A 57,671-nucleotide genomic window follows, 5' to 3' on the forward strand; every position below is an offset into this window, starting at 1 on the left:
AGTCTGTAAGATATCTGTAGTAAGATTGTTCATAGGGAAGTCCTCTTTTCTGTGAATGTAGTGTGGTAACTCTATTCTACAGAAGGGGCTTCCTTTTTTCTATTTACACAAGATATTTTACACTCTCATATAAAAGTGCTTTATGGTAAACTTAATATATAGTTATTACAAATTTATTTAGGAGGTAAGAAAGATGAAGAAGATGAAGTATATAACAGCTTTATTTATGATTATGTCTTCTTTTGTGGGTCTGTTCGTAGGCTTACAACCCGTCAATGCACAGGAGAATGCGGTCACATCAGTCACTGTAGATGCTCAAGTGTACTTAGCAATGTATGGCGGTGAGCCGACGGAACAAACTCAAATCAGTTATGACATAATTCAAACTGATCCAGATACAGGTGAAGGGACACTCGTTTATAGTTATCGTTCTAATGAACCAAATACTGAACCATTGATGTTAACACCAGGTAATTATAAATTCAGATTGTATGATGCCGGTAATTTTCAACGTGACGGACAAGAATTAATTCCAGCACGCGTAGAACAAACCCATCCAACAACAACTGATCAAGATGTTCTAAAAGAATTAAGCCAAACTGGTGATCTAATACCATGGGGTGATGGTACTGTAGTATTAGATGTACCATTCGAGATAGAATTAGGAGATAACTTATTAAATGAAGCAACTAACCAATATGAGGCGGAATTAGTTGTCACGATAGCGGATCAGCAATCGATTGCAACACTTCCAGAGAATCCAGATGAACCGGACACACCAGGTGAAGAAGTACCTGAAGAAACGGGTACATTAATGGTACAAGTTATTGGTAGTGATGGCTCATTAGTAGCGAACACTGTGCTTAGTGTAAATGGTGAAGAGTTTACAACAAATGCGCAAGGTTTCCTTAAAGTTGACAATGTTCCAGCTGGAGAGGTCCAAGTAGAAGTACTTTCTGTACCCGAAGATTATTCTATTGAAGGTATCACGATGCCAGCTGAACCAATTACGGTAGTGAGTCAAGAAACGACGAACGTTAAAATATCTGTTGAACGCATTCCAGAAACTCCAGAAGCAAACACAGTAACTTTAACTGTTCTTGATGAAGAATCAGTGCCGGTTTCTAATGTTTCGATGACATTGAATGATAGTGAAATTTATACAGATGTTTACGGTCAAGCGGTATTCTCAGAAGTACCCGTAGGAGAAGCAACTTATACAATTAATAGTGTTCCTGAAGGATATAGCCTAGAACAAACGACAGGAACAGTTGTTGTTGATCCAACCACTCACACTGAAGCAACGATTACTTTATCAGCAGATGTCAATACAAATAACATTGAATTTGTGGTAACAAATGAAGCTTTTGACCCCATTAATGGGGTGGAAATTCAAATCGCTGACAGTGTTTATACTACAACTGAAACTGGCCGAGTGGAAACTGAAGCCTTACCAGTTGGCGGTTACTCTTATGATGTAATTTCAGCTCCAGAAGGATTTGAAATACCTGTATCAGGAAGTGTAAACGTAGTTGAATCTGCACCTACTGAAGAAGCAATTGCCTTACCAACATCAGTAGCTTATGGTTCATTATTAGTTAATGTTGTTGATGATGTACAGCAACCAATTAATGGTGCAGAACTTACATTAGGTGAGCAGACTGCAATCACAGATGGTAGCGGGCAAGTCGTATTTGAAGATTTAGAAGCAAATCAATCTTACGAATACTCTGTTACGGCTTTACCAGAAGGTTATGTCTTAGATGGAGAAGCTGAAGTAAGAACGATTACAATTAATCCAGACCAACAAGTTGAAGATACACTGGTCATTGCGCAAGCAGAACAGGTTGATAGTGCTGTATTTACAGTGGTTGATGAAGCTAGCCAACCCGTTGAAAATGTTGAAATTCAATTAGGGAATGAGACTGCCACAACAAACCCAAGTGGTGTAGCTGAATTTACTGACATTGGACCGGGTACTTATAACTATACGGTGACAAATTTACCAGAACAATATGAAACACCGGCGGAAGGTCAACTAGCAATTGTTGCCAATGAAGAAGCAACACAAGAAATTAATCTAAGTGAAGTTGAGCAATTTGGGAAAGTGACATTTAGTGTCGTGGATCAAAATAACGAACCAGTTGATGGCGCTCAAATCACACTGAATGATAATACTTATCCATCAAATTCAAACGGACAAGTGATTATCGAAGGATTAAATGCAGACCAAACATACAACTATACTTTAGCAAGCTTACCAGAAAATTATACTGGTCAAGTATCTGGGACAGTGATAATTGAAGCGAATAATAATATCGAAGAGACTGTTACTGTAGAAAGAGAACTTGCACCCGGACAATTAACGATTACAGTCATGGATCAAAGTGACCAAGCTGTGTCTGGTGCCCAAGTACAGTTAAATGAAGATCAAACAGAAACAACCAATGCCCAGGGTCAAGTTGTATTTGATGAACTGGTAGAAGGTACGTACGAATATATTATTAATGAATTACCAGAAAATTATGAACATAATATCGCTTCTCAAAGTGTTTATATCGCTGAAGGAGCAACAGAAGCTCGAACTCTACAAGTTCAACATAATGTCCAACCGGGAACAGTTATCTTTAATGTAACTGATCAAGATAATTCTCCAGTAGAAGGAGCGGTTATTTCAATCAATGACACAACGATTACAACGAATACAGAAGGAACGGCAACGATTTCGGATATTGAACCCAATACGTACACTTATTCAATCACAGAATTACCAGAAGGATATATTGGTAATGCAAGTGGAGAAGTGACAGTCAATGAATCAGAAATAACAACTGCAGCGATTAGCGTTGAAAGAGAAATCGAATTATCAACGGCTGATATTAAAGTAGTCGATCAAAACGGGGATGCTGTTGAAGGTGCTAGTCTTGCTTTTGGTGGCTTAACTGGAACAACGAACGCTGAAGGTATCGCTCATTTCGAAAGTCTAGAGCCTGGTCGTTATAATTATTCTGTAACAAGTACGCCCGATGGTTACTATAATAATTCAGAAGAACAAGCGACTGAAATTGAAGAAGGATCGGCTTTTGAAGCAGAGATAAGGATCGAAAAATTAACAGAGACTGGTTCAGTCACAATTCAAATTAGAGATAATAATAATCAACCTGTCGCAGGCGTTGAGATTAGAATCGATCACGAAACGTATACAACAGATAATAATGGAGAAGTGACAGTAGATAACTTAGAAGTTGGTTCATACCCATATGAAATTATCAATGTACCCGAAGGTTTTGAAATCGAAGAATTAACGGGTGAATTTGGGATTGTAGCGAATGAAACAATTACCGTTAGCCCAAGAGCCACTGCTCAAGAATCTTCAAGTTCTGAGGAGTCAAGCTCACAAGAATCAAGCTCTGAATCAACAAGCTCACAAGAATCAAATAGCGAGTCTTCTAGTCAGTCACAATCATCAAGTGTGATTGTTGATGAGTCGCAAAGCTTAACACCTGCTGAGCAAGCAAGTATTGATGAAGAAGCTTCACAAGCGACAAGACAATTTATTGATGCTGAAACAGGTATAGAAGTTTGGGTAAACCCACAAGACGCAATGAAAGTTTCAACCATTCACGTGGATACTTTAGATAGTGCAGCAACTTTAGAAAATGCAGATGCGGATATTTACACAATTACTTTATTGGATGAGAATAACGAAGCAGTTCAATTAACTCGAATTGCCGAGATTAAGATTCCAACACGTCCTGTTAATTCGCAATTACGAGTGGTTCGTGTAAACGATAGCAACAATTCAAACTTAACATTTGCATTACATAACCAAAGAATTACCTTCAGAACTCAACAATTAGGTACATTCGGTATTGTGTATAATGCAGAACAAGCGTCTATCTCACAAGAAGAATCTGTGGAAGTGACAGTCGAATCAAGTGTAGAAGAGAATGATGATGACCTACCAAATACCGGTGAAACGTCAACAAAAGGAATTTTATTCTTAGGCGTTTTAGTATTACTAAGTGGAGCATATTTAGTCTTTACTCGTAATAAATCAACAAATAAGCATTAAAGTGTAGACGAACATCATATATTTTGGTAGAATAATTGCGGTTTAGGAGACAGTTAACCCTTGAAAGAGAGTAGATAACTTATCTCTATACAGCAAGCTGGGATGTTGAGAGCCAGTCAGAGAGAGCTATCGAAGCGCACTTTCATCGTACAACTAGATACTCTAGTTCGGAGGAAACTTCGTTATCAATACGAGAGCATGAATGATAGTGATTCATGGAACTAGAGTGGTACCGCGTATAAGTTAACGCCTCTAGAGAGACATTTAATTATGTCTTTCTTGAGGTGTTTTATTTTGAGTTTTATTTTAGGAGGAATATAAACAATGGATATCAAACAAATATATGTAGATGCTTTAACACCAATTGTTGGTGAGCATTTAAGCAAAGAAGAAATTACTAAATTAATTGAAGTACCAAATAATACTGAGCATGGGGATTTAGCTTTCCCTGCTTTCGCATTAGCTAGAGTATTCCGTAAAGCGCCTCAACAAATTGCGAGTGATATCGCTGAGCAAATAAGTATGGATAACTTCGAGAGCGTTGAAGCTGTAGGTCCTTATATTAATGTCTTTCTTAAACGTGAAAATGTCGCTAACGAACTGGTTACACAAGTTCTAAATGAAGGCGAAGACTATGGAGATTTAAATATTGGTCACGGCGAAGCAATGACGATTGATATGTCATCACCTAATATTGCTAAACCAATGTCTATGGGACACTTAAGATCAACAGTTATCGGTAATTCAATCGCTAACTTAGCTGAGAAAACGGGTTACAACCCAATTCGTATTAACCACTTAGGTGACTGGGGTACTCAATTTGGTAAATTAATCGTTGCTTACGAAAAATGGGGCGATGAAGAACAAGTTAGAAAAGATCCTATCAATGAACTTGTTAAACTATATGTTGAGTTCCATGAAAGAGCAGAAGAAAATCCAGAATTAGATGACGAAGCCAGAGCGGTATTCAAACGATTAGAAGATGGCGATCAAGAAATGATCGAACTTTGGACTTGGTTCAAAGACGAATCATTAAAAGAATTCCAAAAAGTATATGATATGTTAAATATCGAATTCGACTCATACAATGGGGAAGCCTTCTATAATGATAAAATGCAAGCTGTTATCGAAGAATTAGAAAGTAAAAACATAACTAAAATTGACCAAGGTGCAACCATCGTTGACCTTGAAGAAGAAAACTTACCACCTGCCTTAATTAAAAAATCAGATGGTGCCACACTTTACGTGACGCGTGACTTAGCAGCAGCCATCTACCGTTACAACACTTATAACTTTGCTAAAAATGTTTATGTAGTTGGGAATGAACAAAGTGTTCACTTTAAACAACTAAAAGCTGTTTTAGACAAATTAGGTTATGAATGGTATAAAGATATGACTCACGTACCATTTGGTTTAATTACTTTAAACGGTAAGAAACTATCAACACGTAAAGGTAAAATTGTCTTACTAGAACAAGTATTGAATGATGCGATCACTTTAGCAACTGAACAAATCAATGAGAAAAATCCTGATTTAGCGAATAAAGAAGAAGTGGCTCATCAAGTCGGTGTTGGAGCGGTAGTATTCCACGATCTTAAAACAGACCGTATGAATAACTTTGACTTTAACTTAAAAGATATTGTTCAATTTGAAGGAGAAACAGGTCCTTATGTACAATATACTTACGCACGTTCAATGAGTATGATTCGTAAATACGACAAAGAAATTTCAAAAGACACAACTGTAAATCTTAACGATGCATACAGTTGGGAAGTTATTAAGAAAATCGCTGACTACTCACGTATCGTAGAAAATGCCATTGAACGCTTTGAACCTTCTTTAGTTGCTAAATATGTTATCCAATTAGCTCAACAATTCAATAAATACTATGCAAATGTGCGTATCTTAAACGATGATGACCAATTAGAATCACGTATGGCTTTAGTTAAAGCTGTTACGATTGTGATTAAAGACGCATTAAATCTCTTAGGTGTTGAAGCACCTGAAGAAATGTAATATAGAAAAGTAATAGACCTGACTTAGCCAAAACTAAGTCAGGTCTATTTTTGTTAAAAGATACTTTGTATAAGAAACATATAAATAACGGTTCCAACTAAAATACTTAAGATTGTATTTCGTTTCCAATAATGAATAATGACAATAGATAGAGAAGCAATCACTTCAGGGATAGCATAAGGATAAGTGAGGACAGGTGTATTTCTCAACGCGAATACAATAATCAAGCCCATGGCAGCAGTGGGTAATACAGAACCTAAATAAATAATTGCCTTAGGTGGTTGAGAACCGGCCGGAAAAATAATAAAAGTTATAAAACGGGTCAGCATCGTAAGACCCGCAATTATAGCAAATGTAATCCAAAGTTGGGTTTGTGTCATTGACGAGCCACCCCATTCTTATTAAAGCGGTATAAGAAGAAGCCAACGATAAATACCATCGCAGGAATCATAAAATTGTTTGCACCAAATAGTACTAAGCAAAGCAAACCAGATAAGATTCCAACAAGGGCAGGAACTTTACTAGAACTATTTAACCATTGATCAACAAAGATAGTAATAAATAGTGCAGTTAGAACAAAATCAATCCCTTCAAGATTAATTGTAATCATACTTCCTAAGAGGACGCCAATAACGGTTCCAGAAACCCAATACATTTGATTGAGTAAAGTAATGAAGAAATACACCCAATCTCGACTGAGATTTTCAGGAACATCAATAGAAACAAGCACCGAGAAAGTCTCATCAGTTAAACCAAAGATGGTATAGTATTTTTTTGAATCTAATTTACTAAACTTTGTAAGCATTGCAATACCGTAAAAGATATGTCTAGCACCTACCATCAACGTAAGTATTATTGCATTAATTGGATTAAAAGATGCTAAAAATACATCAATGGCAGCATATTGAATTGCACCTGAGTAAATAATCACACTCATTAAAATAGCAAATAATGGCGAGAAACCTTGACTCACAGCCAATAATCCAAAGGGTATCCCTAAAAAGATATAGCCCGCCATAATTGGGATAGTATGGGGGAACGCAAATTTAAATGCTTCTTTCATTAAAGTCCTCCTAAATTAAAAAAATTAGATATAGTCTAATTATTTTCTCATAAATAGTCAAATTAGTAAACATAATCATAAGATTTATCAATAAACAAACATTTTGATACAATAATAAGACAAGAACAAAATTCAAAGGAGGAGCATGGTTGCAGGAGAAAAATTCAACACTAAAAAAAATATCGATGGCAGGACTCACTGTTGCGGGAGGAATTCTATTAGCAACTAAACTGTTTCCTAAGTATAAAAATCAATCCCTATCAAGTTGGCTAATTGAACGAGGTCTATTTGTTTACGGAATGAAAGAAGAGCAGCGAAAGCTATTCGAACATCAAAACCGCATTGATGATTTCATCAAATGGAATACCAAACCACAAATTAAACCAGATATCATGGTAGGGCATAAAGTAGAAGAAAGCTATCATGGGCCCATGCAAGTTTTTTCATGGAATAAGAAAAAGGAAAAGCAACCCATAATATTTTACTTACATGGTGGTGGCTATGCCTTTCCGCCTTATCCAACTCACTACTTCTTCTTACGTTCAGTAGTGAAGAAGACGAATGCTCAAGTAATATTCCCACAATATTTAAAAACACCGAAATACTCTTATAAAGAGTCTGTTCCATATGTCTTAACATTATACAAGCAAATGCTTAAAGAGAATGTGAATGACAATCCAATTATCTTGATGGGGGATTCTTCTGGCGGAGGTATGGCTTTAGGTCTGGCAGATGCATTAAGGGAAGAAGGTATCCAGCAACCGGATGAAATCATCGCCTTATCACCGTGGCTAGATATTGCCAACGAGAATCCAGAAATTCCAGATTTAGAGCCATTGGATCCGATGATCAGTCAAATTGGCTTGAATTTAGCAAGTGAATATTGGGTAGGAAAAGATGGGCGTATCGATGATCCACTCGTGAGTCCAATGCTTATCAGTGGTCGTGATTTAGCACGTATTACGTTATTTGTTGGGACGCATGAAGTTTTTTATCCAGATATCCTTCAATTTGCGAACCGTTTAAAAGAAGATAATATTGAACACGATTTATATATTGCTGAGAAGATGAATCATATCTATCCCGTGTACCCGACGCCAGAAGGCGAAGAAGCACGACAAATCATTAGCGCGATCATTAATAAAACTCTAGAAAAATAAGAAGGTCAGCATTAGTTGGAAAGGTTTACAACGTTTTTAGAAGTAAATCTATTTAAAACCAGTGACTAAATATGATACTATTAATACGAAATGGACATCTTATAAGGAGTTTATAATGACTGTAAAATTAATTGTAATTGACTTAGATGAAACTCTGTTGAGAAAAGACAAAAGCTACGACGTCGAACGTTTTAATCACGCACTTCATACGCTGAAAGGCCGAGATGTATTGGTTTGTATAGCAACTGGGAACAGTTATCACAAAATTATTGACTACTTCTCGCAAGAAGATCAAAAAGATTTATACTTTGCTTGTGATAATGGGAATTTTATAGTAAAAAATAATGAAGAGTTATCAACAACGACTGTGGATAGAGAGACTCTCTATAAAATTGCATCCTTTGTTGATGAATTTGAAGGTTTCCACATTATGGTAAATACTGGAAATCAAGCCTACTTTAGAGAAACCGAAGGCGAAGCCTTTGAACACATTTCTCAATATAATAATGCTTTAGCCTATATTGAAAAGTTCGAAGATTTACCGGAAGGAGAAAAGCCTACTAAACTCGCGATTTATTCAACGCACTCACTTGATCGAAATAAAATAATGACGCGTATTTTGAAAGAACGTTTTCAAGACATTGATTCGGTAACGAGTGGTGACGGTTGGCTAGATGTATACTCAAAAGATGGCGGTAAAGGAAGTGCTGTAAGAAAATTACAGACAAAATACAATATTAAAAAAGAAGATACAATGGCATTTGGCGATAGCTTAAATGATGAAAGTATGATGAAAGAAGCCCATTACAATATCGCAATGGGCAATGCTGATCATGATTTATTGTTATCGACAACCTACCAAATTGGAACAAATGAAGATTCTTCTGTGATAAATTTACTAGAGGAACTTCTTTTAAATGATTCTATGGAATTTATGAATAAATACTTAATCCATAAGAAAAGATAGAAAGGTCTGTGGCAGCGAGTTGGCAAAAAAGAGAAGACAAAAAGGTAAAAAAACTGAGCAAGAAGACTTAGTAAAAGTAGATATATTCTACATTCCTGAAGCACAAGCTGAGATGTATCAAGTATTGCGCGATGCAATCGCAATGGATGTCGAAGAGATATTAGAAAGTACTTATCATCACGTGGATCGAGTGTTCGACGAAGATGAAGGTGAGGCGGTTGCTGCATTTGATGAAAATAACAATGAGCAAGCGCGTTTATATCTAAACCCGACAAACATCTCTCAAGGGCAAACAGCGAGAGATAAGGGGCAATTGGATAAATTCTTGGATACACATTTAATTAAGAAAGCATAAAAAACTGAAGTAAATGAACGGCACTAAGCCATTCATCTACTTCAGTTTTTTTCTTCCTCGAGTTTAATTTCGATGGCTTTTTGGTAGACGTCTTTTAATTGCTTTCCAATTTCTATGAGATTTCTCTCTTTAGCAACCTCATAGGCAGCTTCACCTAAGGGAGGTAAGTCATTTAATCTAAATTGTTCGATTAATCGTTCGAAATCATCAATGTCTTTTCCTTTATAGACATGTTTCTTGTCAATCAACCAATCGTCAAATACTGGGATATCTCTAACAATAAAGTTTGCTTTTGTTGCACAAGCCTCTAAGGCAGGAATCCCTTCAGTTTCTTCCATCGTTGGAAATAAGAACAAATCAGAACCTTGTAAACCAAGTATGATGGAATCATTAGGAACATAACCAGCGAATCTTAGATTTGGTAAGTCCGTTTGAATCGCTTGTTTAATATTGTCGGGCACAAGTTTTAGATCAGTATAACCAAACCAAATAAATTGAACATGTGGCATGCGCTTGGCCAATTCCACGAAATCCAGAATCCCTTTCCGTTCTAAATATAAGCCAATACCCATAACGATAAAGTCATCAGGTTCATAATTAAACTCTTCAAGAAACAGTTCTCTAGCATTATCTACGTGATTGAAACGGCGCAAATCAATCCCATTTGATACACTCACAATTTCTCGTCCGATATCATACGATTCAAGTAACTTTTTAGCATAAGGTGTAGGAGCGATGAGAATATCACCTTGACGATAAGCCTGAATCAACCATTGTTTAAACAATGGAGAGACTTGGTTTGAAAAGATGAATGAATTTCGAAAATCCTCCTCGGTTGAGTGAGCATGGTAAACGACAGGGATGCCACTATGCCCTAACTTATATGCGACATAATATGATTTTGGGAAATACGTATTAATATGAAGAAGATCAAACGTATCATTTATGTCAGTTGTATATTCTATATTATTTAAAGAAAGAGCTTCTTTCTGGTGTTGAATGGCTTTACCTAAGCCAGATTTATTAATTTGTTTCAAGTTTTCGCTATATAGTAATACTTTCATAATACACCCCTTTAACTAAATTTAGTTTAGAACATGAAAAGCTTTTTAGCAAGTATTACTGGCATCATTATTTTATTTCTTTCATAATCAAAATAATGATAGTCATAACCGGAGAAAAAGCCTATTAATTGACAATAGCACTGCTTTTTCAATAAAATATAAGAATAAAGAAATAATAAAAATTTGGAGGGGAAAAATATGTCAGAAGATAAAAAAGATCAAGTTGTAGGAAAAACAAAAGAAGTTACAGGTAAAGTAACTGGCGATAAAAAACGTGAAACAGAAGGAAAAGCACAAAAAAATAGCGGTAAAGCTAAAGAAGCCCTAGATGACGTTAAAGATACTGTCAAAGGTGCGGTAGACGGTGTGAAAGAAGCCTTCGATAACGACGATAAAGATAAAAGATAGTTAATCGTTTCTTTCGATTTAAATGCGTACATTTTTAGTCTCTAAAACTAAAAGTGTATGCTTTTTTTATGTAAGCGCAGTAGCTGTTAATAAAGAAAATAAAATTCATACTCAGTTCGAAATAATATGCTAATATATGAAGCGGAGTAAAAAGGTCAGGAGCGAATAATTATGCGTCAATTAAAGAAATTATTGTTATCTCTGAGTCTCATTTCATTAATTAATTTTCCAATACAGTTGGCTCAAGCATCTGAAGATGAAGAAATACAAGAGGAGCTTGTCATACGAGAAGAAGTTGATCAAGATTTTAAGCAAGTATTAGATAAATTAGAAGCATCAGATAATTATAAAATCGCTTTACGTTATATGAATGTTGACTCGAACAAATTACTAGCTGAAGGTGAGATTATTGCTGATTCTATAAGTGGGGATGCACGATTAACGTTTGATATTTATGAATATGGACAAGACGATACACAATCAATCTCAACTTATGACATCGTTTCTTATCGTGAATTTTCTTTAGCTTATATTAATACAATCAATTTATTAACGGACACAGGATTTTTTGAGCAAAGGTATTTTCCTAAAAATGTTCAAAACAAATTAAATGAATACAATGATTACTACATTGCGATTAATCAAGATGAATTAGGTTCGATTAATATGAATGAAGAATTAATCGATAATTTATTATACTTTCCAGATTTATCGCAAATAGAGGATATCTCTACTGATAATATCTATCAGTTAAATGATAGCACGATTATCGATATGGAAAGACTTGAGATTCCACGTGGATTCTATCAAAATGCAGGCAGTTTCAGTCTGGATTATAGATTAAATATGGATATTAACGAAAGTGATGATCGACACATTTCCTATGATGTCATTCCGAACCAACAATTTAATATCACTGAAAACTCACGAGGACTAACATTTCAGTCGACATTGTCTTCACAAATTACCGATGACTTAATATCATCGAGAAGATTGGATAATCGAGAGTTTCCAGCTGATTATCAGTGGGAAAGTAATATTAGTACAAATCACGTGACAGATAAATTAACCAAAGCAACTATTAGTATAAATCCTGAGGTAGGTAGTTATAACGCAACATTAACAGGTCTTTATGAACAATTTGTGCTGAATATATTCAGTAATAAAACAGCAGATATCGAATCTTTTAATTACCGTTTAGAACTAACCATGACACCATCAGAAGAAAAGATACCAGAAATAAACGAATTGAATAAAATGACAATGAGTGAATTTTCATACTTGATGGAATCAGTGTTAACCGCTGAGAATCAACGTTATGACAACGACACACAGTTATTAAATTAAAAGAGAAAGAAAAAGGGTGTTCAAAATGGCAGAATATAAATTAAGAGAACTTGCGACAAAGCGAATTAAACATGGTGGAAAATTAATTAAAGCGAAGGATTTCCAAAACGAAGATAAAGCAAAACACTTTATTGAAGGAGATGTCGTCATCTTAAATGATTTTGACAATCAATTCTTAGGGAAAATGTTAGTCGGACGCCAAAATAAAGGTGTTGGCTGGTTAATTACCACTTATCAAGATGAATACTGGAACGACAGTTTAGTCTATGATGCCTTAGAAGAAGCTTTTGAAGAACGCGAAGCATTCTTTAATAGTACCGAAACGACTGCTTTCCGTGTATTTAACGGTGAAGGGGACGGCATTGGTGGGGTGACCATTGATTGGTACGGCCACTACGTTCAAATTAATTGGTATTCTAAAGGAATTTATGAATACCGTCATTGGTTCTTTGAAGCAATAAAACAATTATTACCTGAAGTTAAGGGAGTTTATGAGACGCTCCGCTTCCAAACAGATGATTTAGAACCCATTCAACTAGTCAGTGGCGCCGAAGCACCGGATCCATTAGTCGTTAAAGAGAATAATCTTAACTATGCTGTGCATTTAGGTGAAAGTTGGATGACAGGAATCTTTTTAGACCAAAGAGACGTACGTGATTTTATTAAGACGCAAGCAAATGGGATGTCTGTATTGAATATCTTTAGTTATACCGGCGCTTTCTCAGTTGCGGCATCAGTTGGTGGAAGTGACCATACGGTAAGTGTTGATGTAGCCAACCGCAGTATGGAATTAACATCAGAACAATTTGCGTTAAATGATATCGAAGTTGAAGATTCTAAACATGAGATTCGTGTGATGGATGTCTTTAATTATTTAGATTACGCAACCAAAAATAACATTACATTTGATTTAATTGTTAGTGATCCGCCAAGCTTCGCGCGAACTAAAAAGAAGATGTTCAGAGTAGAAGAAGACTATTCAAACTTAGCAAAACAATTATTTAAATTAACAAATCCAAATGGGATGACGATATTAAGTACCAACCATAGTGGATATGCTCTAGAAGATTTCCGAGATGATATGGTTGCGGCAACGCAAGAGTTGAACGGAACTTATTATTTAATCCAACAATTCAGTCTTCCAGAAGATTTCCCAACAAGTCCAGATGAAGAAAGTAGGTACCTCAAGGTGTTGGTATTTTATCGCGAAAATTAGTAATAGAGGTGAGATTAGATGAGCTATATTGAGCTAATTGATGTAGTAAAAGAGTATAAAAGCGGTGAAGTTGTCACTCGCGCAAATGACGGTGTAACATTCACAATCGAATCCGGCGAATTTGCCGTAATATTAGGACCTTCAGGAGCTGGTAAATCCACAACGTTAAATATATTAGGTGGAATGGATAAAGCGACATCCGGTGAGGTTATTATTGCTGAAAAAAATATTAGTGATTATTCAGACAAAGAATTAACAACATTTCGTAGAAATAATATTGGCTTTGTCTTCCAAAACTATAATCTTGTACCTAATTTAACCGCAAAAGAAAATGTTGAGTTATCGATTCAAATATCTAATAGTGATGCAGATGTCATGGATGTCCTTAAGCAATGTGGTTTAGACCACCGAGCGGATAATTTTCCAGCTCAACTTTCAGGTGGAGAACAACAACGTGTATCCATTGCTCGCGCTATTGCCAGCAAACCAAAATTATTATTAGCCGATGAACCTACGGGTGCATTAGACTACGAGACAGGTAAGCAAATACTTAAATTATTGCAAGATACAAGCCGTAATACCGATACCACCATCGTTGTTATTACTCATAATACAACAATTTCAGAGATGGCAGATCGGGTAATAAAGATTAGAAACGGGAAAGTAGACGATATTGTTATAAATGATACGCCTCTAAAAGTAGATGAAATAAAATGGTAATTAGTATTAAGAAGGGGGGAATCCTATGAATTCTGCATTATGGAAGGATAATTTAAGAGAAATAAAAGAATCGATTCCTCGCTTTATCTCAATATTTGCCATCATTGCCTTAGGTGTTTCTTTCTTTGTTGGAATTCGGGCCGCAGGGCCATCCATGGTAAGAACTGCTCGAGAAGTATATCAAGAGAATAATATGCCAGATGGACATATATTATCGACAGTTGGTCTTAACGAGACAGATATTGATTTGTTAGATAACCAGAATGGTGTCACTATCTTACCCATGCAGTCCATTAATGCTATTGTCAGTCCTGGTGAAGAGAATGCGAAGATATTCACCTACAACGGAGATGAGAGTACAATTTTCTTTAAGGTTTTTGAAGGACGAATGGTTGAAGATACGGATGAGATTGTCCTCGATACAAAATATCTAGAAACGCTCAATGCACAAATGGATTCACCTATCCAAATTGGTGACCGAATTACACTAGATAATTCCGACAGTGCTGGTTTCATATTGGAGACGGAAGAGTTCGAAGTGGTCGGTTTTGCTCGTAATCCACTCTATATAGAAAGAATGACCCGAAGCGGATCGGCTAATGTCTTTGGAATTATAAGCGATCAGGCAGTGAGTGGAGATTTATACTCTGAAGCATATTATTGGATAGATAATGCGAGAGAATACGAAGCATATACACCAGAATATAATCAAGTTGTCGATCAGACAGTGGCTTCAATTGAAGAAGACTTAAAAGGTAGACCTGAAGTACGAATTGTGGAGTTGCAAGATGAAATTGCGTCTTCCATTGATGAAGGGGAAACTGAAGTGGCTGATGGTTACCAAACCTTAGAAGATGCTCGAGAAGCTTTAGAAGATGCTCAAGCAACTTTATCAGAGGGCCATCAAGAAATATTTGATGGACAAAGAACTCTTAATCAAGGGATTGCTGACATCGAAAGCGGAAAAGAAGAATTGAATGATGGAATCAAAGAGTATCAACAAGGTCGGTTAGACCTTGCGGATGCACGGGCACAACTGAATTATAATGAAAAAACTTATGAAGAAGGCTTGGCCCAATATGAAGAAGGACTGGCGACCTTTAATAAAGAAATCGCATCTGCTCAGTCACAATTAACGGATGCACAAGCACAGTTAGATCAAGCAGCATCACAAGCACAAGCAGGTTATTCACAATTAGTTGAAGGCCAAGCGGCACTTGATGCCGGTTATAGTCAATTGGCTGCAGGAAGACAAGAATTGCTAGACCAGTTAAGTCTTGCTACAAACGATCAGATACCACCAGAGCAATTGTTAGCTGCAATTGAAGATCAGATTGATGTTATTAACGGCTTCCTTCAAGTTCTTGAGCAATCAGATACCGGAGCAAATTCGGATATTGTATCTTGGATTAATTCATTAAATATTGAACGAGATATCTTAAGAGAAAATCTTCAAGAACTCGCAGCTATCGTCAATGAATTAGATGAGGTTGAAGAGCTAGAGCAAACGTTAGCTGATTTGAAACTTTCGACAGAACAATTCATTTTACTAGAACAACTTGTTGGGACAGAATTGAGCCCAGCAACTTCTATTGATGATGTTCTACAATTATTAAATAAGCGAATAGCTGAATTAGAGACTCAAACAGAAACACTCCCAGAAAACCCTTCTGGAAGTGACAATGAGCTAATTAATAAAATAGCTGAAATACGTGAATTAGAACAGCAATTAACAAACATCGAAACGGAATTAAACCAACTCCAAACAGAATACAATAATATTGGAGATATTTCGGGACTTATTGCACGAAGAGAAGAATTGTTAACTCAGAATGAGTCTTATAATCAACAAATGGCTGAATTATCACAAGCAATCAGTGCATTAGAATCACAATTACAAAATCCAGAATTAACTGAAGCGGAATCCATTCAAATTGAAAGTGATATACAAACACAAAGAAATGAATTGAATGAATTTAGCACTTTACTTCAACAAAATAACTCAGAACTGGCAGAGTTGAATCAACAAATTGAACGATTCAATTCTTTAGAAACTCAAATTGAAGAGCTTAATAGTCAGCTTAGTCAAACGGAAGCGGCGCTGACGACTGCTCAAGCTGAATTAGATCAGCTGCTCGAAGATGGTGGTTTAAATGAACTACCTCCGGAACTGGACTTAGATCAAATTCAATCAGAATTGACTCAATTAGTGGAAGCAGTGAATATGTTGCAAACGGGACAAGTGACACTCGACGAACAAAGTTCTGTTTTAGCAGCTGGTTGGAATGAATATTATGCTGGTTTGAGTCAATTAGAAGCAGCGCAAAGTACGATTAACCAAGGTTGGACTGAGCTGAATGCTCAAAGTGCGGCAGGTCAAAGTGAGTTAGATACAGCTTATGCTGCAATCACTGAAGGCCGACAAGCTTTAGATGAAGGTATTTCACAATTTAATGAAGGACAAGCGAGTCTTGTCGATGGTAAACGGGTGATCGACGAGTCATACAATACGCTTATTGCAGGGCAAAGAGAACTTGAAACAGGTCGTGAAGATGCTCTAGCTGGTCGAATGGAATTGATGCAAGGTGACGCTGAGTATAACTTAAATCGTTATGAATTTATCTCAGAAGAAGAAGATGCCTTAGAAGATTTAGAGCAGGCTGAAGCAGATATTGCTGAAGCTAAAGAATCTCTAAATGATTTAGAAGAGCCAACCTATGTAGTGGAGAAACGTGGAAGTTCAAGTGCCTATCAAAGTTTAAATGATAATGCAGAACAACTAAATGTCATCTCTAATATATTCCCAGTGTTTTTCTTTGCGATAGCTATCTTAGTGACTTTCACAACAATTAAACGTATGGCAAGTGAACAAAGGAATTACATGGGAACAATGAAACAACTAGGGTATAACAATGGAACGATTATCCAGAAATTTGTTGTCTATGCCGGTATTGCCGGAATATTAGGTATCGTTGTTGGGTTAATCATCGGTTATGCAGTCTTTCCAGGTGTTATCTTAAATGCATATAATATGTTGTATTATTTCGATGCGCCTGAGATTGAAATCTTATGGGGATGGAATATTCTTGCAGCACTGATAGCCTTGGCGACAGCTTTATTCCCTGCAATCTATACGCCACTTAAAATGTTGCGTACCCAACCGGCTAATCTACTACAACCGGAACCACCGAAATCAGGTAAGAAATTATTACTAGAACGTGTACCAAGTATTTGGAATCGATTATCATTTAATACCAAAATGACAGTGAGAAATCTACTAAGATACAAAGGACGTAACTCGATGACACTTATCGGAGTTGCAGGGTGTACGATGTTGATCGTGACAGGTTTCGGGATTAGTAATACAATATCTGGTGTTGTGGATGGTCAGTTTAATCAACTCCAAACATATGATGGCATGGTATACCTTAATGACGTTTTAGAAGATTCTGAAGTTGAGGACATGAATCAAACACTCACAGAGATGGATGGCGTAGAGGGCTATATGCCAGCGCTACTTGAAACGTATGATGCAGAATTGGAAGATGGTCAGACACAATCCGTTACTGTAACAGTTCCTCTAGGTGATTTAGAATCATTCTCGGACTACGTTACATTACGCGAAAGAGGTCAGGAACCAATTCCAAATGCCATCGTAGATGAAGGTCCATTTATCACGGAAAGAATGGGTGAGTTACTGAATTTATCAGAAAGCGACTCATTTACCTTAGAAAATGAAGACTTTGAAGAGTTTACTGTAGAAGATTTTACAGTTGTAGAAAACTACGCTTCTCACTACCTCTATGTAAATCCTGAACAATATGAAAGTATCTTTGGGGAAGAACCAAGTCAAAATGCTTACTTAGTTCAATACACAGAAGGTGTCAGTCAAAAAGAAACTGAAGAATCGATTATGGACAATGATAATGTCTTAACGACTGTCGATTTGAATACACTTGCTGAAAGTATCGCAGATCAAATGGGAAGTTTAGATTTAATTACATTAGTTCTAATTATCTCAGCGGCTTCATTAGCCTTTGTCGTTCTGTATAACTTAACAAATATTAACGTTGCTGAACGAATCCGAGAATTATCTACGATTAAAGTACTTGGATTCTATGACCGAGAAGTAAGTATGTATATCTTTAACGAGGTATTAGTACTAACAGTCTTAGGTAGCTTAGTTGGTTTAGTGCTCGGAACGATCTTAAATACTTACTTATTAAAAACAATGCAAATGATGGACGTCTTGTTCCATCCAAGTGTTTCAATAGGCGGTTACATCGCTTCATTCTTCATATCCTTAGCATTCTCTGCAATAGTCATGGTGGCTATGCACTTTAAACTGAAAAAAATCGATATGGTTGAAGCACTTAAAGGTGTAGATTAATAACAAAATATTTTCCAAAAACTTTCAATGAATTCTAAGTTAATTGACTTTAAAATCGTTGGGAGTTTTTATTTTGAAATAAAAATAATTTACTTGTTAGAAGAATGTTACAAAACTAATATATATATGGAATGACAACAGTTTAAAGAATTTATCCTCTAGTTTGTAACTGACAAACTGACACATTCTATGCTACAATAGAAAGCACAAGAGGAATGACAACATTTCTAGGAGGTAGAGTTAATGCAGTGTCCAAATTGTGGTAGAAACGTAAGAAGTAAAAATCAATGTGCCTATTGTGGGCATGTCTTCAATAAACAAGAAGTAGCAGAATTAAAAGAAGAAACACGTAATGAAGACGTAGTACAAGAAACACCGCGTCGTTCTAGTGGAGGATTCAGTCGTGTGTTATGGGGAATTATTAAACTAGTTCTTGCCGTAGCTATTGTTTTCTTAGCCTTTTTATATGGCCCACGAATTATTAATCAAGTTGTAGATTATTTCCAGACGTCTGATACAGAAGTTGTTCAAAATACACCTGAAGAACCTGTAACGGAAGCGCCTGTTACTGAGGAATCTGAAGGGGAAGAACCTTCTGAAGATACACAAGATTCTGAATCAGAAACAGAAGATTCAGCTGCAACAAGTGAAACTGAAGAATCAACGGAGTCACCTGAATCAGAAGAAAGTAACGCTGACGGTCAATTATCTATTGTGAATCAAGAAGTAAACTTAGATGAATACCCATTAACGAATGTCGCACTTGAATTCAATGAGTCATTAGATAATGTGGATAGTACAACATTTAACTTTACTATTGATGCTAATGGAGAAACAGTAGAACTAGAAGATGATTATTCATTAGTTAAAGATGGCCAAACACTAACAATCAGCTTTAACGATCCTTCTGTAGCAGTACTTTCTACAGATGCTCAAGAACAAGTCCTTAACGTTGAATCTGAATCATTAGGTGTAAGTGAAAGTATTTCCTATGAAGTACCGACAACTTCATTAGATACAGAACAAGCTGAATTCTTTAACTCAACGATTACAGATAACTTAGCTTCTATTGGTGATGTATCAGCAGTTGTTTACCCGCAAGATGCTGAAGTGCCATATGTTTATGATGACCAAAGCGTTGAAGCAGACGCATTAATTTCATGGTTTGTCTTAGGCTTTACATTCAATGCGATTGAAGACGGTGAATTAACACTTGAAGATCCAGTCGTAGTGTCATCTGATTTAGTAGCTGAAAATGACGAAGGAATCGTAGCCACTGCTGAAGAAGGTACAGAATTTACTATTCAAGAATTATTATCAGCAGTCGTTGAAGCAAATGACGTGTCAGCGATGAATCATTTAATTCAAGAAACAGGTGGACCAAACGCCTTTAACTTATGGTTAAATGAATCAAATTACTTCTCAACACGAGTAACACAAATGTTAACAATGCAAGAATCAGGGCAAGTGACTGGTGCAGTAACAAGCGCACAAGATATTGCTCAATTACTTAATAAATTAGCAAACAATGAATTAGTATCAGAAGAAGCAGATGCAACAATTAAAGAATTGTTATTAAACACGCCAGTGACAACAAAATATCCTGAAGGTCAAATTGCTGGATATCAAACGCGTTATGAAATTGCATCAGCAGATACAAACACTGCACAACAAAACTATGCAGGAATTGTTGAATTAGAAGACACTTACTATATTACTGTCATTCTAACTTCTAACTTCACGAGTGCTGAAGAGGTTGTCCCAGCCATTTCAACTTCTATTTCTGACATTGTGACTTACTTTGAAACTGGGCAAACACCAGAAGAAGTAGCCGAAGAAGAAGCGGCTGCTCAAGCAGAGGAAGAAGCGGAAGCACAAGCCCAAGCAGAAGCAGAGTCATTAGCTGCTGAAGAAGCGGCTCAATCTCAAGTGAATGTTGTTGATGAATCGTCACCAGAAACAGGTACAGTAGGAGAAGATGGAAGAACTTACTCAAATCAATATGTTGATAACATCGGATCTTACGTGAACTTACCTGAAGAAACAGTTTATGACGAAACAACTGGAGAAACTAGACCAGCTGAATGGTTCTTCGATGAATCAGACGGAAGATACTATTACCGTTAATTAAATACTAAAAACCGCCTAGGTATTATCTGATATAGATAACGCCTAGGCGGTTTTGTATTGTTATCAAGTCTTAAGAATCTTGTTTACGGTTTGGAAGGGTTCGGTTCACAGCAATGGCAACACCCGTTCCAAACACTGTATCTAAAATCCGGCTAATACTATAAACAAGCCAAGTGTCTCCAGGTGTACCTAAGTATACAACTAAAAATGTTGCCGTCGAATTAATAATACTTTGCTTATTACCAAATAAAGTGCAAAAATTAAGCACTAATAGGACTCCTAAACCTCCAGAAACTGAAGTATAAATATCATTATTCAGTATAGGAAAATTCCGTCTTAAAAAAATTAAAGTTGTAGCAATTAACACGCCAATGGTGTTACCAAAGATACGGTATTTTGCATATTTATAAGTGTCTGTCATATTCTCACGTATGGCAAACACTGCTGATAGAGCGGCCAAAGTTGCATGTCCTAAATTAAAGACTGAGTATACGATAATAATTAAAGAAACTGAGACAGCACTTTTTCTTGCTCGCCAACCGAGCGACAATCTATCTTTAAATGATTTGTTCTCTTCCATCAATGAATCCTTTCGATTTTTTCTAAACCTAATAGTATCAAATATTATAAATTTGTCTATAAATCATTTGGATATATCACGTATAGGGTGTATAATACAATTAAAAATACACGTAAAGGGTGATATTATGAATCCAGCATTAATTCAAATTGTAGTTCAGGTTATTCGTGAAAAGTATATGAGTGAGAAAGCATTTTACACTGAAAAACTAGGTATCTCCCCACAAAGTTGGGATCGTTGGAAGAAAGGTGAACAAGGTCTTAAATACGATAATGTTCAAATTTTATCGACATTATTCACAGATTATGAATGGATGCTTGTGCAAAAGGTTGTAAGAACCACAGAAATCATGCCAGAAGTTGTGAACAATCCAGTCAAAGAGTATAATTTCTTAAAATACCAAATCGCCAAAAAATGGGTTAATAATGGGATTGCACGCTTAGAATGGCATCAGAGTGATGAGAACACGGAAGAAAGTGTAAGAAAATCAAACATGGTTATTCTACAATTGATTGTTGATTATAATTTATGGGGTTATAATGATATTATTGAATTGAGATTACCGGGAATTATTCGCCAACAAATTGGACATGACGAGGTAAAACTTTTACAATGGTTTGTGGATGAAAGTGAGAAGTTACAAGAAAGCGAATAAAAGTGAGGCATTATGGCCAAAAAGAAGAAGAGAAAATTATTTAAATTTAAAAAACGTCCCACTCGACGTAAAAAACGCAAAACAAATTACAAACAAGCATGGAATCGATTTAAAACCGATTTTCTACAAAAGATTGGGATATTATCTATCTTTTTTGTAATTTTTACTTTATTAAGTGGGATAGTTATTTATCGATGGGTTGATACGGCAAACCAAAGGCACGGTGAATTGATGCAACGTGAAGTTGATTATGAACAACGAATCGGCTTTATCGAATCGATTGTACCAATTTCACAAAGACTTCAAAGACAATATGGTGTCTTAGCCAGTGTTTCAATGGCTCAAGCAGCTTTAGAAAGTGATTTTGGCCGGAGTCAGCTTGGGGCAGAGTATAATAATCTTTACGGTGTCAAAACGGACGCCACTGATCCAGATGGCGTAGATTTTCAAACGTTAGAATATTTTGATGATGAATGGGTTGAAATTACCGACCGATTTAAAGTTTATCCGAGTTGGGAAGCTTCGATGGAAGGCCATGCCATTCTAATCAATGAGGGTACCTCTTGGGACCCAACGTTTTATCAAGCGGTTCTCAACGGTGATAACTATGTAGAACAAGCCAATGGATTACAAGAATCCGGGTACGCAACTGATCCTACTTATGCCGACAAGATTATCGAAATGATTGAAACTTATGAATTGAATCAATATGATCAACCAATCTAATTAGAAAAATACTAATTTATCAGTGCTAGAAATTGTGTGATGTGTTATTATTATAGGTGCATTTAAATATACAATATTGAAGGGAGTAGACAGGATGGCGCAAAGACATTATCCAGGTGAGACATTAGGAATTATTGGCTCATCAATTTCTGCAGCTGTCTTGGCTCAAGCAGCAGGTAAATTAGGTTACCGAGTTGCTAGTTTGGTAACATCTGAGAATAATCCAGTGAGACAATTTGCGACGTGGCAAACAGTTACCGAATCATATAATGAGCAAGTCTTAAATTATTTTAGTGAACGGGTAGATGTCGTAACGGTTGAAATGGGTATTCTATCGAATAGAGAATTTCAATTATTGGCAGCACAAACGGATTTAACTTTATCAGAGGATTTAATTGCCATTACGACAGACCGACTGATCGAGAAGGCCTATTTAGATTCTAACAAGTGTTTGGTTGCGCCATTCTCTATGGTTACTAATTTAACAGATTTAAAAGAAGCAGTTGAATATATTGGATTCCCGTGTATTTTAAAATCAACTCAACGGCATGTTGATAATGCGAATGAGCATATTATCTTGTATGGTGAAGAGGATTATGATGAAGCAAGTGCAAAACTAGAAGCGACCACATGTATTTTAGAGGCATGGATTCCAACTGAGAAAAAAGCCAGCGTGACAGTTATTCGTAACGAACGTGGTGAAATTTTAATTTATCCTATATTTGAAGTGCGTGAACAAGGAGATCTGCTTGGAAGACAAGTGCGTTTCCCAGCACAAATATCTAAACCGGTAGAACTTGAGATGAACCGTTTAGCGCAATTATTAGCGGAATTATTAAATTTAGTTGGTTCATTGACGTTGAAGATGTTAATCACTTCAGCAGGAGTTGTTTATATAAACGAAGCAAGTATCGGTTTATCGGATGAAGCTATGTTTACGATTGGATCTATGAGTATTTCTCATTATGAGGCAGCAGCGAGAGCTATTTTAGGCTTGCCTTTACCAACATTGCATCTTAAGAGTAGAGCAGCGATTGCTTTACCGGCAACCGTCTTGAATGAAGAGAATCTCTTAACACAACTTATGTTAAGAACAGATTGGGGCTTTGCTTTGTTTAATCCAATAAATAATGACTCTAAACGTTTGATTGGACAAGTCATTGTAACAGGAGATTCATTATCAGAGTGTGAACGCCAAATACAAATTACAGAATTAACTGAATAGAAAATTAAATGTCCTTCTTGAGCCATAAACTCAAGGAGGTATTTTTTTAATGAAAGCGATAAAAATATTAGATTGTTTGTGACAAAGTTGAGTCCTATCAGTCACAGAAAAATCATCAAATGTTTGTTAGGACTATACACTGATTTTTGATATAATCTACTATGTATGATTTTTTAGAGTGAACAACCTACTAGATAAATTGGAGGTCATAATATGTCATCGTTAATCGAAAGTATTAACCGATTGAATAATAAACAACAAGAAGCTGTATATACAACCGATGGGCCAGTACTAATTGCTGCTGGAGCTGGGAGTGGAAAGACCAGCGTATTAACCCATCGGATTGCTTATTTATTAGAAGAGAAAAAAATAAAACCTTGGAATGTGTTGGCGATTACCTTTACAAATAAAGCAGCCAATGAGATGAAAGAACGTGTTGAGAAACTAGTTGGACCTGAAGCATCATCAATTTGGGTATCCACTTTTCACTCGATGTGTGCACGTATTTTACGTCGAGAAGCCACTCAAATTGGATATACACAAAACTTTTCGATTATTGACCAAGGTGAGCAACAAACATTAATGAAACGCGTGCTAAAAGAATTAAATCTTGATAGCAAACGATTCAACTACAAAGAAATGCTTTGGGTGATTGATGCAGCAAAAAACGAAGGGCAAATGCCTGATGCTTTTGCAGCTGAGAACACTGATTACTTAGGCAATATTCAATCGAATGTCTACAAGTTATATCAACAAAAACTAAAAACAAGTAATGCGATGGACTTTAATGATTTAATATTATTAACTGTTAAACTACTTCAAGAAAATGAAGATGTCCGTCTGTTCTATCAAAATAAATTTCAATATATTCACGTCGATGAGTACCAGGATACGAATGAGACTCAGTACTTATTGGTGAAGACATTAGCGGATTTACTGAAAAACATTTGTGTTGTTGGGGATGCTGATCAAAGTATTTATGGTTGGCGTGGAGCAAATATGGAAAATATTATGAACTTTGAGAAAGATTATCCAGATGCCAAAGTGATTTTATTAGAGCAAAATTACCGTTCAACTCAATCGATACTAAATGCAGCCAACAGCGTAATTGAAAAAAATATCAACCGTAAAGACAAAAAACTTTGGAGTGACAAAGCACAGGGGAATAAGGTTAAATTCTACTTAGCGGAATCTGACTCAGAAGAAGCAAGATATGTTATTCAACAAATCTTTGAAACGAAAGAGGATCAAAAACGTTCGAATAGTGATTACGCCATTCTTTACCGTACGCAAGCTCAATCACGTAACTTAGAGGACCAATTGTTAAAAGCTAACTTACCGTATAAGATTGTTGGAGGCTTGAAATTCTACTCACGTAAAGAAATTCAAGATACGTTAGCGTACTTAAGACTGATTGATAATTTAGCGGATAACTTAAGCTTTAACCGTATTGTTAATGTGCCAAAACGAGGAATCGGACCTACAAGTATTGCTAAATTAGCTGAATTTGCTGAAAGTTTAAACTTAGGTTGGTTTGAAGCTATTGACCAACTAGGAAATTCAAATTTATCTGCAAGTTTACAAACTAAATTTGTTCGCTTCAGTGATATGATCAAACGCTTAAGACAACAGGCAGAATACTTAACTTTAAGTGAATTAGTCGCAGAAGTTTGGGAACAATCAGATTACAAGCAAAGTCTTCAAGAAGAAGGGACTTTAGAGGCAACGAATCGTCTAGAAAACTTAGACGAGTTCGCGTCAGTTACAAAAGAGTTTGACCAAATGGACTTGGAAGATATTATCGAAACCGACCCTGACTTTGCTGATGAAGAAGATGGAGCAACAGAAGAACCACTTGATACACAGGCTCCAAGAATTCGTTTAACTTTATTCTTAACAGAATTATCACTTGTTTCAGATACGTCGGAAGAAGAAACCGTAGACCAAATTACCTTAATGACGATGCATGCAGCTAAAGGACTAGAATTCCCTTACGTATTCATTGTTGGTATGGAAGAAGGCTTATTCCCATTAAGTCGTGCGTCAGAAAGCGATGATGAGTTAGAGGAAGAGAGACGACTCGCATATGTTGGAATGACACGTGCCGAAGAGCAACTATACCTAACAGCAGCTAGAAGCCGACTATTATATGGTAGATATCAACATAATGCCCCAAGTCGATTCGTATCTGAGATAGACCAAAGTTTGATTGAGCATGTCGGTCAATCTTTCCAAACGGTCATCCGTTCTCAAAATACCAGACAGCAAGGGCGAAAACGATCAAGCCAAGCGGCTAGAAATGTTCTATTAAGTCAGCGTCCAAAAGGCGGTTCAACTGGAGCATTGAAGAAAAAAGTCACAAACAATTCAGATACAAATTATACAGTTGGTGATAAAGTAGATCACCGTACTTGGGGAGTTGGAACTGTCGTTAATGTTAAAGGTTCTGGAAGTAATGCTTTACTAAGTATTGCCTTCGATTCACAAGGCATTAAAGAATTACTAGCATCCTTTGCTCCAATAAGCAAAGTGGAGTAGAGAGTGAATGTTTTTACTGATAGAAACAGTAAAGAATGATATACTTGACGAAGAAATGAAGACTGCTATTAACGTAAATGGCTTTTTAGGAGTGATGGTATAAATGGTTCAATCGAAAGATTTAGAACAGGCAAAAGAAAGACTCGAGCAGCTAAAAAGTGAGCTGAATCATCACGCATATAATTATTATGTGCTAGACAAACCAAATATCACGGATGCAGAATACGACCAAATGTATAATGAACTGGAAAACCTTGAAAAAGCACATCCAGAATGGATTACATCTGATTCTCCGACTCAAAGAATTGGGGACCAATTATTAGAAGGTTTTACGAAAGTTGAACACGCCGAAGCAATGTATAGTTTGGGGAATGCCTTCAACGAGGAAGAAGTTGGAGCATTTATTCAACGCGTACAAAACCAAACCGAGCAAGAAGTTGAATTTATGGTCGAATGCAAAATCGACGGTTTAGCGATTGCTTTAACATATGAAAATGGCGCCTTCGTTAGAGGTGCAACTCGTGGAGATGGAACGGTTGGAGAAGATATTACGACAAACCTTCGCACCATTCGTTCATTACCACTGAAGTTGAAAGAGCCCGTATCCGTTGAAGTACGTGGTGAGGCTTATATGCCAAAAGATGTGTTTAAGCAACTGAATGACGAACGCGAAGAAACAGGTGAAGTACCATTCGCCAATCCACGTAATGCTGCCGCTGGTGGGTTAAGACAAATTGATCCAAAAGCCGTATCAAAACGTCGATTGAATATGTTCTTATATAGTGCTTTATACAATGATGATTTTGATGTAGAGTCACAAGCAGAATTATTCGAGCAATTACAATTTTTAGGATTTAGAACAAACCCATTACGAAAATTATGCAAAAATCAAACTGAAGTGATGGATTTTATTCATCAAATTGAAGAAGAACGCCATGATTTACCATATGAAATTGATGGTATCGTTATTAAAGTCAATGACGTTGCCCTACAGCAACAACTTGGTTATACCGTCAAAGCCCCAAGATGGGCGATCGCTTATAAATTCAAAGCAGATATAGCGGAAACTAAACTGAATGAAGTTGAGTGGACAGTGGGAAGAACGGGCGTTGTTACACCAACGGCCGTGATGGACCCGGTTCAATTAGCTGGTTCGACTGTTCAAAGAGCTTCCTTACATAATGTGGATTTAATCGAAGCTTTAGACGTTCGCATTGGAGATACCGTAGAGATTCATAAGGCAGGAGATATTATCCCAGAAATCGTGAGTGTTGTTATGAGTCAACGCCCAGAAGACTCGCAACCATTACCGATACCAACTACGTGTCCACGCTGTGACGCTGAATTAGTACGGTTGAATGAAGAAGTTGCCCTAAGATGTGTGAATCCTTTATGTCCAGCGCAGAAGTTAGCGAAGATGATTCATTTCAGTTCAAGAAATGCGATGAACATTACTGGTTTAGGTGATAAGATTATGGAACACTTAATCAATCAAGCATTGGTTTCGGATCCAAGTGACTTATACACATTAGAGCAAGAAGATTTCTTAACACTTCCAAATACAAAAGAAAAATCCGCAACAAAATATCAAGATGCGATTGAAGAATCAAAGAGTAACTCTTTAGAAAGATTACTCTTTGGTTTAGGTATCCGCCATGTCGGATCAAAAGCTGCTCGTTTAATTTCTGAAAAATTCAGAAAGATTGAAGCAATTCAGAAAGCATCGATTGAAGATATTGAGACCATTGATGGCATCGGACCCATGATTAGTCAAGCGATTGTTGAATATTTTGAAATGGAAGAATCGAACGAACTGATTCAAAGATTACAAGAAGCGGGAGTCAACACAGACTACTTAGGTGTTGTGCCTGAGGAGATTGATCTGAAGGATAACTTCTTTGCAAATCAAACCGTTGTCCTTACAGGTTCGATGGAAACTTTAACGCGTGGGGAAGCCAAAAAAAGATTGGAAAACCTCGGAGCGAAAGTGACTGGAAGTGTATCAAAAAATACAAATTACTTAGTTGCTGGTGAATCAGCCGGAAGTAAATTGACAAAAGCACAAGACCTTGGAATTGCAATCATGGACGAAGAAACTTTTCTAGAAAAATTAAAAGAGAGCGAGTAATTACATGAATAAAAAGATAAGAATGAATGTATCTATACTACTTGCTTGCTTAATGCTAGCAGGAGGCGTGACGCAAGTAAGGTCCCAAGCACAAGAGGATGAGCCAACTAATCCAGATGAAGTAACGGTTCAAACGACGACCAATCAATTATCAAGCGATTTTTATCGTGCAGTAATAATCGATGGTCAATACCAAATTGGTGCATCAGCGAGCTCAAACAATAATTTAAGTTCTGCAGCGAATATTCGTGCATTTGAGGAAGGATTACTTCGCATAAGTAAACAAGTCTTTCCAACTGAACAGTATTTTATGCAAGAAGGGCAAATTATAGATGAAGCAACGATGACGAGTTGGTTAGCAAGAGAGTCAGCAACCAATCCAGAAGGCTTGAATCCAGCCTTACCGGAAGGAGATGCAGAAACTCAATCAAGTTTAGAGGAATCACTGGCCTCAGATGAATCCGTTGATCCAGCTGATGACCCAGAAGATGTTACAGAAGAAGGCGCAGAAGAGAACGAGCAAATCGTGACAAATGTGCAATCAACTCCGATTTATTTATCCCAAGTAGCTGAGAAAAACTTAATGGTAGAGACTGAAGAAGGCTTTGCTTTAGGTGGAATTGTTCTTGGTCTTGCGATGAATAGTACTTATGAATATACTGATGCTGATGGCGTAATCCACGAACAAGAAATCTCAGTGGGTGAAATGCGTGAACGTGGTAGACAATTCGCAAATATCATTGTCGGGCGTCTAAGAAACACAGAAGAATTACGTTCAGTTCCAATCGTCGTTGGTATTTACCGAGCAGCTCCAAGCGATGAAGTTGTCGGTGGAACGTATGTATTAGATGGTATTTCTCGAGAAGGAAACTCTGTGACTGACTGGACAGAAAACAATGAATATCGTATTGCGTTACCAATCATCGAAGCGAGCGACCAAAGCGATCAATACGCATATTTTGATAATTTTAATAATGAAATTATTAATTTCTTCCCTAATTTAAATGGTATCTCTGGAGAGGCTTTATACATTGACGGAGGATTGGCTTCCTTAAATGTAGAAATTGTTTCACAGTTCTATAAACAAACAGAAATTACAGCGTTGACTCAACATATTACCGATGTCTCGCAAAGAACTTTACCTGAAGGGGTAGCCATTGAAATTAAAGTCATATCTGACGCTGGCGTAGAAGCCTACGTAGGCCGACCAGCAGGGGCGACACAATATCAAAGCCATATTTTCAAAAAATAAACTGATAAGGAAGGATGAATTGAATGTTAAGTCAAGATCAAATCAAACACGTCGCTAAGTTATCAAAACTTAGTTATACAGACGATGAATTAGATAACTTTGTCCCAGAATTTGGACGTATTATCGATATGGTTGAACAGTTACAAGAAGTAGATACTGAGGGAGTTAAACCAACGTATCACGGTAATCAATTAATCAATGTATTACGTGAAGACAAAGCCATTGAACGCAATAAAACAGAAGCACTACTTAAAAACGCACCATTATCTGAAGGTGGTTTTATTCAAGTACCAGCCATCTTAGAAAGTGGGGAAGTTTAATATGAGTAAATATCCAACAACAATTATTGAAATCCAAGAAGGGTTAAGAAATGGCGATTTTACAACGGTTGAATTAACGGAAGCAATCTTTGCTTACATTGAAGAGACTGATGAGAAAGTAAATTCATTCTTAGCTTTAAATAAAGAAGCAGCTTTAGAAGCGGCGAAAGCTGCCGATGAAGTAGGGTACGGTGAAGACGCACCATTATTAAACGGTGTGCCAATTGGGATTAAAGATAATATCGTTACTGAAGGTTTAACAACAACCGCTTCATCTAAAATGTTAGAAAACTTCAACCCAACTTATGATGCGACAGTCATTAAGAAGTTAAAAGAAGCTGGAGCTATTATTATTGGTAAATTAAACTTAGACGAATTTGCGATGGGTGGATCAACTGAGACATCTTACTTCAAAACTTCTAGAAACCCTTGGGATTTAGAACGTGTACCAGGTGGATCATCAGGTGGATCATCATCTGCTGTTGCTGCTCGTCAAGTTCCCGCAAGTCTTGGTACAGATACTGGGGGGAGTGTTCGTAACCCTGCAGCCTTTACAGGGATTGTAGGAATGAAACCTTCATACGGTTCTGTCTCTCGTTACGGCGCGATTGCCTTTGGTTCAAGTTTAGACCAAATTGGACCAATGACAACGACTGTTGAAGACAATGCATTAGTATTAGAAGCAATTGCAGGCTTCGATAAACTTGATGGAACAAGCCGTCCTGATACTGAATTAGATTACAGATCAAAACTTGGTCAATCAATTGAAGGCATGCGTATTGCGATTCCTAAAGAATACCAATCTGAAGCAGTTAATGAAGAGATTCGTGATGCAATTAGTAAAGCAAAAGAATACTTTATTTCTCAAGGTGCAATCGTTGACGAAGTATCATTACCACATACACCTTACGGAATTAATGTTTACTATATCCTTTCTTCTGCAGAAGCATCATCAAACTTACAACGTTTTGACGGAATCCGTTATGGTTACCGTTCAGAATCTGCGAAAACACTTGAAGATATCTATGTTCAATCTCGTAGTGAAGGTTTTGGTGACGAGGTTAAACGTCGTATTATGTTAGGAACTTACAGTTTAAGTTCAGGAGCATTTGATAAATACTTTAAGAAAGCCGCTCAAGTTAGAACATTAATTATTGATGACTTTATTAAAGTCTTTAGCGAATATGACTTAATTATGGGACCTGTTACAACAAGTACTGCCTTCAAGATTGGTGGCCGTATTGAGGACCCAGTTGAAATGTATGTATCGGACTTATTAACAGTTCCTGTCAATTTAGCAGGACTACCAGCAATGTCAGTTCCAGCAGGCTTTGATAGTAACGGAATGCCTATTGGCTTACAATTAATTGGTAAACATATGAATGAATCAACACTTTACCAAGTTGCTTATGATTTTGAGAAAAATCATGATTACGTTAACCAAGTACCGGAATTTTAGGAGGGTGATATAATGAATTTTGAAACTGTCATTGGATTAGAAATCCACGTAGAGTTAAAGACTGACTCGAAAATATTTAGTACTTCACCAGCTCATTTTGGTGCAGAACCGAATAGTAACACGAATGAAAAAGACTGGGGATATCCAGGTGTCTTACCAGTATTAAATAAAGGTGCTGTAGATTACGGTATGAAAGCAGCACTAGCTTTAAACTGTGAAATTGCGCGTGAAATGAGTTTTGACCGTAAAAACTATTTCTACCCCGATAACCCAGCTGCCTACCAAATTACACAAGATGCACAACCGATTGGAACAAACGGATATATTGATATCGAAGTTGAAGGTGAACGCCGTCGTATTCGTATCAACCGTGTCCATTTAGAAGAGGATGCAGGTAAAAACACTCACGGAACAGATGGTTTCTCTTACGTTGACTTAAACCGTCAAGGTACACCATTAATCGAGATTGTTTCTGAGGCAGATATGCATTCACCAGCAGAAGCGTATGCTTACTTAGAAGCTGTTCGTGAGAAAATCTTATTTACTGAAGTTTCTGATGTTCGTATGGAAGAAGGATCACTACGTTGTGACGCAAATATCTCGCTTCGCCCATTTGGCCAAGAAGAATTTGGTACAAAAACTGAGCTTAAAAACTTAAACAGTTTTACATATGTACGTAAAGGTCTTGAACACGAAGAAGTGCGCCAAGCAAATGTATTAAGAAGTGGTGGCGTGATTGAGCAAGAAACACGTCGTTATGATGAGACAACAGGTGACACAATCTTAATGCGTACGAAAGAAGGAGCGGCAGATTACCGTTACTTCCCAGAACCAGATGTTCCGCCAATTTACATTACAGAAGAGTGGATTGCGGAAGTGAAAGAATCATTACCAGAAATGCCAGACCAAAGACGTCTACGTTATGTTAATGAATACGAATTACCAGAATATGACGCGATGGTTCTTACTCAGACAAAAGTAATGTCAGATTTCTTTGATAATACAATTGAAGAAGGTGCAGATCCTAAACAAGTATCTAACTGGTTAATGGGTGAAGTTTCAGCTCACTTAAATAAAGAACAAATCGCTTTAGAAGATACTGAATTAACACCAGTAAACTTAGCACAAATGATTAACTTAATTGCTGATGGAACAATTTCAAGTAAAATTGCTAAGAAATTATTCAAACACCTTGTTGAAAAAGGTGGCGACGCAAATAAAGTTGTTGAAGAACAAGGAATGGCTCAACTTAGTGACCCAGCTAAATTACAACCACTCATTGACGAAGTAATTGCTGCTAACCCTGGATCAGTTGAAGACTACAAGAACGGTAAAGATCGTGCTTTAGGATTCTTTGTTGGACAAATTATGAAACAAACTCGTGGTAAAGCTAATCCACAAGTTGTGAACAAACTGATTTTAGAAACTTTAGCTAACATGTAATTTTAAATTTTAAGCGTCTAAATGTCTTGTGCATTTAGGTGCTTTTTTTGCATATAATAATTTTATCTCATATAAATCAATTTGATTTTACAAGAAAATATTTTAGGAATAAACCTAATATTCGAGGGGAAAATCCCGAACGTTAACTTTTTTAACAATAAGAAAAGGTTAAGTTTTTATTAAGGACAAGTACTCAAATGATTTTTTGAATAATGTGTGAATTATCAGCACAAATCATTTCAAATATGTTACTCTATAATTGCGAAACTTTAGAGAGGTAGGTAAGTAATGAAAAAGACATTATTAATTATCGTTTCAACTGTGCTTATTATGGGAGTTGTATATTTTGCAGGTGTTGGGTTTTACTCTGAGAAATTTTCAGCGAATTCCACTTTTGGAACAGTTGATGTGAGTAATTTAACATTAAGCGAAGCACAGGCGAAAGTTATTGAAGATTTGAATGACAAAGAATTTGTTCTTGAAGAAGATGGGCAAGAAGTTGCTCGTTTGAAACTAGGTGAACTAGAACCTGAATATAAAACTGAGTCAGAATTAGAAGCGTCATACTTATCACAAGATCCAACGACTTGGGTCAATGGCTTCTTTGAAGATAAAGAGTACAATCAAGGTTTAGAAGAGCAAATTAACTTCAGTGAAGAAGAAATAATTAATAGCTTGTCAGCCCAAGGTCTTTCTAATGAAGAACGTGAAGCGGCGACAGATGCAGGTGTAGATTATGACGAAACTGAAGGTTATTATGTAGTTGAAGGGTCTGCTGGAAACCAAATCGATCCTAGTCGTCTTGAATCAGCAATTGTTGAAGGGATTCAAAACGAGAATTATACCATTGATTTGGAAGAAGCATATGCTCAACCAGAAATAACTGAAGTAAGTGAAGAAATTACATCAGTGATGGATGAAATTGAATCCGTATCATCAGTGAATATCACTTATGAAATTGCTGGAGAAGAAGTAACAATTCCACAAGATGAAATTGAAAACTGGATTTATTTTGATTCTTCAAATGAATTAATTATCGATGCTGAATCTGTGAAAGCATATTTAAGTACTCTTAACGAGGAATATTCAACATTCTACAAAGACCGTACTTTCAATAGTACTTTACAAGGTGAAGTCACTGTGCCACCTGGAATCCTAGGTTGGTCAATTGACACTGATGCAGAAGCAGAAGCGTTAATTAGTGACATTCATGCAGGTAACGATGTTAGTCGTGAACCAATCTATTACAGTTCTGGTGGTATTGCTGGTGCTGCAAATGATATTGGATCAACTTACGTCGAAATCGATTTAAGTAATCAATATATGTTCTTATATGTTGATGGTCAACTTATTCTTGAAACGCCAATGGTTTCAGGTAAGATTGGTGCTGAGACCGTACCAGGAGCAAATGCTGTTATTGAGATGTTAACTGATACAAACTTAGTTGGTTACAACCCATTCTCAAAAGTAGAATATTCTACGCCAGTTAATTACTGGATTCGCTTTGACGATAAAGCTCAAGGAATTCATGATGCATCTTGGCAAGGATCATTTGGTGGAAATGTTTATCAATTAAGTGGTTCACTTGGCTGTATTAACACTCCTCTAGGCGCAGTTGAAGTAATTTACAATAACGTTGATTACGGTACACCAGTAATGGTTTTCTATTAATATAAAAACAAAATCCTCACCCGGCAGAGTCTATTATGACTTTGCTAGGTGAGGATTTTTTAGTTTGCAATGAAAATATTTCCTTGAGAAATTCTCAAGGCACCTTACCATCCCTGAGAATTTTTCAGGGATCCAATTCGTGAAAAACGATGCTTGAGAAACTCACAGGGCACCTTTCCATCCCTGAGAATTTTTCAGGGATCCAATTCGTGAAAAACGATGCTTGAGAAACTCTCAAGGCACCTTACCATCCCTGAGAATTTTTCAGGGATCCAATTCGTGAAAACGATGCTTGAGAAACTCTCAAGGCACCTTACCATCCTTGAGAAATATTCAGGGATCCAATTCGTGAAAAATGATGCCTGAGAAACTCTCAAGGCACCTTACCATCCCTGAGAAATATTCAGGGATGAAATTCGTGAAAAATGATGCCTGAGAAAATCTCAGGGACACAACTAGACAAAGTTAAACCAAAACAGTATTACTTACTCTGAAGTTTTTCTTCATCATTCAGTGTTTCTATAATACGTTCTGCAGTCGGTTGAGGAACACCGATATGACGGTACTCTTCAATGTCTGCTTCTTTCATTCTTTGTAAGTTTTTAAAGTGCTTTAATAATTTTGTGCGGGTCTTCGGTCCAACACCTTCAATACTATCTAAGATTGATCCAAACTGAGATTTCGAACGGACATTTCTATGATAGCTAATCGCATAGCGATGGACTTCATCTTGGACTCTTTGTAGGAAGTGGAAGACTTGGCTTGTTGGTTCTAAAGGAATTATTTCCTCACTATAACCGTCCATTAAGGCAGCAGTTTTATGTTTGTCATCTTTTACCATACCAGCAACCGGAATTGTGATGCCTAATTCATTCTCCAACACATCTCTAGCTGCTCTAATTTGAATTTTCCCACCATCCATTAGGATTAAGTCAGGTAATTGTTTCTCTTCGCGTAGCAGTCTTGTGTAACGTCTACGAATGACTTCTTGAGTTGATGCGAACTCATTGGCACCTTCGACAGTTTTAATTTTGAATTTACGGTAGTTCTTTTTCTCAGGCTTCCCGTCGCGGTAAACAACCATACCTGATACTGCGTTTGATCCTTGGATATTAGAATGGTCAAACGATTCGATATAGTTTGCTTGCGGAATATTTAAAGCATCTGATAATTCGTCAATGGCACCTAAAGTTTTTCTTTCGCTCATCTCTATTAATCTGAATTTTTCATCCAAAGCAATGCGACTATTTTTTTCGCAAAGTTCTAATAAGCTACGTTTTTTCCCACGAAGGGGTGTCGATACTGGAACTTCAAGATATTCATTTAATAAATGATTATCAACATCACTTGGAACGAGTACCGCTTTAGGCATGAGTTGTGATTCTTCTTTATAGAATCGCGCAATATAAGTCGTGACTTCTTCTTCTGGATTATTATAGCTAGGGAAGATGGCGGCTTTACGTTTAAGAATCGAACCTTGTCTCAACATAAAGGTTTGAATCGATAACCAACCACGATCAAGGGTGTAACCAAAGACATCCATATTGTCATAGTCCTGACTCATAATGACTTGGCGTTCAATTGTTTTTTCGATATAACTAATTTGATCACGGTAATCCGCTGCTTGTTCAAAGTCTAATTTTTCTGCAGCAGTGTCCATTTTTGAACGTAAGTCATTTTTAATACTGTCGACGTTGCCTGCAAAGAATTTTTTGATATTCTCAATCTGAGCATCATATTCCGCTTGTTCTACTTTATGATCACAAGGTCCAATACATTGGCCAAGGTGATAGTAAAAGCAGGCACGCTTTTCGTTTTTAGCACATCTTCTTAAAGGATATGCTCGGTGCAATAATTGTTGGGTACTAGTTGCGGCATAAACATTTGGAAAGGGACCAAAGTAAGTTCCCCCATCTTTTTTCACTTCATTCGTAATAATTAATTGAGGATCTTCTTCTTTAGTAATTTTTAGATAAGGATACATTGTTGAGTCTTTGAGTCGAATGTTATAAATTGGCTTATATTCTTGAATAAGATTAATCTCAAGAATCAGCGCTTCTTTATCACTGTTAGTTATAATTGTTTCAAAATGATCGATTTCAGATACTAATTTTGTTGTCTTAGCATCATGAGCACCCCTAAAGTAAGAACGCACACGATTACGTAAATTCTTAGCTTTACCTACATATATAATGGTATCGTTCGCGTTTCGCATTAAATAACATCCTGGTAAATCAGGTAAGAGTTTTAGTTTTTGCTCAATGTTATATAAAACTTCACTGCGATTTTTAGTCGTCTTTTTTTCATTAGGGGTTCCTTCGTTAGTTGAATCTTGATGCATAAAGACACCTCCTATTAATTGGTTATATTTCTCTATTATTGTCAACATACTATTATACACGACAAAGTCAAGGTTTTGCTAATAAATTGACTATTAAAATGCAGTTAACTTTTTTATTTTGTGTTGTCTTTTTTAATCCCTTATAAAAAATAATTCACTAGAACTATCCCAAAATAACAAGCTTATAACTGAACCTGTGGTATAATAGCATTACAGTAAATGAAGGACGTGTGTGTATGAAATTTAACGAATTTAATTATAATCGACCAGACCTAGATATTTTCAAAAAAGACTACCAAGAAAATATTGACCAAATTAAAAATGCTAATTCTGTCAAGGAAGCCTTAGAAGGCATTCATGAGATACAAGCATTACAAAATGAAATAAATACGCAATCAGAGTTAGCAGAAATTCGTTTCTCTATTAATACAAAAGATGCTTTTTATAAAAAAGAAAGTGATTTTTGGAATGAACAGCTACCAATTATTTCAGAATGGGAAACTGATTATTATCGTGCAATTTTAAACTCACCTTTTCTATCTGAATTAAAACAAGAAATTGCAGCACCATTTTTTGATATTATTGAGAACTCTCTAAAAGTATTTGACCCAACTATTATACCTTTATTACAACAAGAGAATAAATTAGTCTCAGAATATGATTCACTCATCGCATCAGCGGAAATTGATTATAAGGGAGAAACTTATAACTTATCTGGTTTGACACCATTCATGCAGTCAACTGACCGTCAGGAACGAAAAGCGACTTCTGAATTATATGCAAACTTTTTCCAAGAGAACTTAGCTGATTTTGATCGCATTTACGATGAATTAGTCAAAGTCCGTCATGAGATGGCAACCAGTCTTGGCTTTAAAGATTTTGTGGAGATGGGCTATGCGAGAATGAACCGCCTAGACTATACACGTTCGGATGTTGAAGTATTCCGTCGTGAAGTCTTGGAACAAATTGTGCCATTATCAACATATATTTATGACCGCCAAGCGAAACGTTTAGAGTTAGATGAGTTAAAATATTACGATCTAAACTTAAGCTTTCCAACAGGAAATGCGAAACCTATTGGGACTGCGTATGAGTTGATTCAAAAAGCTGAAAAGATGTATTCAGATATGTCACCTGAAACTGCGGACTTTTTCGACTTTATGGTTAAACATGATTTAATGGACTTATTAACTAAGTCAGGTAAGCAAAGTGGAGGGTATTGTACTCATATCCCGAACTTCAATGCTCCCTTTATTTTTGCTAATTTTAATGGGACTTCAGGAGACGTGGATGTATTAACACACGAGGCTGGGCATGCTTTCCAACTCTATCGTTCACGTTGGATTAATGAACCTGAGTTAATTTGGCCAACGCATGAAAGTTGTGAAATCCATTCGATGAGTATGGAATTTATCGCATGGCCATATATGGATGAGTTTTTCGGTGACAAAGTAGAAAAATACAAATACGCTCATCTTTCAGAAGCCGTGACCTTCTTACCTTATGGTGTCTTAGTAGATCACTTCCAACATGAAGTGTATGAAAACCCAACAATGACACCAGAAGAACGTCGTTCAAAATGGCGTGAATTAGAGAAACAATACACTCCTTGGAAAGAATATGATGACAATGAGTTTTATGAGCAAGGTGGATTATGGTTTAGACAAGGCCATATCTTCAACTCACCATTCTACTATATTGATTACACATTAGCCCAAGTATGTGCCTTTCAGTTCTGGGAGCGAAGTCATGTGAAAGAAGACGATAGCTTCTGGTCTGATTACTTAAACATTTGTCGTGTAGGTGGAACGAAATCATTCCAAGAAATTGTGAAACTCGCTAACTTAAAATCACCTTTTGAAGAAAATAGTCTTTCAGAAGTTACTCAAGCCATTCAGACCTATTTAGAAGCCATTGACGAAGAGCAGTTAATATAAGAGGAGGAGTTCAATGATAAACGTAGGAACCATTGGTACTTCATGGATAACAGAGCAATTTATTAAAGCTAGTCAACTGACCAATCTATATAAGATTAAAGGAATCTATTCACGAAGTGCTTACCGAGCAAAAGATATTGCGACGATTTACAAGACAGACTACTATACGGACCAATTAAATAATATTTTATTTGATCCAGAAATTGATTTGATTTATATCGCAAGTCCCAATAGCATGCATTTTGAACAAGCAATGCAAGCGATAAAAGCTGGAAAGCATGTCATCATTGAGAAGCCAATGTTTTCAAGTGTTGAAGAATGGCATCAAGCACATGAAGAAGCGAAACGCATGAATGTCTTCATTTTTGAAGGTGCTTTGCATATTCATACGCGTAATTATCGTCGAATGAAGCAGTTAGTTCAGAATAAGATAAAAGCTTCTAAGCAGCCGTTTTTAGGGGCTAACTTTAATTTTGGGCAATACTCATCCAAATATGTTCAATATCGTGAAACAATGGATAATCACCAGATTGCACCAAATGTCTTCAACCTTGAGTTTTCAGGTGGGGCATTAATGGATTTAGGTGTATACCCAGTTTATGTCGTCCTTGATTTATTTGGTTTACCTCAATCAGTGCGCTACAACGCTCAAAAAGGGGAAAATGGTGTCGATATTTTCGGTACAATTTTATTCACATATGATAAATTTCAAGTATCGATATTTATCTCTAAAGCAGTGCATTCAAAACTGCCAAGTGAAATTTATGTAGACGATGAGACCATTATTATCCACGACGTGAGTCGCATTAGTAAAGTTGAGTTAATAAACCAAGAAGGTCAAAAGGCAGATGTGATTGATTACAAACCAGAGAATTATATGTATGATGAGTTACTGAATTTTGCTGAAGTGATTAATAATCCGGATAGTATTCACCAAAAAGTGCGCTATGAAGATTGGAAACAACTAAGCTTACAAGTGGCACAAACAATGGAGTTACTACGTAAATCAGCGAATATTTCTTTTGACACTGAAGAACAGAAATAGAAGATAAGAGAAGGAGCATATAATGCTTAATACATTTAGAACTGAACTCCAAGAATTTTGGAAAGAGAAAGAATTTCAAGAACCTACACCGGTTCAAGAGCAATTATTTAAAGAAGCATCAGAGGGGAACGACGTCATTGCTGTATCCCCAACGGGTACGGGTAAGACATTAGCTTACTTACTACCTATATTGAATCAAATTGAAGCAAATAAAACGTTGCAAGCAATTATTCTAGCGCCATCACAAGAATTAGTGATGCAAATTGGTGAAGTGGCACGCGAATGGGGTAAAGTTGTAGGCATTAAAACACAAACGCTCATCGGTGGTGCAAATATTAAACGCCAAATCGATAAGTTAAAAGATAAGCCAGAACTTATTATTGCAACACCTGGACGCTTTATCGAGTTAACAAGCAAGACGAAAAAAATAAAAGTTCACCTAGTAAAAACCATTGTTTTTGATGAAGCAGATTATTTATTTAAAGATGAACATAAAAGAACGATCGAATCAATTCAACAAACACTGATGCGTGATGTTCAAAAAGTTTATGCAAGTGCGACAATGACAGAGGAATTTGTCAATGATCGAAAAGCGGAGAATAATGACATTAAAGTCATCCGCATTGATTCGCAAGAATCAGTTAGCCATATTCAACATTATTTCATTACGGTTAATAATCGCTATAAAGTGGATGAACTGAAACGTTTAGCTCAGATGGATAACATGCGAGCCATTGTATTCTTCGAACAGATTAATCAAATTGAAGAAGTGGCAGCGAAGTTAATCTATGAGAATGTATCTGTCGTTGTCTTACATAGTGATGCGAGTAAACAAGAACGTGAGTATGCGATTCGAGCATTTAAAAATCATGACGTTACTTATCTTCTAACAACCGATGTTGCTAGTAGAGGGATGGATATCTCAGAAGTTCCTTACGTCATTCATTATAACCGTGTCCAAGATAGCCGAACGTATATTCATAGATCAGGACGGACAGGTCGAATGAACCGTGAAGGTATTGTTATCTCATTATTAAATCAACAAGAAGCGAATGATTTAGCAGCCATCTTAAAAGAAGAGAATATTCCATTAACCGAGAAAGTATTAAAAAATAGAATATTAATTGATCCAACTGAAACAAAAGGGTCGAAAAACCAAGATAAACAAGCTCAAAATAGAAGAAAACGTGTGTAAATTTACAAATTTACATAAACTTTACATTCATTTAGCTCTAAATTTACAATCGAGGGGTATAATCAGAGTAGGAAAAGATTAAGTGGCTTTGTAGTGGGAGGATAATATGCGTATAGCAATCGTAACAGAAACTTTTGTCCCAGCGACGGATGGTATTTGCACTCGCTTGGCAAACTTTGTTGTTCAATTAAAAGAAATTGGTCATGAAGTTATTGTTATTTCACCGGATCTTGGTATAAGCGACTATAAAGGAGTACCAGTTTACGGGCTTGAAACAGTGACATTTCCATTATATGGATCGCGTCCATGGGGTTTACCTTCTCGAAAGGTAAAGTCTATTTTCAAGAAATTTAAGCCAGATGTGGTACATGCTGTGAATCCAATCTCATTGGCTTCATCGGCTGTTCACTATGCAAATAAGTTAAATATCCCTTTAATAACGTCATACCATACTCATTTACCGAATTACTTAGACCATTATAATATGAGTTTATTTAAACCAGTTCTATGGGATTATATTCGTTTTTGGCATACAAAGTCTGACGTTAATATTACAGTCTCACAAAGCTTAATGGATGAACTGAATGATGAGATGATTCCCACTCATGGTGTCTTACCTCGAGGAATTGATATTGAAGGGCGTCATCCAGAATATTTTGATCAAGAATTATATAATGAATTAACGGACAATAATCCAAATAATAAATTATTAGTCTACGTTGGAAGATTGGCTCCAGAGAAGGATATCGATCATTTACGTGCAATCTTTGATGAGCGAGATGATTTATGTCTAGCCATTGTCGGAGATGGGCCAGACAGAGAACGCTTAGAAGAAGTCTTTGCTGGAACGAAGACGCACTTTTTAGGCTTTAAGCATGGTGAAGATTTGTCTAAAGCCTTTGCGACAGGAGATGCTTTTGTCTTCCCATCAACATCAGAGACCTTTGGTTTAGTAATCTCGGAAGCGATGGCGTCAGGCATACCTGTCATTGCCGCTGAAAGCGAACCAACCGTTGAACAAATTACGGATAAGGAGACAGGCTTAATCTATGAATCTGGTAATACTGAAAGTTTAATGAAGGCAATTAATAGTGTGGATAATCCATTATTAATGCAAAAACTTTCACTTAAAGGGCGTTCGGAAGCGCTAAAATATACTTGGGGTAATGCGACGCTAGAGATATTAGATTTTTATTCGCAAACGATCGAAGCGCATCAATACAAATACGACGGTATTCGTAAACAAGCTTAAGTCTGTTTAGAAAATGAATGTATTTTTTAGAATATTAACTGCCAATCAGCGGTTAGTATTCTTTTTTATTTATTATGATGCGTTTAAGCAATTAATTAGTACATTTTTCATAGATATAGTAGACTAATATAGGGAAGTAGGGTAAGAATTGTGAAAAAACAAAAGTATACTAGAAAAGATTGGCCAACTGAATGGACAGGGATAAACCCACGCGCTATGAAGGTTTATCGTAAATATGTTAATCGCGAATTTCCTGGCTATTGTGGTACATATACTGCTGCAGCTTTGGCACATTACGTTATTCAGAAAGATTATGAAAAAGAATTATCTATGGATGACTTAATTATTGGATTAAAACCACGCATTGATGGTCGATTTTGGTATAAAGGGACTTACCCTTGGGATTTAATCGGTGGATTAAAAGCTCTGTTCGAGGACGTCGATTATAAACCAAGGTGGCATCTTATTAGTAATCCAATCGTTACGAAAGAGTTATCTCAAGCAAAGCCCTACCCAGTTATTGTTGGAACAACTAAAGCGTTTGGAAGTAAGTATGGAAATCATTGGCTGTTAGTCTATGCATTTGGTTATAACAACGCAGGGCAATTATTTTATAAAGCATATGATAATCATGGTAAGATAAATGCAGTGATTCCTGCCAGTCAAACAATGGCTGCAGTATGGTTAGAAAGAAAGGACTGAATATAAATATGGTAGAATTTGATTATATAGTTATTGGTGGAGGAAGTGGCGGAATTTCTTCTGCAAACCGTGCGGCAGAGCATGGAGCAAAAGTAGCGGTAATTGAGGCCGTTGATTTAGGGGGAACGTGTGTAAACCGTGGGTGTGTCCCTAAGAAAGTTAGTTGGTATGCCTCAAGAGTTGCGGATAGTATTCATAAATACGGACCTGGATATGGTTTCCATGCTGAAAACACAAGCTTTAACTTTGTTGAATTTCGTGAAGCACGTGATGGTTACGTCAGTCGTTCAAGATCAGGTTATGAGAATAACATTGAAAAAAATGGCATAACTTTATATAGAGGTCACGCATCATTCGTTGATGGACACACCGTTGAAGTAAACGGCGAAACATTAACAGCTAAAAACATCTTAATCGCGACAGGTGGACGCCCAAGTAAGGTAGAAGTACCGGGTGGAGAATTAGTTGATAACTCAGATGATTTCTTCAACTGGACGACTTTACCTGAGAAAGTAGCTGTCGTTGGTGCAGGTTACATTGCCGTTGAATTATCACAAGTAATGAGTAACTTAGGGGTTGATACGACATTAGTCACAAGATATGAAAAACCATTACGTTCTTTTGATGACATGTTAAGTGATTTGCTACTTGGCGCAATCAATGAAGATGGACCGACACATATGCCTAATACCACCTTTACTGAATACCGTAAAAATGGTGATAAAATCGAATGTTTAGTAGACGGCGAAGTGAAACTAGTTGTTGACCGTGTTGTTGCAGCCGTTGGACGTGTCGCTAATACTGAAAATTTAGGTTTAGAAAATACTGCCATCACGGTTGATGAAAAAGGACAAATCAATGTCAATGATGGTCATGAAACTGAAGAAGCTGGCGTTTACGCGATTGGTGATGTGATTGATCGTGTTGATTTAACTCCAGTTGCGATTAGAGCAGGGCGTACGTTATCGGAATATTTATTTAATAATGGGGCAACTTCAGCAATTGATTATACAAATATTCCAACTGTTATCTTTAGCCATCCAGCGATTGGTACAATTGGATATTCAGAGAAAGACGCGATTAAAGAGTTTGGTGAAGAGAATATTAAAGTGTATACAAATACTTTCTATTCAATGTATGCTTCTGCAGCTTGGCATCGTGAACAAAATAAATTTAAACTCGTATGTTATGGGCCAGAAGAAGTCGTTATTGGCTTGCATGGTATCGGAGAAGGCGTTGATGAGATGATTCAAGGCTTTGGTGTAGCGATGAAGATGAAGGCTACAAAAGCTCAATTTGACTCAATTATTGCTATTCACCCAACAGGTGCAGAAGAATTTGTAACAATGAGATAAATAAAGAACCAGCGATTCCAATATGGGCATCGCTGGTTTTAGTTTTGATTGAAAATTAACCTTGAACAACTGAAAGTGAAAGAGCAGCTGTGTTGATAGCAACTGTTCCACCAATAGGGAATGTAAAGATTGGTTGAGTATGACCGAAGTTCACATTGTAGATGACCGGAATGCTTTGTAAAATCGAATGCTTATTCAATATGTAGTGAAGTGTATCTTCACTCATGTCTGATTCTTTAGGAAAGCGACCAATAATAACGGCAGCAGGTTCAGGATAAACTTGTAATAATGAAGCCAGATTTCTGGCAAAGTCAAAGGCATCGTTTTCTTCCGCACTTTCGATAAATAAGATCGCATCATCGACTTGAGGCATATATTGAGTCCCTTGAAGTAAATTAAAAGTATTTAAATTACCAACAATAGCAGTTCCGCTAGCCTTACCACTTGAGTATTCTGTCCATTCATTTTCTTTTAGATCCCGAGGTTTTTCTGGAATAAACCATTCATCACTCGTATAGAAGTCGCTTGGATTTAAGTTATAAGAATGTTTAGTTATCGCCGCTTGCCAAGCATTAGTCTGATAATCCTGAAGTTCCTTCATCTTAAAAGAGGAATAGGCTGGACCACTATAAGTTACTAAACCTGTTTTAGCAAAAATAGCATTTTGCAAAGCGGAAGTATCAGAATAACCACAAAGTATTTTTGGGTTACTTCTAATTAACTCATAGTCCAGATACGGTAGTAATTCATTCGAATTAAACCCACCAATCGAAGTTAAAATCATTTTAACTTGAGGATCACGAAATGCATCGTGTAAATCTTCGACGCGACTTTTAATGGAAGCTGAATTCATTTCATCCATCTCATCGATATGCCGACTGTAGCTAATCGTGTAACCGAGATCTGCGAAGTATTTGACGAGCTTCTCGTTATCAGCTTCAGAATTCACGCGTTTAATTGAAGAGCTAGGGCTCAACACGCGGATTTCATCATTAAATTGTAATTTACTTGGGTATATTTTTCCCATGTTATCCCTCCAACTGACATAATACTTTACATATTATAACAGAAAGATGATAATCATTATATAAAATGAAAAACAGGGCAAGTAAGGGATAAAAATTGAGGATATATATTGTGAACTGAATGTTAACAAAAAACATTGTTACATCAACGTTTTAAAGACTTATTTATAATTTTTTCAAAATGAAAGCCTGTTCTCAAGCCTTTATATTCGCAATAATAGCCACAAGTTGATATAATAAAGTTACAAAATGAAAATGTTTTGTATAATTAAAAAAAGGAGATGAATAATATGGGTTGGTTATGGTCACTAATCGTCGGTGGTATCATCGGATGGATAGCTGGAATGATTATGGGACGCGATATCCCAGGCGGTGTAATTGGTAATATTATTGCTGGTTTCGTCGGTTCATGGATCGGGAATCAATTTTTATCAGGCTTTGGTCCTGAAATTGGTGGATTGTTCATTATTCCTGCACTACTAGGTGCGGTCGTTCTTATTGCAATTGTTTCATTTATCCTACGCCAAATGCGTTAATATTTATTTAAATGATTAAAGCTAGTCGGATTCTATCCGACTAGTTTTTTTAGTGTCATAAATAAGCAAATATAGGACGATTAAAACGAGCAACTCTTAAATATTCAATAATCCTTTTTTATTATGCTTCTTTTCTGTTAGTTATGAATTTTTTTGGTATAATTGTTTTTATAGCAATATTAGGGGGTTACAGGATCGATGGAAGATTCAAAGTTAAAAGTAGTCAGCAAAGAATTGGTTGTAACAGATGATTTGATAATCCCTGGAACGACTCAAATCGATTTGACAAAGATATTAGAGAAAGCCATGGAAGTAAGTGGCTTACATGATAATTATTTACAGAATCAATTGAATGTTAAATTCATTCAAGAAAATCATACATGGGTCATCACTCAATATGAGATTCGAATTCTTAAAGAAGCAGAACTTAATGCTACACTTGAGATTGATACACGACTCATTGAAGTTAACCGTTTCTTCTGTACTCGACGTTATAGCGTTGTGAGTGATGGACAATTGTTATATGAAGTATTCGCTAAGTTCGCAGCCATTGATATGGAGAAGCGTCGAATAGTTAGAATTAATCCAGCTCCTTTAGAAACGGAAGATATTATTGACTCATCTTATACAATTGAATTTTCGAAGATTAAAGCATTCACGAATGTGGCAAACGAAGAAGATATTCGAGTTGGTATTGATGAAAGTGATATCGATGAGAACTTGCATGTGAATAATCTGGTCTATCTGAGGTGGGCGTACCGTACTATTCCGTCTAATATTAGCAGAAACTACAAGATGAAACGCATCCAAGTTAAATACGAGAAAGAAATACTCCCACAAGACACTGTGGCTATCTGTAATCAAGCTGATTTGGAAGAGAGTAAACAAACTCAACAAGTTATTTTTAATGAGAGCAATAATAAGATAGCAAGTGTCATAAATATAGAATGGGAATAAAAGAAAGGGAATAAGAATGATTACTTTAAAATCACAAAGAGAAATAGAACAAATGACAGAATCTGGAGAGATATTAGCAAGTATTCATGAAGAATTACGCGACTTTATCAAACCAGGGGTTACGACGAATCAGATTGATAAATTCGTTCAAAAACGTATTGAAGGCGCTGGGGCAGTCGCAGCTCAAATTGGTTACGAAGGGTATAAATACGCAACATGTATTAGTGTGAATGACGAAATCTGTCACGGTTTCCCATCAGGGTATGTACTTAAAGCCGGTGACATTGCGAATGTTGACTTTTGTGTTGACTTAAATGGTGCAATTTCTGATAGCTGTTGGACATACGCTGTTGGAGAATTAACTCCAGAGCACCAACGTCTAGTTGATGTCACTTATAAAGCATTAATGTTAGGTGTCGAACAAGCTGTTGTAGGGAACCGTATTGGAGATATCGGTCATGCAATTCAAACTTATGCAGAAGGCGAAGGTTTCGGTGTTGTTCGTGACTTTATTGGACATGGTATTGGCCCAACAATTCACGAAGAGCCAGCAATTCCTCACTACGGTTTAGCTGGGAAAGGTCTACGCTTAAAAGAGGGTATGACCATTACAATCGAACCAATGATTACAACGGGAACTTGGAAGATGAAAATGGATGATAATGGTTGGACTGCTCGTACGCGTGACGGTGGATATTGTGCACAATTTGAACATTCAATTGCAATCACTAAAGAAGGCCCAGTTTTAATGACAAAGCAAAAAGGTGAATAGAAAAATTGAGGGAGTCCATTCGGATTCCCTCAATTTTTTATGCTTTAAGTTCTTTACCTAAGGCAATGATATGTTGTTTTAATTCATCTTTAATTTCTGGATGATCCAGACCAATTTCGACACTCATTTCAAGGAAGCCAAATTTACTTCCTACATCATATCTTTTACCATCAAAGCGTTTAGCAAAGACGCGTTGCGATTTGTTTAATGTATCGATCGCATCAGTTAATTGAATTTCGTTACCAGCACCAGGTGCTTGGTTTTCTAAAATTTCAAATATTTCTGGAGTTAATAAGTAGCGTCCAATAATAGCCAAATTACTTGGTGCATCTTCTGGATTTGGTTTTTCAACAAAACGCTCCACATTATAGATCCCTTCAGCATATTCACGTTCTGGTGCGATGACACCGTATTTGTTTGTATCTTCATAAGGTACTTCCATAACCGCAATGTTAGACGCATGTGTTTCGTCATAAACATTAATCAGTTGCTTCGTTAATGGAACCTCACTTTGCATCACGTCATCACCTAGCATAACAATGAATGGTTCATCACCAATGAAAGCTTTTGCTTGAAGAACTGCGTGGCCCAGACCTTTAGGATAAGCTTGGCGGACAAAGAATAAGTTAACATTGGTTGTATCGTTAACAATGTCTAACAAATCTTCTAAGCCATTTTCTCTAAGATGTTCTTCTAGTTCGATATTTGAGTCGAAATGATCTTCAATCGGACGTTTACTTTTACCAGTTACAATTAAAATGTCTTCAATACCTGAAGCAACAGCTTCTTCAACAATAAATTGAATCGTTGGTTTATCTACAATAGGTAACATTTCTTTTGCCATTGCCTTCGTTGCAGGTAAGAATCGAGTTCCTAAACCAGCAGCAGGTATCACTGCTTTTTTTACTTTACTCATTGATAGACTCCTTTGTAATTAATTGATATAAGTTTAAATATTCTTGATTAATCTTATCCCATTTAAATCTTTGCATTTGTTCCATCGCTTGTTGAGACATTTGTGCATAATTTTGACGAATGTAATCAACCGCTTGATTGAACTCAGTTTGACTTTTATGATCCACACTCATCCCAATTTCTTTGTTGGGGAAGAAATTATCAAAGCCTTCACCTTTTGTATAAATGACTGGCAAGCCTTGGCTCATTGCTTCTACATAAACAAGACCAAATGTTTCAGGGTAGGAGAGCATTGCAAAAATATCCATCGAGCGATATAACTCTTTCATACTTTCCATATCTTGTTTACCATGATAAGTAACGACCGGCATTTGTTGTAACTCTTTTAGAATGGAATCGTCCCAACTTGGACCGATAATATGAAGTTCAGCAGGCGAGTGTTCTGGAGAATAACTTTGAACTAATCCAGCTAATTCTACGAAACGCTTCAATGCCATAATCTTACCGGTTGTGACGATTCTTAAAGGTTGATGCAAGTTAGACTTTTTATCTTTATAACGATTATCATGCCAATAATCACTGACACCATTTGGAATAATATGGGCTTTTTCTTTTAGAGTAGCTTGTAGAGAATCAGGGATGTATGTTTCAAAAATTTCGTTGTAAGTATTTTTTGAAATAAATACAATTTTTGAAGCATGCTTTAAGATGTTAATCCCAGTTTTTCTCATCCAAGGCATTCTTTGAAAGAATGTGCGCATATCGGCATTACGAACAGCAACGACATATGGAATATTATATTTCTTATGAAGTTGCAGTGCGAGCCAACCGTTTGAGAATAATGAATGCGCGTGAATTAATTGATAAGACTCAAAGTCATAACGAGTGAGTAAATCCGTTAATATTAAATGATGTTTAATCGGGAATACCCAACGAGTCAGTTGATGATGATTTCGACTGACCGTAGTATATTCTCCACTCGTTGATAACCTGTCTTCTGGATATTGATGCGGGATCGGTACATAAACATCAATATCAATATCCGACTCAACTTGGCGACTATATAATTGGTTAAATAGGCCGGAAGTTGAGAAGTATGAATTTATATGTAATATTTTCATGAAAAAATCCTTCTAAAATTATTCAGCCTCTAATTCTTCAATTCGAATCTCATAAGATTCGATTCGTTCTTCAAGACTTTCGATTTGTCCGAGTATTTCATTCGAAGAGGTATATGTATCAACTTCGGGAACCCTAAATATTTGCATAAATAAATATAAAGTAATAAAGAAAATGACAATGACGATAACTAAGAAAAACCAACCATTACGATCAAATCGTCGGTCAAATTGTTCTAATCGTTTTACTAGCTCCTGCTCTAACGCGTTTCCAGTTTTATTCTCATCTGACATACAACATACCTCCTAGTTTTTTGAGCTTAAAAAGCCCATTCCCCATTTCTAAAGATTGGAACAACTGTACCGTCTTCTTTGATACCATCAATGTTCATTTCTCCGTTACCAACCATGAAGTCAACATGGACGTTTGAACGGTTTAAACCAGCGTCTTCTAGTTGGTCACGATCCATTTTAGCTCCGCCTTGAACAGATGTTGCATAGGCTTGTCCTAAAGCTAAGTGGTTTGATGCGTTTTCGTCGAATAAAGTATTGTAGAAGATAATTGCTGATTGAGAAATTGGTGATTTGTGTGGTACTAAAGCAACTTCACCTAATGATTTTGAACCTTTGTTATCATTGATTAAAGCTTTAAGTGTTTCTTCACCTTGTTCTGCAGATACTTCAACAACTTCGCCATCTTTAAAGTTGAAAGTCATACCATCGATCACTGTTCCACCATAACTTAATGGTTTAGATGATGTAATTGTTCCTTCTGCACGACGGAAATCAGGTGCTGTAAATACTTCTTCTGTTGGCATATTAGCAATGAATACTTCGCCGTTTTCGTTCACACTTCCAGCACTTTCCCATACGTGATTTTTTGGTAAACCAAGTGTAAAGTCAGTTCCAGGACCAGTGTAGTGTAATTGATCAAATTGTTCAGCATTTAAGAAGTCTGCTTTTTCGTTTAATGTTGATTCATGAGCATCCCATGCTTCAACAGGGTTTTCTTCATAAACACGAGTTGTTTTGAAGATTTGGTCCCATAATGCATCCACTTGTTCTTCAGTTGTCTCTAATTCTGGGAAAACTAATTTTGCCCATTCTTCACCCGCTCCGGCACATACTAACCAGCTCACTACGTTTGCTTGAGTGGCGTTACGTACTTTTTCTAATGCTTGAGAAGATGCTAATTGGCTTTCGCTAATTTTTTTAGGGTCAACACCTTTTAAAGCGTTTGGATTTGATGAGCGAAGTGCAATGCGTTTCGCGCGTTTATCTAATAGATCATGTGCTTTATCAACTTTGTATTGAGGAATATCCGTTAATGTTTCAACGTCTTGTCCTTCATAGTTAACGCGAGTGATGATGTCATCTGACCAGTTTACGATCACTTTTTTCGCACCAGATTGGTATGCATTTTTAACAACAAGGCGAACTAAAGGTGCTTGCTCAATATCAGCATTGATAAGTACGTAATCGTCCTCACCAACAGCAATCCCTTTATTCACGATTAAATCTGCATATTTGTTTAATAATGTATCAAAATTTTCTAACACAATAAATTCCTTCTTTCCCTCATTAGTTTTCATATTTGGCGACAATGTCATCAGCAAGTTTCTTAAGAAGTTCTTCATCTTCTTCTTCAGGGTAAAGATTAACCTTTACGCCTGTCCCGCCTTTAACGGCACCCGCTTTTTCAAATTGTTCTTCAAAGTCATCTACGGCACTGCAGAAGACAGGGTAGAAATCGTCACCTGAACCAAACACACCATACACTTTCCCAGACAGGTCCAATTCCGCCAATTCTTCATGGAATTCTTCCATCTCATCGGGTAGAACACCGTCAACACCGTATGTGTAACTTCCCACTAAGACGATATCATAGTCTAGGAAATCCTCTGGCTCTGAAAGCATTACATCTTCCATTGTTACATCGATGCCATCCTCTTCGAGCTGGGCAGACACAATTTCAGCACATGCTTCCGTATTACCAGTTAAACTTGTATAAATTATCAACGCTTCGGCCATGCATTGCCTCCTTATAATGTAATTCTAAATTATTATATCAAAGATATGTTTATTCTAACAGTTGTTATTCTTAAGAACAGTAAAACACCTACGGAATGAACCAATTATATGAACTTTGTTATAAATGTATTAAGACAATTAAAAGAGACAGAAGTTATGCTATAATATGCCAATGAACAAATAATTATGTGAGGTGTGAATATTGGCTATTTTAGTACCAGGTGGGGCAGGATATATTGGAAGCCACACTGTTGTAGAATTATTAAATAATGGATATGAAGTAATTATCGCTGACAATTATAGTAATAGTAGTCCGATCGCCATAGAACGAATTAAAGAAATTACTGGTAAAGATGTCGTCGCTTATGACGTTGATATTCTTGATAAAGATGGATTAAACGATATATTTGAAAAACATAATGTCGAAGCAGTGCTTCACTTTGCTGCATATAAAGCGGTTGGTGAGTCTGTTGAGAAACCTTTAATGTATTATCACAATAATATTGAAGGAACCGTGTCGCTTTTAGAAGTAATGACTAAGCACAATGTTAAAAAAATTGTCTACAGTTCATCGGCTACGGTTTATGGTACAGAGAATGTGTCTCCTTTAGATGAGACAATGCCAACTTATACAGCAACGAATCCTTATGGATACACAAAAATTGTGAATGAAAACTTATTAAAAGACGTGGCCTATGCGGACCAAGAGTGGGGCGTAACGTTATTAAGATACTTCAATCCAATTGGATCACATGAAAGTGGTTTAATTGGTGAAGATCCTAAAGGCGTACCAAATAACTTAATGCCTTATATTACGCAAGTAGCTGTAGGTAAGTTAGAAGAATTAAGTGTCTTTGGTGACGATTATGATACACCAGATGGCACTGGCGTGAGAGATTATATTCATGTCGTTGACCTCGCTAAAGGACACGTGAAAGCGTTAGAAGAGTTACTCGATTATACAGGAACGAATATCTATAATCTTGGAACAGGCGAAGGTTATAGTGTTCTAGACTTAGTAAATGCTTTTGAGAAAGCAACGAATAAGCCAATTAATTATAAGGTTATCGCAAGACGTCCAGGTGATGTGGCTGAAGTTTATGCGAATCCTAACTTAGCCCACAGAGAAATCGGTTGGAAAGCTGAGAAGACCCTTGAAGAAATGTGTCAAGATAGTTGGCGTTGGCAACAAAACAACCCTAATGGTTATGTAGACTAGTAATGAGGCGATAAAGTGGTAAGGAAACAAAAATTAACAAGAGACAGTTATCCTACCTATGAAGGACGGGTTAAACAAAAGTCCAAGACAAAATGGTTCATTATTCTTTTTATCTTGATGATTTTAGTTATCATTGCTGGATTTTATATCTTCTATCAGTATTCGACGATAGAAGAAACTTATCAATCAACAGTATATGAAGAAGAAATTGTTCCTCATCTTGCTGAGCAACAGGACATAGCAGACGAGGCGCCATATACAGTGTTGTTCGTAGCTTTGGACAATGTTTATTATGATGGTGCTCAAGTTGAGGAAGCCTTATGGTCAACACTTTACTATGTTGATCCAGAACAAAATTCAATTCAAGCGGTGAATATTCCGATGAATTTAATCGTAAGAAGTAACGGCAATGAAGAGGTGAATCTTCTAACTTATGCTGACGGTGGCCTCACAAGTATTAAAGAGACGATAGAAAGTTTATTTGAAGTTGAATTGAATTATATTTCTGCAATGCGACTGCAAAACATTCGTGATATCGTAGATCCAATCGAACCTATTACGGTGAATGTCCCAGTAGATATTGAAGATTTATCAATTAATAGTAATCAAGCAGTTCAATTTAGTGGTATAGAAATCATGAATTTAATTGATGAAGGGAACGAATTACCTACTTTAGAGCAATCGGATCTTCATCATGCGATATTAAACAGCCTTTATACACATTTCTTTAAGTTTGAGAATATATTACAACTTCCAGAAAATTTTGAAAATGCTGAATATGTTATCCAAACTGAGGTGCCTTTTACAAAATTAGTTGAAATTTATCGCAATGATGATTATAATTTAACGAATGTCGACCTCAATGAGTTAGTTCAATTAGAAAGAACTCAAATGGAACATCGATATATATACTTTGCAGACTTGAATGAAATTAAAGAAGTTGTCTCAAGAATGGCTTCTGCTATAGACGAGTTTGCTAATAAGGACTGAGAGTAATTTGAAACGATTTTTTACAACAAATGGTAAATTTAGTATTTGGAAAACAATACGAAATTTAATCATTATAATTATATTAGTTGCTGCAGCTATTGGAGGTTACCTATATGGTAACGTTCTAAACGCAATTAATAATACGAATCAAGACGTAAATGTACAAAACATTCGTGACACAAATGTGCAGATTACTGAAGGAGATCCAATTAATGTCTTAGTAGTAGGGACTGATGGGGGCGCAGAAAGACAAGAGGACGACGGTTATGTGAGTCGATCTGATACTTTAATGCTTATTAATTTAAACCCAGAAACCGGTACAACGAAGATGGTCAGTATTCCGCGAGATACGATTACAAATATTGATGGTCAAGATGAACCCGATAAGATTAATCACGCGTATGCATATGGTGGGATTGATTTAACAATTGATACAGTACAAGATTTCTTACAAGTACCCATAGATTACTATTTAGTAGTGAACATGGACGGCTTATCAGAAATGATTGATGCCATCGGTGGGATAGAAATTGTGAGTCCATTATCTTTTGAATATCGTGGAACTGAGTTCCATGAAGGAGAGCGAAGAGAAGTAGATGGTGTGAAGGCGATGAACTTTGCTCGTATGCGTTATGACGATCCCCAAGGTGAGCTTGGACGTCAGAACAGACAAAAGATTGTTATTAAAGCCATCATTGATAAAGCGTTAAGTTTAGATGCAGTCGTCCAATATCCAAGGCTAATTAATGTAGCTAGTCGATATGTAACGACCAATGTTGATTTGAATGAAGTATTATCAATCTACCAACAGTATCTGCCAGCATTAAATAATATTTCTTCAGTACAATTTGAAACGTTAGAAGAAATTCAAATTGATGAAATTGCCTACTATCACATACCTTTAAATGCTCGAGTAAAAGTTGCGAATGAATTTCGTTATGTGAGCAACATGCCTTCAATTACAGCAAGTGATTTAGAGGATCCACTAGGTATCCAAGAAAGTGAAGAGCGGGCTAAATCTTTAGCGGTTATTATTAATCAATATCCAACAGGGCTTTCGGAAGAAGATTTACAAGAACTGAACGAAAGACAAACATCTTTAGAAACGGCAAGGGAAACAATTGCTCAACCCGCTCCTGTGGAGAATAATAACTCAACACCAAACAACAATGAATATTGGGAAGAACCAGAATATAGTCAACCCACACAACCGACTCAACCGAATTACCCGCCGGAGGAAAGTACAACTCAACCACCGGTAGAATCACAAGAGCCGGAAGTGCCTGCAGAACCAGAATTACCTGAAACTAGTACACCAGATTATGATGACGGTGAAAATGAACAAGAAGGCAGTTATTCTGAAGAAGCTTCTAATTCTACCCAAGCAAATGAAGGACAAAGTTCAAGAACAAATGATTCGAGTATTAGTTAATTGCTAATACCCGAATAAAAAAACGCTGACGACAACACTCACGATGGATTAAATCTTATCATTGTGGGTGTTTCATCGCGTTAAAGAGTCGACTTTAATAATAGATAAGTCAAAGTGCTCAGAATTTTATAGAATGATGTAAGGATGGGGATCGTTAAGATGAGCCAAAAAGTGAATAAACGTATTCTTCATATTATGAGTAGTCATGGTGGTGGAATATCAACATTTATCCGTAATTTAGCAACAGAGATTCATCGATTTGGAATTGTATTTGATGTAGTAACTTACGGACCATGTCCACCAGAATTTGTTGAGGCCATTCGTCGTACAGGTGGCGATGTGTATCAAATCAAGAATCCGAAAAAAGAAGGATGGAGACAGTTTTACAAATCATTCTCACGTGTCATTAAGTTATATCATTATGATGTTATCCATTGTCATATAGCTGGCTACCGTGCTTTAGCTTACAAAACGATTAGTAACTTCCAAAGTGAGGCTGAATTTATTATTCATGCCCATCATTATGTCGATGACAATCAATTAAGTGTCGCACAACGTTTTTTACATTATCTTAACCAGATGATTAACCAAACTGTCTCTGCTAAATTTGTTGGATGCAGTCGCGATGCTGTTCAAGCGCTTTTCGGTTACAAAATCGACCGAAAAGACATGATTATCATACCGAATAGTATTGAGCCTGATGATTTTATATTTGAATCGGAAGAAGAAAATAACTTTCGTGAAAAGGGACGGGAACACTATGGAATATCAAAGGATACCATAGTCGTTGGACAAGTAGGACGACTTGCACCAATTAAAAATCATGTCCTAACTTTACAAGTAGCTGAAATAGCAAAACTAAAGAAATTAAATATGAAGTTCATTATCGCAGGTAGTGGAGAACTTGAAGCAGAGTTAAAAGAACGAATTAAAATGAATCAATTAGAAGATTATGTTCAATTAGTTGGACGTATCTCACCGATTGCAGAATTATTTCCGGTCATGGATGTACTTTTATTCCCATCAATTAACGAAGGATTAGGTACGACGGCTATTGAAAGTCAAGCGGCGGGAGTGCCCGTTGTCTTATCGCATACAATTCCGATGGAAGTGGAACTGGGGCTTAATTTATTGCATCGAGTTAACCTAAGTGCTGCGCCAAGTGATTGGTTGAAAGAAGTACTTAAAGCGTCTCGAGAAAGAAAAGTAGATTCAAGTGAGCGTTTAATGGCGCTTGAGAGAAATAATTACACGAATATTCAAGCGGCTAAGCTATATGCAACGTCAATAGCCCAATACACTAATTATTAAAGGTGATATAAATAATGAAACAATTTATGAAAAGGTTAGCGGGCTTTAGCTTAGGACCAATCTTAGGTGCAGCTATTTCCTTGATTTTGTTCCCCATATTTACAAACGCACTCCCAATTGAGGAGTATGGTCGAGCGGGAACATTCGAAACCTTAATTTTACAAATTCCCAATTTTATATATATTGGGATGGATCAAGCGTTTACTCGCGAATATAACCATATGGATAATAAAAGAAACTTGATGCAACAAGCGATGCTTCTACCTTTAATGTTAGGTGTGTTTCTTGTTGCAGTGTCAGCAGTTTTTTCAGTTCCATTTTCTGAATGGCTGTTCCAATCAGGGGATTACTACTACATCGTTTGGTACGCTGGAGTTTGGGTGTTAGCAACGATTGTAGAGAGATTTTTACTTTTAAGTATACGAATGCAAGAAAAAGCCGTCGAGTTTTCGTCCTATAGTTTACTACTTAAAGTTGGAAACTTTATTGTATCTATGGGAATGATTTTCGCTGGAGTGAGAGACTTTAGAGCCGTTGTTTATGGTTTGATTTTTGGTCAAATCTTAGCCGACTTAGTCTTATTTGCACGTTACAGAAATTTATTGGATTTTCGCGCTTTTCAAATTGATC

At 36.6% G+C, this 57,671-nt stretch carries 46 protein-coding genes (1 of these 46 running past the window's edge); 35 read left to right on the plus strand and 11 right to left on the minus strand.

The annotated features are described in order from the left end of the window. Positions 1 to 193: 193 nt before the first annotated feature. Together ACEN4N_RS02025 and argS are read left to right on the plus strand one after the other, a co-directional pair. On the plus strand, positions 194 to 4,075 hold the full coding sequence (locus ACEN4N_RS02025; RefSeq protein WP_407093577.1) for a SpaA isopeptide-forming pilin-related protein: 3,882 nt from the start codon (positions 194 to 196) through the stop codon (positions 4,073 to 4,075). 324 nt (positions 4,076 to 4,399) lie between these two features. Further along, on the plus strand, positions 4,400 to 6,091 hold the full coding sequence (argS, locus tag ACEN4N_RS02030; protein WP_197104133.1) for an arginine--tRNA ligase: 1,692 nt from the start codon (positions 4,400 to 4,402) through the stop codon (positions 6,089 to 6,091). A 53-nt stretch (positions 6,092 to 6,144) separates the two neighbouring features. Here argS and ACEN4N_RS02035 read toward each other — a convergent pair whose 3' ends face one another. Together ACEN4N_RS02035 and ACEN4N_RS02040 are read right to left on the minus strand one after the other, a co-directional pair. After that, positions 6,145 to 6,471, minus strand: coding sequence for a branched-chain amino acid transporter permease (locus tag ACEN4N_RS02035; protein WP_197104132.1), 327 nt, complete (start codon positions 6,469 to 6,471; stop codon positions 6,145 to 6,147). Further along, on the minus strand, positions 6,468 to 7,154 hold the full coding sequence (locus ACEN4N_RS02040) for an AzlC family ABC transporter permease (RefSeq protein ID WP_407093578.1): 687 nt from the start codon (positions 7,152 to 7,154) through the stop codon (positions 6,468 to 6,470). The genes ACEN4N_RS02035 and ACEN4N_RS02040 overlap by 4 nt, the downstream gene beginning before the upstream one ends. 149 nt (positions 7,155 to 7,303) lie before the next feature. On the opposite strand from ACEN4N_RS02040, the gene ACEN4N_RS02045 reads away from it, so the two are divergent. The 3 genes from ACEN4N_RS02045 (at position 7,304) to ACEN4N_RS02055 (ending at position 9,636) form a co-directional block, all read left to right on the plus strand. Further along, the gene (locus tag ACEN4N_RS02045; protein WP_407093579.1) at positions 7,304 to 8,314 is read left to right on the plus strand and encodes an alpha/beta hydrolase; all 1,011 of its coding nucleotides are present in this window, start codon (positions 7,304 to 7,306) and stop codon (positions 8,312 to 8,314) included. 115 nt (positions 8,315 to 8,429) lie between these two features. After that, positions 8,430 to 9,281, plus strand: coding sequence for a Cof-type HAD-IIB family hydrolase (locus ACEN4N_RS02050; protein WP_407093580.1), 852 nt, complete (start codon positions 8,430 to 8,432; stop codon positions 9,279 to 9,281). A gap of 19 nt (positions 9,282 to 9,300) precedes the next feature. Then, on the plus strand, positions 9,301 to 9,636 hold the full coding sequence (locus ACEN4N_RS02055; protein WP_138404338.1) for a hypothetical protein: 336 nt from the start codon (positions 9,301 to 9,303) through the stop codon (positions 9,634 to 9,636). A 41-nt stretch (positions 9,637 to 9,677) separates the two neighbouring features. Here the strand turns inward: ACEN4N_RS02055 and ACEN4N_RS02060 are convergent, their stop codons facing one another. After that, positions 9,678 to 10,700: a glycosyltransferase gene (locus ACEN4N_RS02060; protein WP_407089375.1), complete on the minus strand. Its 1,023-nt coding sequence runs from the start codon at positions 10,698 to 10,700 to the stop codon at positions 9,678 to 9,680. A 198-nt stretch (positions 10,701 to 10,898) separates the two neighbouring features. On the opposite strand from ACEN4N_RS02060, the gene ACEN4N_RS02065 reads away from it, so the two are divergent. The 6 genes from ACEN4N_RS02065 to ACEN4N_RS02090 all read left to right on the plus strand — a co-directional run bounded on the left by ACEN4N_RS02065 (position 10,899) and on the right by ACEN4N_RS02090 (position 20,908). Further along, positions 10,899 to 11,108 carry a CsbD family protein gene (locus ACEN4N_RS02065; protein ID WP_407089377.1) on the plus strand — a complete coding sequence of 70 codons (210 nt, stop codon included), beginning with the start codon at positions 10,899 to 10,901 and terminating at the stop codon, positions 11,106 to 11,108. Between the two features lie 171 nt (positions 11,109 to 11,279). Beyond that, on the plus strand, positions 11,280 to 12,455 hold the full coding sequence (locus ACEN4N_RS02070; RefSeq protein ID WP_407093581.1) for a hypothetical protein: 1,176 nt from the start codon (positions 11,280 to 11,282) through the stop codon (positions 12,453 to 12,455). A gap of 25 nt (positions 12,456 to 12,480) precedes the next feature. Next, positions 12,481 to 13,671 (plus strand): class I SAM-dependent rRNA methyltransferase, encoded by a 1,191-nt coding sequence (locus tag ACEN4N_RS02075; protein ID WP_407093582.1) that lies wholly within the window; start codon positions 12,481 to 12,483, stop codon positions 13,669 to 13,671. An 18-nt stretch (positions 13,672 to 13,689) separates the two neighbouring features. Continuing rightward, positions 13,690 to 14,391, plus strand: coding sequence for an ABC transporter ATP-binding protein (locus ACEN4N_RS02080; protein WP_407089382.1), 702 nt, complete (start codon positions 13,690 to 13,692; stop codon positions 14,389 to 14,391). A 25-nt stretch (positions 14,392 to 14,416) separates the two neighbouring features. Beyond that, on the plus strand, positions 14,417 to 18,781 hold the full coding sequence (locus ACEN4N_RS02085; RefSeq protein WP_407093583.1) for an FtsX-like permease family protein: 4,365 nt from the start codon (positions 14,417 to 14,419) through the stop codon (positions 18,779 to 18,781). Positions 18,782 to 19,024: 243 nt separating this feature from the next. Continuing rightward, positions 19,025 to 20,908: a serine hydrolase gene (locus tag ACEN4N_RS02090; RefSeq protein ID WP_407093584.1), complete on the plus strand. Its 1,884-nt coding sequence runs from the start codon at positions 19,025 to 19,027 to the stop codon at positions 20,906 to 20,908. Positions 20,909 to 20,981: 73 nt separating this feature from the next. On the opposite strand, the gene ACEN4N_RS02095 is transcribed toward ACEN4N_RS02090, so the two are convergent. Next, positions 20,982 to 21,491, minus strand: coding sequence for an FUSC family protein (locus ACEN4N_RS02095; RefSeq protein ID WP_407093585.1), 510 nt, complete (start codon positions 21,489 to 21,491; stop codon positions 20,982 to 20,984). Between the two features lie 127 nt (positions 21,492 to 21,618). Here ACEN4N_RS02095 and ACEN4N_RS02100 point away from each other — a divergent pair, with 127 nt between their 5' ends. From ACEN4N_RS02100 to ACEN4N_RS02145, 10 genes are all read left to right on the plus strand, one after another. Further along, complete coding sequence (locus tag ACEN4N_RS02100; RefSeq protein WP_138404329.1) at positions 21,619 to 22,146, plus strand: hypothetical protein; 528 nt, start codon at positions 21,619 to 21,621, stop codon at positions 22,144 to 22,146. 12 nt (positions 22,147 to 22,158) lie between these two features. Beyond that, complete coding sequence (locus ACEN4N_RS02105; RefSeq protein WP_138404328.1) at positions 22,159 to 22,872, plus strand: glycoside hydrolase family 73 protein; 714 nt, start codon at positions 22,159 to 22,161, stop codon at positions 22,870 to 22,872. Positions 22,873 to 22,966: 94 nt separating this feature from the next. Beyond that, on the plus strand, positions 22,967 to 24,097 hold the full coding sequence (locus ACEN4N_RS02110) for an ATP-grasp domain-containing protein (RefSeq protein ID WP_138404327.1): 1,131 nt from the start codon (positions 22,967 to 22,969) through the stop codon (positions 24,095 to 24,097). Positions 24,098 to 24,310: 213 nt separating this feature from the next. Next, on the plus strand, positions 24,311 to 26,635 hold the full coding sequence (gene pcrA / locus ACEN4N_RS02115) for a DNA helicase PcrA (RefSeq protein WP_407089386.1): 2,325 nt from the start codon (positions 24,311 to 24,313) through the stop codon (positions 26,633 to 26,635). 103 nt (positions 26,636 to 26,738) lie between these two features. Beyond that, complete coding sequence (gene ligA / locus ACEN4N_RS02120; protein ID WP_407089387.1) at positions 26,739 to 28,763, plus strand: NAD-dependent DNA ligase LigA; 2,025 nt, start codon at positions 26,739 to 26,741, stop codon at positions 28,761 to 28,763. A gap of 4 nt (positions 28,764 to 28,767) precedes the next feature. Further along, positions 28,768 to 30,015, plus strand: coding sequence for a CamS family sex pheromone protein (locus ACEN4N_RS02125; RefSeq protein WP_138404324.1), 1,248 nt, complete (start codon positions 28,768 to 28,770; stop codon positions 30,013 to 30,015). Positions 30,016 to 30,038: 23 nt separating this feature from the next. Beyond that, a complete protein-coding gene (gene gatC, locus ACEN4N_RS02130; RefSeq protein ID WP_138404323.1) occupies positions 30,039 to 30,335 on the plus strand; it encodes an Asp-tRNA(Asn)/Glu-tRNA(Gln) amidotransferase subunit GatC in 297 nt (98 codons plus the stop codon). A gap of 1 nt (position 30,336) precedes the next feature. Further along, the gene (gene gatA, locus ACEN4N_RS02135) at positions 30,337 to 31,794 is read left to right on the plus strand and encodes an Asp-tRNA(Asn)/Glu-tRNA(Gln) amidotransferase subunit GatA (RefSeq protein WP_407089388.1); all 1,458 of its coding nucleotides are present in this window, start codon (positions 30,337 to 30,339) and stop codon (positions 31,792 to 31,794) included. A 12-nt stretch (positions 31,795 to 31,806) separates the two neighbouring features. Then, entirely contained in the window at positions 31,807 to 33,237 is a 1,431-nt protein-coding gene (gene gatB / locus ACEN4N_RS02140; RefSeq protein ID WP_138404321.1) for an Asp-tRNA(Asn)/Glu-tRNA(Gln) amidotransferase subunit GatB, read from the plus strand. A gap of 288 nt (positions 33,238 to 33,525) precedes the next feature. Continuing rightward, positions 33,526 to 34,908 (plus strand): L,D-transpeptidase family protein, encoded by a 1,383-nt coding sequence (locus ACEN4N_RS02145; RefSeq protein ID WP_138404320.1) that lies wholly within the window; start codon positions 33,526 to 33,528, stop codon positions 34,906 to 34,908. A gap of 481 nt (positions 34,909 to 35,389) precedes the next feature. Here the strand turns inward: ACEN4N_RS02145 and uvrC are convergent, their stop codons facing one another. Continuing rightward, entirely contained in the window at positions 35,390 to 37,249 is a 1,860-nt protein-coding gene (gene uvrC, locus ACEN4N_RS02150; protein WP_138404319.1) for an excinuclease ABC subunit UvrC, read from the minus strand. 236 nt (positions 37,250 to 37,485) lie between these two features. On the opposite strand from uvrC, the gene ACEN4N_RS02155 reads away from it, so the two are divergent. The 6 genes from ACEN4N_RS02155 (at position 37,486) to gorA (ending at position 44,735) form a co-directional block, all read left to right on the plus strand. Beyond that, positions 37,486 to 39,186 carry a M3 family oligoendopeptidase gene (locus ACEN4N_RS02155; protein WP_138404318.1) on the plus strand — a complete coding sequence of 567 codons (1,701 nt, stop codon included), beginning with the start codon at positions 37,486 to 37,488 and terminating at the stop codon, positions 39,184 to 39,186. 13 nt (positions 39,187 to 39,199) lie between these two features. Further along, the gene (locus ACEN4N_RS02160; protein ID WP_138404317.1) at positions 39,200 to 40,231 is read left to right on the plus strand and encodes a Gfo/Idh/MocA family protein; all 1,032 of its coding nucleotides are present in this window, start codon (positions 39,200 to 39,202) and stop codon (positions 40,229 to 40,231) included. 22 nt (positions 40,232 to 40,253) lie between these two features. Continuing rightward, positions 40,254 to 41,426: a DEAD/DEAH box helicase gene (locus tag ACEN4N_RS02165; protein WP_138404316.1), complete on the plus strand. Its 1,173-nt coding sequence runs from the start codon at positions 40,254 to 40,256 to the stop codon at positions 41,424 to 41,426. Between the two features lie 106 nt (positions 41,427 to 41,532). Then, complete coding sequence (locus tag ACEN4N_RS02170; protein ID WP_138404315.1) at positions 41,533 to 42,678, plus strand: glycosyltransferase family 1 protein; 1,146 nt, start codon at positions 41,533 to 41,535, stop codon at positions 42,676 to 42,678. A gap of 150 nt (positions 42,679 to 42,828) precedes the next feature. Next, positions 42,829 to 43,380: a dihydrolipoamide dehydrogenase gene (locus ACEN4N_RS02175; RefSeq protein ID WP_338489672.1), complete on the plus strand. Its 552-nt coding sequence runs from the start codon at positions 42,829 to 42,831 to the stop codon at positions 43,378 to 43,380. A gap of 8 nt (positions 43,381 to 43,388) precedes the next feature. Further along, a complete protein-coding gene (gorA, locus tag ACEN4N_RS02180) occupies positions 43,389 to 44,735 on the plus strand; it encodes a glutathione-disulfide reductase (RefSeq protein ID WP_407089418.1) in 1,347 nt (448 codons plus the stop codon). A gap of 55 nt (positions 44,736 to 44,790) precedes the next feature. Here the strand turns inward: gorA and ACEN4N_RS02185 are convergent, their stop codons facing one another. Continuing rightward, the gene (locus ACEN4N_RS02185; protein ID WP_407089393.1) at positions 44,791 to 45,762 is read right to left on the minus strand and encodes a S66 peptidase family protein; all 972 of its coding nucleotides are present in this window, start codon (positions 45,760 to 45,762) and stop codon (positions 44,791 to 44,793) included. 288 nt (positions 45,763 to 46,050) lie between these two features. Here ACEN4N_RS02185 and ACEN4N_RS02190 point away from each other — a divergent pair, with 288 nt between their 5' ends. From ACEN4N_RS02190 to map, 3 genes are all read left to right on the plus strand, one after another. After that, positions 46,051 to 46,296 (plus strand): GlsB/YeaQ/YmgE family stress response membrane protein, encoded by a 246-nt coding sequence (locus tag ACEN4N_RS02190; RefSeq protein WP_407089394.1) that lies wholly within the window; start codon positions 46,051 to 46,053, stop codon positions 46,294 to 46,296. 198 nt (positions 46,297 to 46,494) lie between these two features. After that, positions 46,495 to 47,253, plus strand: coding sequence for an acyl-[acyl-carrier-protein] thioesterase (locus ACEN4N_RS02195; protein WP_407089395.1), 759 nt, complete (start codon positions 46,495 to 46,497; stop codon positions 47,251 to 47,253). A 16-nt stretch (positions 47,254 to 47,269) separates the two neighbouring features. Further along, on the plus strand, positions 47,270 to 48,025 hold the full coding sequence (gene map / locus ACEN4N_RS02200; protein ID WP_407089396.1) for a type I methionyl aminopeptidase: 756 nt from the start codon (positions 47,270 to 47,272) through the stop codon (positions 48,023 to 48,025). Between the two features lie 37 nt (positions 48,026 to 48,062). Here map and galU read toward each other — a convergent pair whose 3' ends face one another. The 5 genes from galU to ACEN4N_RS02225 are packed head-to-tail and all read right to left on the minus strand — an operon-like array spanning position 48,063 to position 52,089. After that, a complete protein-coding gene (gene galU, locus ACEN4N_RS02205) occupies positions 48,063 to 48,941 on the minus strand; it encodes a UTP--glucose-1-phosphate uridylyltransferase GalU (RefSeq protein WP_138404968.1) in 879 nt (292 codons plus the stop codon). Continuing rightward, positions 48,934 to 50,061, minus strand: a complete 1,128-nt coding sequence (locus tag ACEN4N_RS02210) for a glycosyltransferase family 4 protein (RefSeq protein WP_407089397.1) — start codon at positions 50,059 to 50,061, stop codon at positions 48,934 to 48,936. The genes galU and ACEN4N_RS02210 overlap by 8 nt, the downstream gene beginning before the upstream one ends. A gap of 18 nt (positions 50,062 to 50,079) precedes the next feature. Continuing rightward, complete coding sequence (locus tag ACEN4N_RS02215) at positions 50,080 to 50,352, minus strand: hypothetical protein (protein ID WP_138404970.1); 273 nt, start codon at positions 50,350 to 50,352, stop codon at positions 50,080 to 50,082. Positions 50,353 to 50,378: 26 nt separating this feature from the next. Then, a complete protein-coding gene (locus ACEN4N_RS02220) occupies positions 50,379 to 51,620 on the minus strand; it encodes an aminopeptidase (protein ID WP_407089420.1) in 1,242 nt (413 codons plus the stop codon). A 19-nt stretch (positions 51,621 to 51,639) separates the two neighbouring features. Continuing rightward, entirely contained in the window at positions 51,640 to 52,089 is a 450-nt protein-coding gene (locus ACEN4N_RS02225; RefSeq protein WP_407089398.1) for a flavodoxin, read from the minus strand. Between the two features lie 202 nt (positions 52,090 to 52,291). Here ACEN4N_RS02225 and galE point away from each other — a divergent pair, with 202 nt between their 5' ends. From galE to ACEN4N_RS02250, 5 genes are all read left to right on the plus strand, one after another. After that, complete coding sequence (gene galE, locus ACEN4N_RS02230) at positions 52,292 to 53,308, plus strand: UDP-glucose 4-epimerase GalE (RefSeq protein WP_407089399.1); 1,017 nt, start codon at positions 52,292 to 52,294, stop codon at positions 53,306 to 53,308. 15 nt (positions 53,309 to 53,323) lie between these two features. Continuing rightward, on the plus strand, positions 53,324 to 54,298 hold the full coding sequence (locus ACEN4N_RS02235) for an LCP family protein (RefSeq protein WP_407089400.1): 975 nt from the start codon (positions 53,324 to 53,326) through the stop codon (positions 54,296 to 54,298). Positions 54,299 to 54,305: 7 nt separating this feature from the next. After that, the gene (locus ACEN4N_RS02240; protein ID WP_407089402.1) at positions 54,306 to 55,730 is read left to right on the plus strand and encodes an LCP family protein; all 1,425 of its coding nucleotides are present in this window, start codon (positions 54,306 to 54,308) and stop codon (positions 55,728 to 55,730) included. 159 nt (positions 55,731 to 55,889) lie between these two features. Next, on the plus strand, positions 55,890 to 57,041 hold the full coding sequence (locus ACEN4N_RS02245; protein WP_407089403.1) for a glycosyltransferase: 1,152 nt from the start codon (positions 55,890 to 55,892) through the stop codon (positions 57,039 to 57,041). 14 nt (positions 57,042 to 57,055) lie between these two features. Beyond that, on the plus strand, positions 57,056 to 57,671 hold the 5' portion of the coding sequence (locus ACEN4N_RS02250) for a lipopolysaccharide biosynthesis protein (protein ID WP_407089404.1). Its footprint extends 803 nt past the window's final position; 616 of the gene's 1,419 nt are visible here — the first part of the coding sequence; the start codon lies at positions 57,056 to 57,058; the stop codon falls past the right edge of the window.

Origin of the sequence: Ruoffia sp. FAM 20857 (assembly GCF_045528645.1) — a bacterium.
GTDB lineage: Bacteria > Bacillota > Bacilli > Lactobacillales > Aerococcaceae > Ruoffia > Ruoffia halotolerans.

Coding starts and splice junctions, on each gene's coding strand:
- ACEN4N_RS02025 (WP_407093577.1), top strand. CDS start 194: ATGAAGAAGATGAAGTATATAACAGCTTTATTTATGATTATGTCTTCT.
- argS (WP_197104133.1), top strand. CDS start 4,400: ATGGATATCAAACAAATATATGTAGATGCTTTAACACCAATTGTTGGT.
- ACEN4N_RS02035 (WP_197104132.1), bottom strand. CDS start 6,471: ATGACACAAACCCAACTTTGGATTACATTTGCTATAATTGCGGGTCTT.
- ACEN4N_RS02040 (WP_407093578.1), bottom strand. CDS start 7,154: ATGAAAGAAGCATTTAAATTTGCGTTCCCCCATACTATCCCAATTATG.
- ACEN4N_RS02050 (WP_407093580.1), top strand. CDS start 8,430: ATGACTGTAAAATTAATTGTAATTGACTTAGATGAAACTCTGTTGAGA.
- ACEN4N_RS02060 (WP_407089375.1), bottom strand. CDS start 10,700: ATGAAAGTATTACTATATAGCGAAAACTTGAAACAAATTAATAAATCT.
- ACEN4N_RS02065 (WP_407089377.1), top strand. CDS start 10,899: ATGTCAGAAGATAAAAAAGATCAAGTTGTAGGAAAAACAAAAGAAGTT.
- ACEN4N_RS02070 (WP_407093581.1), top strand. CDS start 11,280: ATGCGTCAATTAAAGAAATTATTGTTATCTCTGAGTCTCATTTCATTA.
- ACEN4N_RS02075 (WP_407093582.1), top strand. CDS start 12,481: ATGGCAGAATATAAATTAAGAGAACTTGCGACAAAGCGAATTAAACAT.
- ACEN4N_RS02080 (WP_407089382.1), top strand. CDS start 13,690: ATGAGCTATATTGAGCTAATTGATGTAGTAAAAGAGTATAAAAGCGGT.
- ACEN4N_RS02085 (WP_407093583.1), top strand. CDS start 14,417: ATGAATTCTGCATTATGGAAGGATAATTTAAGAGAAATAAAAGAATCG.
- ACEN4N_RS02090 (WP_407093584.1), top strand. CDS start 19,025: ATGCAGTGTCCAAATTGTGGTAGAAACGTAAGAAGTAAAAATCAATGT.
- ACEN4N_RS02095 (WP_407093585.1), bottom strand. CDS start 21,491: ATGGAAGAGAACAAATCATTTAAAGATAGATTGTCGCTCGGTTGGCGA.
- ACEN4N_RS02100 (WP_138404329.1), top strand. CDS start 21,619: ATGAATCCAGCATTAATTCAAATTGTAGTTCAGGTTATTCGTGAAAAG.
- ACEN4N_RS02105 (WP_138404328.1), top strand. CDS start 22,159: ATGGCCAAAAAGAAGAAGAGAAAATTATTTAAATTTAAAAAACGTCCC.
- ACEN4N_RS02110 (WP_138404327.1), top strand. CDS start 22,967: ATGGCGCAAAGACATTATCCAGGTGAGACATTAGGAATTATTGGCTCA.
- pcrA (WP_407089386.1), top strand. CDS start 24,311: ATGTCATCGTTAATCGAAAGTATTAACCGATTGAATAATAAACAACAA.
- ligA (WP_407089387.1), top strand. CDS start 26,739: ATGGTTCAATCGAAAGATTTAGAACAGGCAAAAGAAAGACTCGAGCAG.
- ACEN4N_RS02125 (WP_138404324.1), top strand. CDS start 28,768: ATGAATAAAAAGATAAGAATGAATGTATCTATACTACTTGCTTGCTTA.
- gatC (WP_138404323.1), top strand. CDS start 30,039: ATGTTAAGTCAAGATCAAATCAAACACGTCGCTAAGTTATCAAAACTT.
- gatA (WP_407089388.1), top strand. CDS start 30,337: ATGAGTAAATATCCAACAACAATTATTGAAATCCAAGAAGGGTTAAGA.
- gatB (WP_138404321.1), top strand. CDS start 31,807: ATGAATTTTGAAACTGTCATTGGATTAGAAATCCACGTAGAGTTAAAG.
- ACEN4N_RS02145 (WP_138404320.1), top strand. CDS start 33,526: ATGAAAAAGACATTATTAATTATCGTTTCAACTGTGCTTATTATGGGA.
- uvrC (WP_138404319.1), bottom strand. CDS start 37,249: ATGCATCAAGATTCAACTAACGAAGGAACCCCTAATGAAAAAAAGACG.
- ACEN4N_RS02155 (WP_138404318.1), top strand. CDS start 37,486: ATGAAATTTAACGAATTTAATTATAATCGACCAGACCTAGATATTTTC.
- ACEN4N_RS02160 (WP_138404317.1), top strand. CDS start 39,200: ATGATAAACGTAGGAACCATTGGTACTTCATGGATAACAGAGCAATTT.
- ACEN4N_RS02165 (WP_138404316.1), top strand. CDS start 40,254: ATGCTTAATACATTTAGAACTGAACTCCAAGAATTTTGGAAAGAGAAA.
- ACEN4N_RS02170 (WP_138404315.1), top strand. CDS start 41,533: ATGCGTATAGCAATCGTAACAGAAACTTTTGTCCCAGCGACGGATGGT.
- gorA (WP_407089418.1), top strand. CDS start 43,389: ATGGTAGAATTTGATTATATAGTTATTGGTGGAGGAAGTGGCGGAATT.
- ACEN4N_RS02185 (WP_407089393.1), bottom strand. CDS start 45,762: ATGGGAAAAATATACCCAAGTAAATTACAATTTAATGATGAAATCCGC.
- ACEN4N_RS02190 (WP_407089394.1), top strand. CDS start 46,051: ATGGGTTGGTTATGGTCACTAATCGTCGGTGGTATCATCGGATGGATA.
- ACEN4N_RS02195 (WP_407089395.1), top strand. CDS start 46,495: ATGGAAGATTCAAAGTTAAAAGTAGTCAGCAAAGAATTGGTTGTAACA.
- map (WP_407089396.1), top strand. CDS start 47,270: ATGATTACTTTAAAATCACAAAGAGAAATAGAACAAATGACAGAATCT.
- galU (WP_138404968.1), bottom strand. CDS start 48,941: ATGAGTAAAGTAAAAAAAGCAGTGATACCTGCTGCTGGTTTAGGAACT.
- ACEN4N_RS02210 (WP_407089397.1), bottom strand. CDS start 50,061: ATGAAAATATTACATATAAATTCATACTTCTCAACTTCCGGCCTATTT.
- ACEN4N_RS02215 (WP_138404970.1), bottom strand. CDS start 50,352: ATGTCAGATGAGAATAAAACTGGAAACGCGTTAGAGCAGGAGCTAGTA.
- ACEN4N_RS02225 (WP_407089398.1), bottom strand. CDS start 52,089: ATGGCCGAAGCGTTGATAATTTATACAAGTTTAACTGGTAATACGGAA.
- ACEN4N_RS02245 (WP_407089403.1), top strand. CDS start 55,890: ATGAGCCAAAAAGTGAATAAACGTATTCTTCATATTATGAGTAGTCAT.